Genomic DNA, 40,679 nt, shown 5'->3' with positions numbered 1-40,679 from the left:
GCCGGTCCAGAGCGCCGCGCCGAGATAAAGAGCCGCGGCAGGAGCCCACATGATGAGCCCCGCCAGTTGCTGATCTTCGAGCGGCGCCAGCCCCCAGGCCATCGTCGTCGCGAGATGGGGCGCATAGAGGGGCGTGCCCGCGAAGGTGATGAGCGCCCCGAGCAGCCCCATCTGCACCATCATGGCAAGCAGCAGGCCGATCGCGAGCGGCGGCGACGACGAGCGGAGCGAAGCCCAGAAGCCGAACGCGGTCGCGAGCAACGAAAGCTGCATCAACCAGAAGGCGCCGTCACTCGCCAGCGCGAGAGCATAGGGCGCCGGCGCGTGCCAGATCCAGAATGCGAGAATGTGCGCGGCCGCCCATAGCGGCGCACCGCCGCGCGGCCGAAACCGCGGCAGGCCGAGCGCAAACAGCGGAGCCGCAACCGCGGTCAGGATGATATGGTGCGCGACGCGCACCGAGAAGAGCGCCGACGACAGGGCGCATAGCGGCGACACGAACAGCAGAACGATCAGCGCGAACCCGGCCCAGAAGGGACCGCGCGCTTTCCATCGCCACGCCATCAGCGCCGCGGCGCCCAGCGCCGCCAACAGCCAGAGATCGAGATTCCAGCGCAGCATCCAGTCAGCCGGGATCGGCGCGGGACCACAATAGGGAATCGAGGACGGATCCATCCAATTGCCAACGTCGCGCCCGGCGCGCGGGTTCCGGGAAACTATTGGGCGGTCGGCGCATTATCCAGACGGGGGCCTGCATGGAGATCAATATGGCAACGGCCCCATCGCCTCGCATCGACCCGCCCTATCGCCGACACGCGCCGCATCCGCTGCACGCCATCCTCCTCGCCTTTCCGGTCGCCCTGTTCAGCAGCGCGCTCCTTTCCGACATCACCTATCTCAACAGCGCCGAGATGCAGTGGAGCAATTTCTCGGCCTGGTTGATCACGGGCGGGCTGATATTCGGGGCTCCGGTGCTCCTGTGGTCCGCCATAGCCCTCCTCCGCCGCCGGAAGCTGCCCACGCGAACCCCCGCCCTCGCCTATTTCCTCCTGATCCTCGTTATGTGGATCGCGGGCCTAGTGAACGCCTTCGAGCATAGCCAGGATGCCTGGAGTTCGGTCGGCACGGCCGGCGTGACCCTCTCGGCCCTATCCACACTTGCAGCGATTGCCGCCGCCTGGCTTCTCCACGCAGCGAAGGAGCCCCGCGCATGAACCGCCAGACCTCGCTTGGCCTCGTCGCTGCGGCGGCGCTAGCGGCCGCGCTCGCCGGCTGCGGCAAAGGCGATGAAAAGCTCGACCAGACGGGCACCAGCCCGAGCCTGCCGAGGATCGACGAGACGCTGGTCCCACCGATGAAGATCGCCAAGCCTGCAGGATGGAACGGCGAGCTTCCGACCGTTCCCGCCGGTTTCACGATCGTGCCGGTCGCGACGGACCTCAAGATTCCGCGACAGATCCTCGTGCTTCCAAATGGCGATATCCTCGTCGCCGAAGGGTCCGGCGGCCATGCGCCGAAGCTCCGCCCTAAGGATGTGATCGCGGGCTATATCAAGAGCCTTGGAAAATCCTCGGTGAAGGGCGGCGACCGCATCACCTTGCTGCGCGACGCAAATGGCGACGGCAAACCCGAACTTCGTACCAGCTTCATCGAGGATCTCGATGCGCCCTATGGCCTCGCGCTCGTCGGGAACGACCTTTATGTCGCCAACCAGGGTGCGCTGCTGCGCTTCGCCTACACGCCGGGCGCAACGCGCATCGCTGGCAAGGGCGAGGAAGTGACCAAGCTCCCGGCAGCGGTCAATCATCACTGGACGAAATCGCTCGCCGCGAGCGGGGACGGGTCGAAACTTTATGTCGGCATCGGCTCGAACAGCAATATCGGCGAGCGGGGAATGAGCATCGAGGAGGATAGCGCCGTCATTTGGGAGATCGATGCCGCCACCGGCGCGAGCCGCATCTTCGTCACGGGCATCCGCAACCCGACCGCCCTCGCCTTCGAGCCATCGTCGAACGTCCTCTGGGCGGTGGTGAACGAACGCGACGAGCTTGGCGCCGAGCTCGTACCCGATTATCTGACCTCGGTGCGCGAGGGCGCTTTCTACGGCTGGCCCTACAGTTATTGGGGACGCCATCCCGACCCGCGCGTTCATCCACAAAAGCCCGAGCTCGTCAGGACCGCAGTCACTCCCGATTATGCGCTCGGTTCGCACGTCGCGCCGCTCGGGCTGAGCTTTGCGACCGAAGGCGGGCTCCCGGGCTATGAGACGGGCGCCTTCGTTGGAGAGCATGGCAGCTGGAACCGCCAGACTCTCGCGGGCTACAAGGTCAGCTTCATCCCCTTCGCCAACGGACGTCCTGCCGGCAAGCCGAAGGATTTCGTGACCGGCTTCATCAAGGACGGCAAAGCGCGCGGCCGCCCGGTCGGCGTCACCTGGGACCCGGCGCGCGGCGCGCTCTGGATCGCCGACGATCTCTCGAACACGGTGTGGCGCGTCACCGGACCTCGCGCGCTCGCGATGGGATCACCGGTCGCTGCTGCAGCCAGCAAATGATAATCAGGCGGAGCCGCCCGGCTTGGGACATAGCGACGCGTCTCGGGAACGTGCCGCCCCGCCGGGCGTAGCTGACCCATGACGCGTCCCATCCCCTGTCTATCGATATCGAGAGCCTGCGCGGCCCCTTGGGCCGCGATGGCGAAGGTAGCTCGGTGATAGACCAGTCTGATATGGGCAAGCCGCGCTCGAGGGCGCATCATATCAGGGCGAACATCGTGCTTTACGGTGCGCTCTTTGCCAATCTCGGCATCGCCGTCGCCAAATTTGTCGCCGCGGGGATCAGTGGTTCCTCGTCGATGCTATCGGAAGGGGTCCATTCGCTCGTCGACAGCGGCAATCAGATGCTGCTCCTCTACGGCCAGGCCAAGGCAAAGCGGCCGCCCGACAATCGTCACCCCTTCGGCTACGGCCGCGAACTTTATTTCTGGGCGTTCGTCGTCGCAATCCTCATCTTTGCCGTCGGAGCCGGCATTTCCATCTACGAAGGCTGGGTTCACTACCGGGATCCCGAGCCGCTTCGCGATCCGACGATCAACTATGTGGTGCTCGCCATCGCCTTCCTGCTCGAGGGTGCGTCGTGGACGATCGCGGTGCGCGAGTTTAACGCCGGGCGGCGCGGGCTCGGCTGGTGGACGGCGGTGCGGCGGTCGAAGGATCCCGCAGGTTTCATCGTCCTGTTCGAAGACAGCGCCGCGCTCGCCGGCCTCGCCATCGCCGCCGGCGGCATATGGCTGAGCCATGCGACAGGGGATCCGCGGATCGACGGCATCGCCTCGATGGCGATCGGCGCAATCCTAGCGGCGGTCGCGATCCTTCTAGCCCGCGAAGCGAAGGAGCTGTTGATCGGCGAGGCTGCGGACCCCGAACTGATCGCGCGTATCTGGACCATCGTCGAACGGCGCCGCGAAATTACCGCCGTCAATCATGTGCGCACGATCCACACCGCACCCAATTCGATCTTCGTCGCGGTAAGCGCCGACTTCGAGGATCGTCTCGCCATGGGTGAGGCCGAGACGTTGATCGAGGCGATCGAGGCCGAGCTCAAGGCTGCGTCGAGCGATATCAGCTCGATCTACATCCGCCCCGAAAAGCAGTCCGATGCGCTCGTCCAGCCTCGCCCGTCGGCGGCGGCCGAACCCGCGCGGCAGCCGCGCGGCGCAAACTAGGCTTTGAGCTCGCCCGGTCGCAACTGGATCCTGATGAGCGCGCTCGTGCCCGGCATATCGCGCGAAGCATCGACCGCGCCGTAAGAGACAGCCGCCTTGTGGGTCCGCGCCAACGCTTCGATGAGGCGCGTTCCGAGACCCGTGCCGCGCGCCGTTCCGTCGGACGGCATCCCTGCCCCGTCGTCGACAACCGCGAGTTCGAGCAATGTCTCGTCGGCCCGGCGAAGCGATATCCGAATCTCGCCATCATGGCTGTCGCCATAGGCATATTTGCACGCGTTGCTCACCCATTCGTTGGCGATCATGCCGAGCGCAACGGCCTTGTCGGTGGCCACACGCATGGGCTCGACGTCGGCGATGACACGCCGCGCGGCGACCCCCGTCGACCAGGTTGCCGAGAGATCCTCGGCAAGGCCGCCCAGATAGTCGTCCATCGCCACATATTCGACGTCGTCTGTGGTGTAGAGGCGCCGGTTGACTTGCGCGACCGTCGCGATCCGTTGCTGCGTCTTCTGCAGCGCCTCGCGGGCGGCGGGATCGGCGATCGTCTTCGACTGGAGGGCGACGAAAGACATCACCATCTGGAGATTGTTCGCGACGCGGTGGTTCACTTCCTTGAGCAGCGCTTCCAGCCGCGCATTGGTCGCGCGCAGCTCGCTCTCCACCTCGGCGCGCGCGCGCCGAAGCTGGGCACGCTCGAGCACCTGTTCGAAGCTCGAGGCCAAGAGATCGAAGAAATCCTCGCCGACCGACTTTACCACATAATCGTCGGCACCCGACTTCAACGCCGCCACGGCGATGCGGCTCTCCTCGGAGCCCGTCACATAGACGACGGGCGGGCAGTCGCGCAGGGCGCGAAGCGCCTCGAGCGTGGCAAGCCCGTCCTGCCCGGGCATATAGTGATCGACGGCAACGAGATCGAAGGCAGTGACCTTCGCCATGTCGACGCCCTCGCCGCCGCTTGCCGCGAGGCTGACTTCATAACCTTTCCGGCCAAGCGCGCGCGACGCAAGCCGCCGCATGCCGTCGTCGTCATCGATATAGAGAATGTGGGCCAGGGCGGGTCTCAAGCCGGGTCGGGATCGGGGACCTGGATCACCGACAGGAAGAGACCGAGCTGGCGAATGGCGTCGGCGAAATTCTCATAGTTCACCGGCTTGGTGATATAGACGTTGCAGCCGAGGTCGTAGCAGCGCTGGATCTCGATCTTGTCGTCGGTGGTCGTGAGCACGACGACGGGCGTGCGGCGCAGCGGACTGCTGTCGGCCTTCAGCCTGGCGAGAATGTCGGTCCCGCTCATGTCGGGCAGATTGAGGTCGAGCAGCACGAGCGCCGGCCCGTTGCGCACCGGGCCCTCCGCCGCATCGTACAGGAACTCGAGAGCCGAGGTGCCGTCGAGAAAATGATGGATCTTGTTGGAAATGCCGGCGCGCCGGATGTTCTTCTCGATAAGGCGCGCATGCCCCTCATCGTCCTCGACCATCACGATGTTTACGGGCAGTTGGTCAGGCATCTTCTTCTCCGCTTTGCCACACGAGGGGCAGGATCAGCCGAAAGGTGGAACCCGCACCGAGTTCGGACTGGATTTCGATATTACCGCCGAGGCGATAGGCAAGCGCGCGGGCGTGGGCAAGGCCGATCCCCTCCCCCTGTTGGTCCTGGACGCCCGACCTTCGGAAGAGGTCGAACACGCGTTCGTGATCGCGCGGCTCGATGCCCCGACCATTGTCGGCGACCGAGACCCATGCGCGCCCGAGATCCGTTCCGCCGTCGACCCGGATGATACCGGCTCGCCCCGGCTGCAGATATTTGAGGGCATTCTCTAAGAGGTTCGAGAGGATCTGCTCGACCGCGACCCGGTCGTTGATCACGGACGGCAGGTCCGACACCTCGACCGTCGTACCGGTCTCGTCGATGCGGTGCTGGAGGCTGCCGACGATCGCGCCTACGACGTCGCCGAGCGCAAGCGTTTCGGGTGCGAGCGTACGTCGACCCTGGCGCGAGAGATTGAGGATCGCGTTGATCAGCCGGTCCATCTTCTGCGTCGACGTACGGATGAAGCCGATCGATTCCGGCAGATCTTCCTCGATCGCGAGCCGGGTCGCGGCGTCGGGCGCCTGCCAGCCCTGCCTGTCCCCCTGCTCGAGATAGCCCGAGATCGCCTTGCGCGCGGTTTCGAGTTCGGCGGTGAAGCCCATCACATTGACCAGCGGCGAGCGCAGATCGTGCGACACGATATAGGCGAAGCGCTGGATCTCGGCGTTGGCGCGCTTGAGCTCGCCCGTCCGCGCATCGACCAGCTCCTCGAGCCCTTCGTTGAGGCGGCGCAGTTCCGCCCGCGAAGACCGGAGTTCGACGAGATTGTTGCGGACGAGGAGCAATGTCGCGGCGGCGACGACCAGCAGAAGAATGCCGGTGCCGATCAGCGTCAGGGTGAACAGCGATTGCGTGCGCCGCTGCCGCGCTTCGCGATCCTTGAGGAGGGCGAGTTCGCCCTCGAGCATCGTCTCAACGAGCGCGCGCGCGGCACGCACCTCGAGCACGCCCTTGTCGTTCGCGAAGTCGGCGATCAGCGCCGCGCGGTCTGCGCCGCGGAGGCCGAGCGTCGCCCGGTAATGGCGGCCATAGGCATCGAGACGCGCGCGAAGCCTGGCGGCGCGGCCGCGCTGGTTCGGATTGTCGCTGATCAGCGCCTCAAGCGATGCGAGCTGGGCGCGCGACCGGCCCTCTGCTTCGTCCATGATCGTCGCGAACGCCGGGTTCTGCGTCAGGATCAGCCCGCGGCGCGCCGTCTCCATCCGTTCGGTCGCGCTTGCGAAGGCCCCGAGATTGGCTTCGACCGCGAGCGTATGCGCGACCATGCGGGCGTCGGCCTCATTCTGGCGTTGCACATAAAATGCTGTCGATGCCGCAGCGAGCAGCGCGGCAAATCCGATCGTCAGGAGAATGATGATCAGGCGGCTCGCCCGCGTGTCGCGGCCGAGCGACGAGATCCTGGCCGATTCCATGTAAATGCCCCTCGGCCGGTCGATCTGTGTCCGCCGTGCATGCACTGCAGAGCCCGTCGTGGCAAGCAGCGTCACCGGCACATCGAGCCCTTAACGCGCGGCGTCCGATCACGGATTAACATGGATCAATATGATTCTGAATGAGAGTCGCAGATACGGGCGCGTAGGTGCGACACAGCAACGCCGATCACCGGAATGCCCCGGACAGTCGAACGTTCTTAGCCGCGCCACGGGTGCCTCGAAGCTGTTGACAGGGAATATATGCCCAAGAGGATATTGGTCGTCGAAGATGATCCACTTGTCGCCATGATGCTCGAAGATGCGTTGGAGGCGCTGGGGCACGGTATCGTCGGCGACGCGGGCGATATCGCTACGGCGCTCAGGCATATCTCGAAAGGCGAATTCGACGCCGCGATCGTCGACGTTTATCTCGAATCCGGTTTGCCGTGCGATGCGGTAGCAGAGGCCCTTGCGGCGCGGTCGATCCCTTTCCTCGTCGCGACGGGCGGTTTCGTCGGTCAGCCAGGCCCCTGTTGGAGCGACAGGCCGATCCTTGCGAAGCCTTTCACGATCGATAGTCTCGAAGCCGCGCTCGCCAGCCTCGCACAAGAATAAGGCCAGCGCGCGCCGCCGATCAGAGTCCGGCCTTCTCGAGGGCGGCGGCGACCTCATGGTCGAGCCCGTCATACCCTTTTGGAGACATGCGGTTGAGCAATGTCTGTATCCGCTTCTGGGCGACTTGCAGCGCCTTGTGGCGTACCTCGCGTTCGCGGTTCGTCCGCCAGGATCGGCTCTCGCCAAGCAGTGCGGCCCATTTCGCCTCTTCAGCGGCAAGTACGGCGAGGGCAAGCCGCAGACCGTCGCGTTGTCCGCGTGCATGATCGTCATTCATCGAAGCCTCCCCACGTCACCGGCAATCGCAACGAAAGGGCCTGCGCCAGACGTCTTCCCGCTCGCGGCTCCCTCTCCGGGAGGAACCTTTGCCGCGCGCGCGGGCTGTTTTGCGGAAAGGAGAGAGATCCTGAAGGACGAACCCAAGAAAGGCGACGAGGTGACCTGGAAGAGCCACGGCGGACGCGCCGAGGGCAAGGTCGTGAAAAAAGTGACGAAAGCGATGGACATCAAGGGTCATTATGTCGCGGCATCGCCGAAAAACCCCGAATATCTGGTCGAAACGGCCGAAGGCAAGCGAGCGGCCCACGAGGCCGGCGCCTTGAAACGAAAAGAGCCGCGTTAAGGACGGCTGCCGAACTCGGCCGAGCTCCGGCGTCCGGTCCCGCCCGCCGAAGTGCCCGCGATCCTCGTTCACGAGGCCGCATCGATCATGATCTGGAGTGCTGCGGCGACCGCCTGATCGAGAACATTGCGGCGGCCGATATCGCCGAAATGAAAATCCTCGACGTGTGCCGCGTCTGCACTGGCCACACCGATGTAGACCAGACCGACTTCCTCACGATCTTCGCGAGGCCCGCAAAACCCCGTGATCGCAACGGCGATATCGGCGCAGCTTTTTCCGAGGGCGCCCGTCGCCATCGCGGCCGCGACCTCGGGATTGACGGCCCCACCCCGTTCGGCGTCTTTCCGAAGGACACCGAGCATCTCGCATTTGGCGTCGATCGAATAAGCGACGAAGCCGCGCTCGAGATGGGCTCCGAGCGCGGCGTCAGCGGCGAAGATGGCTGCGAGCTGGCCGCCGGTGCAGCTTTCGGCTGTCACGAACCGCAGCGTCTTGCCGGCGAGATGCCGGGCCAGCTTGCGCGTGCGCCGTTCGATCAGCGTCGCCGCGCTCACCCTACATGGTAGCGAGTTCGGCGGGCGGCAGCCCTGCGGTCTCGGCCTGGCGCTTCAGCTCTTCCTTCCGGGCGAGCATCCTCTCGCCTAGCGCGTCGAGGTCGACATCGGCGGCGCGCGCCTGCTGGAACATATTGTCGTGCTGCTTTTCCTCTTCCTTCACATGGTGCTTGATCTCTTCGGACAGCACCGTGACCTTTGCCTCGAAAAATTCGTCGGCGGGTCCCGAGGCGACGATGTCGTTGATCAGGATCTTGGCGCCGTCATGCTCGACATAGGCCTCCTTCAGCAGATCGTCGTCGATCTTTCCCTTGAGCGCCGGATAGAAGACTTCTTCCTCGATCTGCGCGTGAATCTTGAGCTCGGTGCAAATCTGGTCGGCGATCTTCGCCTTGCGGTCGCTCCCGCTGGCCTTCTCGAATTCCTCGAACAGGGCTTCGACCGCCCGGTGATCGGCTGCAAGGATATGGGTGGCGTCGGTGTCGATTTCGGTCGGTTTCATGGCAGTCTCCATCGTCATGCCCCGCGCCTGTTCAGCGCGCGGCGAGCCCGAAAGTTGCGCTCGATCCGCTCACACCGCGCCGTCGTCGGCATCGCGCTGGCGCGACGCGCCTTCGGACCGCTTGATGAAGCTGATCTTCCCCTGCGGCTCGAGGATCGCCCATTCCACGTCGGAAATGTGGGCAATGCCCGCGAGCCGCATCTCGGACTCGATCTCGTCGGCGGTAAGCCGGTCGCGGTGAAGATTGTCGCGGATGATCTCGCCCTGCTTCACCACGACGCGCGGATGGCCTTCGAGCAGATTCTTGAGCCGCGGAAAGAGATAGGTCGCCCAGCTCAGGGTGAGCGCCCAGAAGGCGAAGGTCACAATCGCGAGCAACGCGCCGGTCAGGCTGAAATCATTATGGGTGACGCCCTGCTGGATGAGGTCGCCCATCACCACAAGCAGAACCAGCTCGAAAGGCGTCATCTGCCCCAGTTCGCGTTTCCCCATGAGACGGAGCAGCGCATAGAGCAGGAAAAACATCGCACTCGCGCGAAGGACGATATCCATCAGGGCAGGACCTTGATCTCTAGCGGCATGCTGCCGAGCCGCTGCTCGCCGTCGAACAGCGCAATCTCGCCCTTGGTTCCTGCGAAGAGCGGCGGGTTGATCTGGCCATCGATCTTGACGACCAGCGTCTCGCCCGCGCGAAGCTCCCCATAGGAGAAACGATAGGCGCCGTCCTTGTAGCTTTCCTCGGCGGCGGCGGGGAGCATGGTGTTGATCGTCATGTCGGTCCAGAGCGACGGGGAGACCGCAAGCACCGCATCGGAAACATCGCGGATCGCCTCGACACGAATGCGGGTTTCGAAAAACTCGCCGTTGCGAATGACCGAGGGCGTCTTCACCTCGAGCCGCGCTGCTCCAAAATCCTCGACGCGCAGCAGACTAGGCTGGCCACCGACGAGGCCCGATAGCGCGACGGCGACGATGGCAGCGAGCAGGACGAAGGACACGGGGCTCGCGTGGCGGTGCCAGCGCTGCCCGGCGATCATCTTCTCGCTGATTCCGTCCGGGCGACGGCTGTTCGCTGCAGCCGCGTCGCCGCCCGTCCCCTCGGGGCCCTCCGTCAAGCGAGGGGCTCCGGCCACGGCCGCGCGAGATAGGTACGAACCGCATCGGCGCGATCTCCGACAGCCGCGACCGCGATCAATATCTCGGACTGGCTGGCGCCCAATATGCGCGCCCAAGCGAGCATCGCGCCGGGCGCGCTTCGATCGATGCGATCATGTTCGAACTGTTGGTGGATCACGCCCATCTCCCGTCGATGATGACGGGCGAACGCCTGCAGGGTTCAAAAGTTGCGGTTCGGCGACGATCGCCGAAGGGCGTTCGCAGGCGTCAGGGCAATGGCCAAGCCTCGCCGTCGTCACTCTTTCACACGCGCCGCGAAACGCCGCGATGCGGCCAAAGTTGCGCACGGAGGCGAAGATAAATCTGGGCGATCGCAGGCAACTTTCGCCCGCGTCCAAGGGTTTCTCTCACCAGAACCCACAGCCAATGGAGAGTATCATGAGCGTCAAAGGACAGATCAAGGAAGCTGCCGGCTATGTGAAGGAAGAAGCCTTCGAAAACGGCGACAGCCCCGAGGCCAAGCGCAAGGCGCAGGAAGGCCGCGACCTTCGCAACGAAGGCCGCATCGAAGACGGCAAGCCGCCGAAGACGGGTACTCCCGGCACCGAAAACTAATCCTCCCGCCAAGTTGATGGCCCCCTTCGGGTCCGCGTATGCGGACCCTTTTTTTTGCTCGGCGTCCCGAAGCAGCTGGCGGAGGAGAATTCGCATTGACCCAGAGCAAGTCGGCCGAACTTCTGCGCGCCCGGAGCATTGTCGCAACATGACACCCCGCATAGCCTTTGTCGGAGCCGGCCCGACCACGCTCTACACGCTGCATGCGCTTCTCGCCCACCACCCCTCGCCCTTCCGTCTTGCCGTGTATGAAGCGCAAGCGAGCGCGGGCCGCGGAACGCCCTATCGGCCCGGCTGGAACGACCCCGCCATGCTGGCGAATATCGCCAGCATCGAAATCCCGCCGCTTGCCGAGACGCTGTGCGACTGGCTGATACGTCAGCCGCCGGAGCGCCTCGCCGATCTCGGCATCGATCCCGATGCGATCGGCGAACGGACCTTCTATCCGCGGGTCGCGCTCGGCGAATATTTCCGCGACCAGTTCGACGCCGTTATCGACATGGCGCGCGCGCGCGGTATCGAGGTCGAGCTGCGCACGCGATGCCGCGTCGAGGACGCGGTCAGCACGTCGGGCGCGATGATACTCAAGGTTCGCACGAGGTCGGGCGAACTCGCCGACGAGGCTTTCGATCATGTCGTCCTCGCGACGGGCCACCAATGGCCCTCCGAGCCCGAGGTTCGGCCGGGCTATTTCCTCAGCCCCTGGCCCGCCTCGGCTCTGGCCACGGTACCGCCCTGCGATATCGGCATTCGGGGCAGCTCGCTCACGGCCATCGACGCCTGTATCGCGCTCGCCAACATCCATGGCTCGTTTGACGAAACCCGGGACGGCGAGACGCATTATCGTCCGGCATCCGCCACCGACGCGTTCCACATGACGATGATGTCGAGGAAGGGCCTGCTCCCCGAAGCCGATTTCTATGCGCCGCTTCCCTATGAGCCGCTCGACATCTGTACCGAGGAGGCGATCACGCGTCTCGTTGCGAGCGAAGAAGACCAGCTGCTCGATGCCGCCTTCGCACTGTTCAAGGCGGAGCTTGCCGCTGCCGATCCCCCTTACGCCGCGGGCATCGGCCTGGAGGAGCTCGACCTTGAGGGCTTCTGCGAAGCCTATTTTGCGCGGCGCGCAGCGAGCGATCCCTTTGTGTGGGCCGAGGCCAATCTCGCCGAAGCGCAGCACGACTATGCCGCAAGGCACACCGTCGCGTGGCGCTACGCGATCCTGCGCATGCACGAAGTGCTCGCGCTTCTTGTGCCATATCTGGAGGGAACGGACTACCGCCGCTTCGTCCGTTACTTCAAGCCGGTGTTCGTCGACGATTATGCCACCGTTCCCCACAAATCGATCCGGCGGCTGATCGCGCTCCATCGCGCCGGGAAGCTCGATGTCACGGCGATCGGCGACGACTACCGCATCGACACGGGCGGCGACGAGGCCGGCGCGTCCCTGATCTTGGGCGGCGAGCGGCGGCATTTCGAGGTGTTTATCGAGGCGATGGGCCAGCGCCCGCTCGGCGCCGCAGCCTTTCCATTCCCCTCGCTGCGCCAACAGGGCATCGTGCGCGATGCAGCGCCTGGTGCCGGCAAGGCGGAGGCGCGGGGCATCGCGATCGACGATGCCTTCCACCCGATTGCAGACGATATCCCGGAATCCCGCCTCTTCTGCCTCAGCCTGCCCTTCCTGCTCGGCCGCCACCCTTTCATCCAGGGAATCACGAGTTCGCACGAAATGGGCCTGGTTGTCGGAGAACAGCTCGCAGCCGCGATCGGCCAGGCGACTACCGAGGAGAAGGCCGCGTGAAGCTCTTCGCCATATATGTCGGCGGCGAGATGGCCGGCGCCAATATCGAGCTGCACGACATGCGCTTCGTCGCCGCGCCCACGATCACCGACACTTATGATGCGCTCCGCAGCCAATGGTGGGGCACGCCGGGCAGCCTCCATATCGACTGCTGGGCCGAGATCGATCACGCCGATGGCTATGACATAGTTTTGAAGACCGCGCCGTTCGAGGGTCCCGAACGGCTCTATTATGTCAATCTAGGCGGCTATATCCGGGGCGAATTTCTCGAGCGCCACCGCAATCTTTTCATTGTGGCGGACACGCTCGCGCGTGCGAAGTCGCGCGCGCTCGCATCGGTGCGGCAGTGGGTGCAGCCGCACCGCGACGAGATGTACGAGGCCGAGCAGGCCTTTGCGCTCGACGCGGTCGCCGCCGAAGCCCGGCTCCACATCCATCTCGTGCCCGCCCCGCGGCGCGAGCTCGCGATCACCTGCGAATATCGCCCGATCCGCGCCCCGCGCCAGCAAAGCCGGACCGCCGCGACCGGTCCCTGACCCAAGCCGCGAGGCGCAGCCCCCCCCTCCGCAACTCCCGCCTTCGCGGCGCATTGATGCAGTTACAGACGCTCCAGACAAAAGGCTCCTCCCATGACCATGACGATCGAACAGCTTTCCGAGAAGATGAAGGATATCGACTTCGCGATGCTCGCCACGCACACGGCGGGCGGCGCCATCGGGTCGCGGCCGATGAGCAACAATCGCGAAGTCAATTATGACGGCGACGCCTGGTTCTTCACCGACGAGACGTCCCTCATGGTCGCCGATATCGCGGCCAACCCGAACGTCAATCTGAGCTATCAGGGCAAATCGGGCCTGCTCGGCATGCGGCCCTTCTTCCTCGCCGTCGAGGGTCACGCAACGCTCATCCGCGACAAGGCCGCATTCGCCGAACATTGGACGAAAGGACTCGAACGCTGGTGGCCGGACGGTATCGAGACGCCCGGGATCGTCCTCATCAAGGTCTCGGGCACCCGCGCGCATTATTGGGACGGGGAGGATGAGGGCGAAGTTCAGCTCTGACAAGGAAAGACATCCCGCCACGGTTCCCGGTCGGTGAAGGACAAAGAGAAGCCACCACCCCATCGGTCTGCCATTACCCTCTCCGATACCCGCGCCGCGAGAAAGGCGAGTTCCATGCCGAACGCTTCCGATAGCGATAGTGCAAGCGCCGAAGAGGTTTCGCTCGATGGGGGCTGCGCTTGCGGCGCGGTTCGGTACCGCCTCGAAGAAAAGCCATATGATAGCGGCTGGTGTCACTGCCGTGTCTGTCAGCATGTCTCGGGGTCGGGCGGCATGGTCTTTACGACGGTCCATCTCGACCGGTACCGCATCCTTGCGAGCGAAGAGCATATAGAACGCTTCGCATCGACCAGCTTCGGCACGCGCAGCTTCTGCCGGAAGTGCGGCTCGCCGCTAACAATCCATCTGCGCCACCAGGCCGATGAGATCGATATTGCGGCGGGGACGCTGGACGATCCCGAAGAGATTGCGCCAGCCTTCCACCTTTATACCGCCGAGGCGCCGAGCTGGATGCCGATGATTGCGTTCCTTCCGCGCTACAAGGCGCTGCGACCGAAGACGCGCGGGCTCGACGAGGGGGTCACGGAGGCGGGCTGAGGCGTAAATGAAGACCGCGCCCCAAGAACCACACGGGGCAAAATCGCAACCGCTTTTGCAGCGGGGCGTTTCCTGGTCAGATCATGACGATTTCGAGTTCCGCCGCGTCGAACCGGAGCTCGATCCCCTACTGAAAGGACAAGACATGCGCATCCTCATCCTCGGTGCCGGCGCCGCACTTTTTCTCGCCGCTTGCGACAGCAAGCAGGAAGCTGCCGAGGACAGGATGGAACGTGCAGCCGAGACCAGCGCCACGGTCGCCGGCCCCCTCCCTGCGGCGCTCGGCCTCAGCGAGGCACAACTTCTCGACGCCGATATCGTCGGCGCGGACGGGAAGGATCTCGGAGACGTATCGCAGGTGCTGCGCGGCGCCGACGACAAGGTGGACCGTCTCCTCGTCGAGCTCGAAGGCGTCGGTCCCGACCGCTACGTCCATGTACCGGTGCAGGGCCTCAAGCCCATCGTGCGCGGCGGCGACACCGATCTTGAGACGAGCATGACCAAGGCCGACCTCGATGCGCTGCCCGAAGTGAAACTGCCAGCCCCTTGAGATCGTGACGCGAGGAGCATCGACTGTGAACGGAGAAACTCTCCATCGGCGGATCGATGTCGGCGGAGTTGATATCTTTTACAGGGAGGCAGGACCGCCCGACGCTCCGGTGCTGCTGCTGCCGCATGGCTATCCCTGTTCGTCGTTCGAGTTTCGCAATCTCCTGCCGCGGCTTGGCGATCGGTGGCGGCTGCTCGCACCCGATTATCCGGGCATGGGCTACAGCGATACGCCCGAGCATTTCGACTATAGCTTCGACGGCTATGCGCAGCTTCTCGACGGGTTCGTGCGTGCGCTCGGCGTCGAGCGCTTTGTGCTCTATCTTCACGATTTCGGATCGCCGATCGGCGCGCGTGTCGCGATCATGCAGCCTGAACGCATCCTCGCGCAGATCATCCAGAATGGGGACATTCCCTATGAGGATGCGCTGGGCGACAAATATGCCGAGATAGAGAAGAGCTGGTCGCTTCCCGAACGCGAGATGCGCGCCGAGATCGGCAAGGCAATCAGCGAGGATGTTTTTCGGGAGGAGTTTCTGAACGACGTGCGGCCCGATCTCGTGCCGCGCATTCCGCCGGACCTCTGGAAACTGCACTGGTCGCTGATCACTCCGCGGCGCCGCGAAATCGCGATCGACCTTATCGGGGGCCTCAAGGCCAACCGCTCGTGGTTCGGCGCGCATCGGCGCTATCTGCGCGAGCACCACCCGCCGACGCTCATCGTCTGGGGTCCGCAGGATTTCTATATGCCCGAGAAGTCTGCGCGCGCCTATTTGCGCGATCTCCCCGCGGCCGAGCTGCATATGCTAGACGGCGGCCATTGGCTTCTCGAAACCAATCTCGACGAGGTTGTCCCGCTGATCAGGGACTTTCTCGATCGGACGCTGTGCTGAGAAGCGACGCCGAACCGCGTTCCCTTGCCTTGTCCCAGCGGCCCCAGCTGCCAGCAGCCCGGGCCGGGCCACCGCAACGATAAAGGGCGCCGGAACCGGCGCCCTTCACCCTGCCCTTAGGGAAGGCAGTCTTATTTCTTCTGGGTGTCGCCGACGCCGGTTTCGGACGGAGCGATCTCGCCATTGTCGTCCATCGCGTTGGCTTTTTCCTCGCCTTGCTCTTCGACGACATCGGCCTTCTGCTCCATCGCCTCTTTGGCGGGACCTTCGGGCATCGCGTCGGCCTGATCGTCGATCGCCTCGGCCTTCGCTTCGGCCTGATCCTCGACCTTGTCGGCGGCGGGGCTCTGGCAGGCGCCGAGCGCGAGGGCCGAGGTTGCGGCGAGGGTTACAAACAGCTTTTTCATCGAGACTCTCCCTGTTGATGACTGCCCTGCTAACGCGGCGAAGCCCACAGGGTTCCGCAGGCCTGCGCTATGGGCATCGTCAGCGTCGCGCTGCCATGATCCGCGCGATCATGTCTTCATCGCGAAGCCGCCGCCAGCGGGCCTCGACGAAGCTGTGTACGCCGAACAGGAACAGCCCGGCGGCAACGAGCAGATAGAGCGGCGGATTGTCGGTGAGCGCCGAGAGCGCGTCGCCGAGGCCCTTGACCTCGCGGGCAGCGCCGAACCAGCCGCCGCGCACGAGCGAGGCGCCGATGACCGCGAACACGACCGCGCGCGCCGCAAGACCCGCCCGCCCGACGGGCACGGCCCATGCAGGTGCTGCCGCATCGAGATCCTTTGTAAATTCGGTGGTCCAGGCCTTGACGGCCTGGTGCACGGCCGCCGCGAGGAAGGCGGCGCCGACGAGCCCTAGGAGCAGGCCGCCGAGGGGCAGGTCGAGCAGCATGCCCGCCGCCTCTTTCTCGCGGCCGTCTTCGGCGCCGCCGCCCGAGGCAAGGCGAAGCGCCGCCCAGGCGAGAATGAAATGGGCGATGCCGCTCGCGGCATAGCCTATCCGCACAGCGACGCCCTTCGCACCGGTTCCCTTGTTTTCGCTATCGAGCGCCGCCCCGTACAGGCGATAGGCGCCGTAAAGCGCCAGACCCATCGCGAGAGAAGCAAGAAGGATCGAGCCAGCGGGCATATCGCGGACCGAGCGGAACACAGCTTGCGGACTGGCGTCGTCGGCCGACGAACCGGTGAGCGCTATCCATGCCAGCAGGCAATAGACGACGCCGCGCGCGAACCACCCCGTCCGCGCAAATGTCTCGAGCCGCCGCAGCTTGTTCATAATGCCTGTCCCCGAATGTTGACCTATCAGGCCAACGCCCGCTGCACCCGGCAGTTCCGCGCGGCTCCCACCCCACCGCGGCTGCCCCCCCTCTCCCTTCCCGGCCACCCCGCGTCGCTCGCCCACACCCGTGCGCCCGATGCCGCCGTGACGAAGCTGCGCGGTTCAGCCGCAGCTTTTTACAAAGGCGCCGGTCACGAAGTCGCGGCCGGTCCGCAGTCCGACCGGGTCGACGCTGTGCGCGACGCCGTAGGAGATATGCGTCTCGACCTCGACGCCGAGCCGCTTCAACTGGCTCTCGGACATGTGCAGCGCCGCGATCGGTACGACGGGGTCGGCCGTGCCGTGCACCAGCAGGACTGGCGGTTTCGACGGAACATGATGCCCGAGATCCGCCGCGCCCGCGAGCATGCCCGAATAGCCGACGATAGCGGCAACGGCGCGGGGGCGGCGAAGGCCGACCTGAAGCGCCATCATCGTGCCCTGGCTGAAACCCACAAGGGCGAGATCGGCCTCGCTGAGGTCATATTGCGCGAGCTTGCGATCGATGAACGCGTCGATCGCCGGCGCTGCCGACGCAGCGCCTGCGGCCAACGCCGCCGGGGCGAAACCCGACAGCCCCCACCATTGGTAGCCCCCGCCCATTATCGAACATCGCTGCGGTGCATGCGGCGCAAGAAACAGCGTGTCTGGCAAGGCCTCCTGCCACTCCGGCGCCAGCGAAATCATGTCGGAGCCGCTCGACCCGAAGCCGTGGAGCAGCAGCACGATGTTTTTGGGGGCGCCTCCGGAGCGAGGTTGCAGGCTGGCACCGTTCACGATCTTGGACAAACTTCTTCTCTCAGCTTCGGCAGCGCAGGGCGCGCCCCCGGGCGGTAAGGATTGCAACGCTGCATAGGTAGAAAGTCGGCCTCGCATGTCCAGCCCATGGAATGTACCGGACAGCTCCGCCGCAGCGCAGCTCGGCATGAGCCAAGAGCTCCGCAACCAAGTGTAGGCCCCGCCGGTTTGTCGATGACAGGCAGAACAGGAGGAGTCGGCAATGGCACGCAAATCAGAGGCCGGAAAGGTCGGAGAAACCGCGTCCGAGAAGCGCGGAAAACAGACGGCGGCAAGGAAACTGCGGAAGGAGGTCGGCGAGACGAAGACGATCCGCACGCCGCCGAAAGACCGGGAATCCGATCTCGACCGCGCGCCGAAATGGGAGCCGCGCTATGCCGGTTCCGACCGGCTCAAGGACAAGGTCGCGATCGTGACCGGCGGCGACAGCGGGATCGGGCGCGCGGTAGCCGTATTGTTCGCCCGCGAAGGTGCGGACATCGCAATCGTTTACAAGAGCAACAAGGCCGATGCCGAGGAAACGGCTTCGCTCGTAGGCGCCGAAGGGCGCACCGCGATCCTCGTCAAGGCCGACGTGGCTAAAACCAGCGCCGGAAAGACTATCGTCGACAAGGTCGTGAGCAAGCTGAAGCGCATCGATGTTCTCGTCAACAATGCGGGCGAACAGCATCCGGCGGACGATATTCGCGACATCAGCCCGGAGCAGCTGCAGCGCACCTTCGCCACCAATATCTTCGGCATGTTCTATCTTGTGCAGGCTGCGCTGCCGCATCTCAAGAAAGGCGCGGCGATCATCAATTGCACGAGCGTGACAATGTATCAGGGGAGCGGTGGTCTGCTCGACTATAGTGCGACCAAGGGCGCCATTACCGCCTTCACGCGCTCGCTCAGCGAGAATCTGATCGAGAAGGGCATCAGGGTGAATGCGGTCGCGCCCGGACCGATCTGGACCCCGCTCAATCCACGCGGCGGAGCGCCAGCCAAAAAAGTCGAAAGTTTTGGCGAGACGACGCCGATGAAGCGACCGGGAGAGCCCAACGAGGTCGCGCCGAGCTTCCTCTTTCTTGCGTGCGACGACAGCAGCTACATGTCGGGCCAGGTGCTCCACCCGAACGGCGGAACGGTCGTCAACGGATAGACCGCGCCGAGCGGCAATCATATCTGGGCGCCGCCGCCGCTCGCAACGATTGTCACGCGGTGCCGACACGGCCAGCGCGCTCGTGTCCGTCTCCGGAAGCGAGGTCTTGCATGCCACCGATTAGCGTCTTTAGCGGAACCCCAAGATGTTCCGTTGGTTGACCAAAGGGGGCCGGATAGGGAGAATTGTCATGCCCCGTGGGGACAAATCAAGCTACACCGACAAGCAAAAGCGCAAGGCTGAGCATATCGAAGAAAGTTATGAGAAGCGCGGCGTCGGCAAGAAGGAAGCGGAGAGCCGCGCATGGGCAACGGTGAACAAGGAGTCGGGCGGCGGCAACAAGTCGGGTTCCGGCCGTGGCCAGCCCGATACCCATGAAGCCTCGAGAAAAGGTGGCCGCAAAAGCGGTACGGGCAAGAGCAGCGAAAAGCGATCGGCGGCCGCGAAAAAGGGTTGGGAAACGCGCCGCCGAAATGCCAAGGGATAGCGGCGGACGAGATTAGCAAGGACCGACAAAGAGCCCCTATACGGGCGCTCCGGTCCAGGCAGCGCCGCCCTCACCCTCATAAGATTTCAGGCGATCGACTAGGCTTCGGCGCTCCGCCGCTACCTCGCGCAGGAGGAGGATCGCGGCCTCCCGGTCGAGGCCGACAGGATCAAGACGTCCTTGATCGATCCGCGCGATGAGGTCGGAGAGGAATTTCAATTCTTGCCCGGCCAGCATCAGAAAGGTGTCGCTCTGGTTCATGCCTGTTCAACGCCCCGGTGCCCCGGCGGGCTGCATGCGGCGGAAGTGAAGTCCGACCGGCAAGCCTCCACAATCTTCGTCGTTGAAGCATTCTTATCGCCGACTTCGCAATTTTCCGGCGCAACAGGACACGCTGACCGCGCTCAATCCGGATCACGCATGCGAGAATTCGGTATAACCTGCGTTAATCCGCCCGGTATTTCGGGCCTTTTTGCGGAAACAGGGGCAACTCGCTCGCTTGCGCGGCGTTCGTGCGGACATGGTCCAGCCGGTCGCTAATTTCGAAAACGGCGGAGGGTCTCGGCGCGCCGCGACCGGGTCGAACTCGCGCGCATCCGCCCGATCCTGGAAGGTTGATCCTATGTCTGCGACGATCCAGCCCGTCATTCTTTGCGGCGGCGCGGGTACGCGCCTCTGGCCCGCTTCCCGCGGCGCGCGTGCCAAACAGTTTCTGGATATCATCGGAAAGGAGAGCCTGTTCGCCCGCACGCTCGATCGGGCAACCGGAGCCGGCTTTTTAGCGCCGCTCATCGTGTGCGGCGCCGAGCATGTCGCGATGGTGCGCGAGCAATCCGAGGGTCGCGATCTTCGGCTGATCGTCGAGCCCGCGGCGCGCAACACCGCTGCCGCCATCGCACTCGCGGTCGCTTCGTCGGCCGATGACGTGCTGCTGCTCGTCATGCCGAGCGATCATGTCATCGCCGATGTAGCCGCATTCCGGGGCGCCATCGCCAAAGCCGCCGATCTGGCGCGCGACGACTGGCTGGTCACATTCGGCATCGCCCCCGATCGGCCCGACACCGGCTTCGGCTACATCGCCAGCGGCGCACCGCTCGGCAACGTGGGATTTGCCGTCGCCCGCTTCGTCGAGAAGCCGCCGCTCGCCGATGCCGAAGCGATGCTTCGCGAGGGTGGCTACAGCTGGAACGCCGGCATCTTCCTCTTCCGGGCCGGTCGCATGCGCGAGGCGATGCTCACGCATTGCCCGGCCATATATCGCGCGGCGGAAGCCGCGGTCGCCAATGCGCTGCACGATGGCGATGCCCTGCACGCGGCAAGCGCGCCGTTCGAACAGGCGCCGTCAGATTCGATCGACTATGCCGTGATGGAGAAAGACGCCCGCGTCGCGGTCGTCCCCGTGTCGATGGGCTGGTCGGACCTAGGCAGCTGGCAGGCGGTGCACGCGCTCGCAGGTGCCGACGCAGCCGGTAATGCTTGCAGCGACGATCTTTTCGCACACGACAGCCACAATTGCCTCGTCCGCGCGCCCGGAAAACGCGTGTCGCTCGTCGGCATGGACAATGTCGGCGTCATCGTCGACGGCGACGATATCCTCGTTATCGCGCTCGACCGATCGCAGGAGGTCCGGGCCGCAGCCAAGGCGCGCGCCTGAAGTCATGCCCCGGCTCACTTTCCCAAAGGGTCAGCGCAGCTGACTGTCCTTGCTTCCCCGGCGGTTGAAACCGGCCGGACGGCGTTCGGCGTCGCGAAGCGTCTGGCACCCGATGCAGGTACGGCTCGCGGGCAAGGCCTTTCGCCGCGCCTCTGCAATCCGCTCGCCGCAATCGTCGCAATAGTCTGCGCCCTTGCCGGACAGCAGCCGCAGGCGCGCCTCCTTGACGGCATCGCTCACCGTGTCGTCGATCTGCTCCTGAACGGCGCCGTCGCGCGCCCAGCCATTCGCCATGTTGAAGCTCCATGTCTCGGGGACGAAAATGGGAACGCATGGCCGCCCGGGCAAGTTGCCCCCGGGACCGGGAACGATTGCGCGGCCGGATGGTCTTGAGTCCATGGCCAAACCGACCGCCAATCCAGACCCGGCAGGGCGCCCCCCCTCCTCCTCGCGCAGCAAGCGAAAGACTGCGGCTCCACCGCCCTTCCGACAGGTTCAGCTGGCGACGCTCGTCGACAGCGTTCCCGCTGGCAGGGGCTGGGTTCACGAGATGAAATATGACGGCTACCGCCTGCTGATCGCGGTCGGCGGCGGCGAGGCCCGCGCCTATACGCGCTCGGGTCTCGACTGGTCGGAGCGCTTCGCGCCGCTCCTCGCCGAGGCCGTAAAGTTGAATGTGGACAGTGCGTTGATCGACGGCGAAGCGGTCGTGCTCGATGCTGAAGGCCGCTCGCGCTTCCAGTCGTTGCAAAACGCCCTCAAGGCCACCCCGGACAGCATCGACTATTTCGCGTTCGATCTCCTCGAGCTCGACGGCGAGGATCTGACCGCCCTCCCCCTCCTCGACCGCAAGGCGCATCTTGCCAAAATTCTTCCCAAGGCCTCCAGGCATATCCGCTACTCGGATCATATCGCGGGCAGCGGCGAGGCATTGCTCGAGAGTTTCTGCGCTGCGGGTCTCGAAGGGGTCATCTCGAAAAAGGCCGATGCGCGCTATGTCGGCGCGCGCGCGGGAAGCTGGCTCAAGACTAAGTGCATCAAGCGGCAGGAGTTCGTCATCGTCGGCTGGACGCCTTCCGACAAGTCGCGCGCGTTCCGCTCGCTCATGCTCGGCGTGCATGAGAAGGGCGCGCTGCGCTACGCGGGCAAGGTCGGGACCGGATTCGATACCGAGGAGCTCTTCCGCCTCCAGGCGATGATGAAGCCGCTCGAACGAAAGGAGCCGACGGTGAAGGCGCCCCGCACCGAGACGCGCGGCGCGCACTGGATCGAGCCGAAGCTCGTCGCCGAGATCGCTTTTACCGAGATGACAAACGAGGGCACGCTCCGCCACCCGAGCTATCTCGGACTTCGCGAAGACAAGAAGCCGGAGGCCGTGGTCGTAGAGAGCGAAGAAAAGGTTGCGGTGGCGACGAGCGTCTTCCCCGTTCCGATCAGCAACTCCGACCGCGTCATCTTTCCCGAGGCGGGGCTCACCAAGGGCGAGCTTGCAGAATATTATGCCGCGGTCGCGCCGATCATGCTGCCGTGGGCGGGTTCGCGCCCGATCAGCCTCGTGCGCTGTCCGCAGGGCCGCGCCAAGAAATGCTTCTTCCAGAAACATGATGCCGGAAGCTTCGGCGATTCGGTGAAGCAGGTCGCGATCGAGGAGAAGGATGGCGACAACCAGCCCTATCTCTACATGGACACGCCCGAGGGCCTGATGACCTGCGTCCAGATGGGCACGATCGAATTCCATGGCTGGGGCGCGCGCATCGAGGATGTCGAGAAGGCCGATCGGCTCGTCTTCGATCTCGATCCCGACGTCGGTCTCGATTTCGAGGCGGTGCGCAGCGCCGCCTTCCAGTTCCGCGACATCCTGAAGCAGATGGGCCTCGAGACCTTTCCAATGCTAACCGGCGGCAAGGGCGTCCATGTGATCGCCCCGCTCGTGCCGCGCGCCGAATGGCCCGAGGTCAAGGACTTCGCGCACCGGCTCGCCCGCGCCGTCGCGCAAATGGATCCCGACCGCTTCACCGCCGCCCTCCCCAAGGCGCAGCGCAAGGGCCGGATCTTTGTCGATTATCTCCGCAACCAGCGCGGCGCGACTGCGGTGATGCCCTATTCGGCGCGGGCCCGCGAAGGCGCGCCGGTCGCCGCGCCCATCAGCTGGAAGGAAATGGAGACGATCGACAAGCCGTCGCATTTCCGCATCACCGACGCGAAGGAGCTTCTGAAGCGCGCCGGCCTCAAGGCGCTGCAAGGCTGGGGCCGCGCCGACCAGACGCTGCCCGACCTGTGAAGATCGCGACCTATAATGTGAACGGCATCGCCGGCCGCCTCGACATTCTGCTCGGCTGGCTCGCGCAGGCCGAGCCCGACATAGTCTGCCTGCAGGAACTCAAAGCCCCTCAGGAGAAATTCCCCGAGAAGGCGATCCGCGACGCGGGCTATGACGTGATCTGGCACGGCCAGAGCCGCTGGAACGGCGTCGCGATGCTGAGCCGCGTCGGCGAAATCCACGAAACGCGCCGCGGGCTCCCCGGCGATCCCGGCGACGAGCAGAGCCGCTATATCGAGGCCGCGGTCGGCGGCATCCTCGTCGCCGGCCTCTATCTTCCCAACGGCAACCCCTGGCCCGGTCCGAAGTTCGATTACAAGATGCAGTGGATGGCGCGGCTCGACGCGCATCTGACAACGCTCTTCGACCTCGATGCCCCCGTCGTCATCTGCGGCGACTTCAACGTCATTCCCACCGACCTCGATGTGTACAAGCCCGCGAACTGGAAGAAGGACGCGCTCTTCGCTCCCGAAGCCAAAGCCGCCTACCGGCGCATCCTCGACCAGGGCTGGACCGATGCGATCCGTTACCTGCATCCCGAGGAGCGCATCTACAGCTTCTGGGCCTATTGGCGGCGCTCGTTCGAGCGCAATGCCGGCATCCGCATCGACCATCTGCTGCTGAACAAGCCCGCAGCGAAGCGGCTCGAGGCCGCCGGCGTCGACACCCGCCCGCGGGCGCTCGACAAGACGAGCGACCATGCGCCCGCCTGGGTCGAGCTCGGCAACGCGTCCGCAAAGCGAAAGCGCAAGGCGTCATGACGCGCACGATCGCCGGCTGGAAAGTCCCACCCGCCGAGCGCGACATGCTGCTCGAACGGTTCGAACCGCGCTATGCCGAGCTGGTTGCCGATCATGTGACGCTCCGCTTCGGGACCGCCGAGGACACGCCCCTACCCGCTGCGCACGCGGGCGAGATCGTCGGCGAAGTCGACGACGGCGCGGGCGTCCAGGCGCTCGTCGTGCGCATCGGCGGCACCACCGATCGCGGCGACGGTAGCCATTATCACATCACCTGGTCGCTTGGGCCGGGCCGCGAGGCGAAGGAGAGCAACGACGTGCTCGCTGCAACGAAATGGCAGCGGGTGCATCCTCCGATCGCCATCGCGCTCGCGCCCGCGCGCTGGACCGTCTGACAAGCTCGGATCGGCAGGTCGCGGGCCGCGAAAGCGGCAGGCGCGCGCGTTCGCGACTGTCCGGCCATTTCCAGCTCCCGCTTTCGATCCCGTTGCGGCGATCGGGCTTCCCTTCCCATCGCCGGCGCGGAACGCTCGGCGACCGCGCGCATTGAAGGAGCATTGGCAAAGGAGTGAGTGACGATGGCTGCGCGCCCATATTGGAAAGGCCAGATCCGCCTGGCGCTCGTTTCGATCCCGGTCGAGATCTATTCGGCGACGAAGAGCGGGGCGACGATCGCGTTCAACCAGATCCACGAGCCCACGGGCAAGCGCATCAAATATGAAAAGGTCGTGCCCGGCGTCGGCCCGGTCGACGTCGACGAGATCGTCAAGGGCTTCCAATATGCGAAGGACCAATATGTGCTGCTCGACGACGAGGAGATCGAGGGGGTCAAGCTCGAGAGTAAGAAGACGCTCGAGCTCACCCAGTTCGTCGAGGCCGAGGATATCGACGAGATCTATTTCGAGAAGCCCTATTATGTCGTCCCCGCCGACGACCTTGCCGAGGAAGCGTTCATCGTGCTGCGCGAGGCGCTGCGCCGTACTGGGAAGGTCGGTCTTGGCCAGCTCGCGATGCGCGGCCGTGAATATGTCGTCAGCATCAAGGCGTGCGGCCGGGGCCTCGTCATGGAGACGCTGCGCTATGCCGACGAGGTCAACAAGGCGGCGAGCTATTTCCGAGACATCGCGGACAGCGATCCCGACGAAGACCTGCTCGACCTCGCGACGACGCTGATCGACAAGAAAACAGGCAAGTTCGACGCGAGCGACTTTCACGATCGCTATGTCGAGGCGCTGAAGGAGCTCATCGAGCGCAAGAAGAAGGGCAAGACGCTCAATCTCGACGACGGGAAGGACGAGAAGGCGCCGAGCGGATCTAACGTCGTCGACCTGATGGCGGCGCTGAAGAAGTCAATCGGTGACGGCGGCGGAAAGGCGAAGGCTGGCACCGCCAGAAAGGCGACTGCCAAAAAAGCCCCGGCGAAAAAAGCGCCCGCCAAGCCGGCAGCGCACAAGCGCGCATGAGCGGCGCCTCCGCAGGGGTGATCGTCACCGCCCCACTGTCAGGCACCGGGACCGAACCGCCTGCGCGCCGGGTCGCGCTCGCAGCGGAAATGATCCTTGATATGCGCGTTGAAATAGGCGCCGAGCGATTCCGCAGCGCAGAGCCCGTCGTAGATCGCGCGCGGGACGCCATGATAAAGATATCTGCCGGTGCCCCGGAAGCTGATGGAAAGCACCGACGCTGCCTCGTCATAGGCGACATGGTCGATCATGGTCGAGCGGGTGAAGCGGCGCGCGCGCATATGGGCAGAGCGCGTCGCAGCCGCACAGGTTCCCACCAGGGCGCGGGCAAGCGCGCGCCGCCGGTCCGAGCGAGCGCCCCCTCCCCGCAGACCCGCCCCGCCTCTCCTTGCCGGCCCTGATCGATGACAACCGAGCCGACAGCCGACGAGCTTCGCGCAATCGCCGAACACCGCGGGATGAAACTCGTCCGGTCGCGAAAGCGAACGCCGGGCGTCGGCGATTATGGGAAGTTCGGCCTCACCGATGCGGCTGGCAAGCCGCTCCTCGGGATCGGCGAACAAGGGCTCACGGCAAGCGCCGCCGACATCGCGCACTATCTTCGCGGCGGCGCGGCCGACAGCTGGAAACTCTCGGCCGAACGCGAACCCGCGGCGAAGCCTGCCAAGAAGGCACCCAAAGCCGCCGAACCTATCGAGGAGCAAGTACCCATCCGTCGACGCGGAAAAACGCGTCCGCCACCGTCACCCGAGCCTGTACGAAGGCGGCAGGATCCGCCGCCGCCGCCGAAAGCCAAGCCGGTGCTGAGGATCGTCAAACCCGAAGCCCTGCCGGAGCCCGAGCTCAGCCTGCGGCCCGCGACGGGCAAGGACCGAAAAGCTCTCGCCCGTCTGCTCGCCCAGCTTGCCGAGCCGCCCAAGCTCATATCGATCGACGCGAATATCGAGGCGATCGGCAACGCCAAGGCCGGGCTTCTCGTCGCCGATGCCGGCGGGCTGGTCGGATGCTGCGCCTGGGCGGTCGTTCCGACCTTGCAGCACGGCCTCGTCGGCCGCGTCACCCTGCTGCTTGTCGACGGCGAGCGTCGGCGGCGCGGCATCGGGACGACGCTCCTGACCGCCGCCGAGACGGCTCTCGCCAAGGGCGGATGCGGCACGATCGAGATCATGAGCGACATCATGATCAACAACGCCCACAACTTCCTGCGCGCGCGGAACTATGAGCAGAAGAGTTACCGCTTCGTCCGTTCGGCGGGAGGAACGCCAAAGGCCCGGCGAGACTGAGCGCGCCCCCTACCCGATTATCTTCCGCTCCCGGCCATGCGCCTTCCCTTGCCCCACGACATCGGGATAAAGCATCACCGCCGGAACGAAGAGGCAGGCGCCGTCGTCTCTCCCCAGGTGATCGGCTTTCCCTCCGCAGCATCGACCACCGGATGATATCATGTTCGAGCGCCTGACAATTCTTGCCCAGCATGCGATGCCGAAGCGGCGGCTGACCGAATTCGCCGGCCGTGTTGCCGCGTCGTCGGGCCGGCTGACCCCGCGACTGATCCAATGGTTCGTCGCCAAATATGGCGTCGACATGAGCGAAGCGGAAAATCCCGACATCCGCAGCTATGCAAACTTCAACGACTTCTTCACGCGTCCGCTGAAAGCCGGCGCTCGCCCGCGGGCGGAGGCCGATTTCATCTGTCCGGTCGACGGTGCCATCAGCCAGTTCGGCGCCATCGACGATCATCACATCGTCCAGGCCAAGGGCCACCGTTTTACCACCACCGCGATACTGGGCGGCGACGCTGCCCTCGCCGCGACGTTTCGCGACGGCAGTTTCGCCAACCTCTATCTTTCGCCCAAGGATTATCACCGGCTGCACATGCCGTGCGACGGGGAGCTCAGACGCATGATCCACGTCCCGGGCTCGCTCTTTTCCGTCAACCCGACGACCGCGCGCGGGGTGCCCGGCCTTTTCGCGCGCAACGAGCGGGTCATATGCCTGTTCGAGTCCCCCACTCACGGCCATTTCGCGATGATACTCGTAGGTGCGACCATCGTCGGCAGCGTCGCAACGTCATGGCATGGCGTGGTGAACGCGAAGCGATCGGGCAAGTTATCGTCATGGTCCTACGCCCCCGATGAAGTCTCGCTGCGCAAGGGCGACGAGATGGGTCGCTTTCTCCTCGGCTCCACGATCGTGACGCTGTTCGAGAAGCAAGCGATCGCGTTCAACCCCGATTGGTTTCCCGAACGGCCGGTGCGCCTCGGAGAGGAGATGGGAAGCGCCGTAGAGAAAGCTCGGGCGGATAGCCGATCAACCCTGTGACACGCGCGGCAGCCGACGCGCCTCGCTAGGCGTCTCGGGCGGCAGGACGGTGCCAGGCCAGTTGGCGCAGGCGGATCGCCCTCCATCGGAGACGCGCCAAGGTCGCGCAGGGCGTCAAGGCTTGTGCCAACCCGCCAGAAAACGCGCGCCGGCTCCGGCCTCGATGGTAGCGACGTCCTCGGCCCACAGGCACTCGCCCGCCTGCGCGGTCACGCCGTCAGCCGCGACCGTGCCGCTGAGCGGGACGATCATCGCCCCATCCCTCGCATCGGCAAGCGGCGAAAGGTCGTTGGCGTTCAGGTGCGCGACCGCGAGATGGCGGCTGTCGAGCAACAACGCGCTCTCTGCGATATCGACTTGGCGGCAGAGATCGCGTGACATCGGCGCGGCCTTCGCGACCGCCGTCCCATCGGCGAGGTGCAGCTCGCGCGGGCGGCCGTAATCGTAGAGACGATAGGTAACATCCACATTCTGCTGAATTTCGACGAGTGTGACCCCGGCACCGATCGCATGGACGGTTCCGGGCGGAATATGAATGAACATGTTCGCGCGCACCGGATGCCACTCCATGAGCGCCTCGATAGCACCCGAGCGGGCGGTATCGGCGAGTTCGCGCTCGCCGAGCGCGCGAAGCGTGCCAATGCCGAGCACCGCGTCCGGCTCAGCGTCGAGAATGTACCAGCATTCCTCCTTGCCTGCGGAAAGTCCGCGCGCCTGCGCCTGCCGGTCGTCGGGATGGACCTGGATCGACAAGCGCTCGCTCGTGAAGATATATTTCACGAGCAGCGGATTGGATTGGGGCGGACGAAACCAGATTTCGCCGACGCGGCCACCAGTCCGTGCATCGAAGGGCGGAGGAAGCCGATCGACGCCCCAGGGTTTCTCGACCCAGATCGTATCGAGCTTCTGTGCTTTCATGGTCATATCCATCACTCCCATTCTGAAGAATATGCCGGTTGGCTCCGGCGCAGCGCATATTCCCAGGCGCGGCCAGGAAGGCGGACAGCGCAAATCGCGTCGGCGACGCGCCTGAAGAGCGGGTAAACCTGTTCCTCGCGAGTCGGCATGCTACCGAAACAATGGTCGCCGGGCCGGGTTGCAGCGACTAACCCATGTTGTGACGATTTAGCTGTAGCGCGCCGACCGCCTCTTCATCTTTGCTTCCCAATGCCGCCTGTCGTACCTTCCCTGCCGGGCGCAGCGCGATGCTCTTCACAGCTTCCGACAGTCTCCCACAGGCGGACACTTCAACCCCTTGAAATCCCGACCAAAGCTTTCCTACATCCACGCCGCAGCCGCTCGGGCTGCAACATCCTCAACTTGGCATGGAGAAGAAGATGTCCAGCAAACATATCGATTATCTGCGGCGCGAGCATGCCTGCCTCGACGCCGAAATCGATCGGGAGGCGCAGCGCCGCCAGCCCGACGAAGTCCTGATTGCGCGGCTCAAGAAGCTGAAGCTGGCGATCAAGGACCAGATCGCGGCATGGAGCCGCGATACCGGCGACAGTCGCGTCGCCTGACCCGATCGCGGAGCCGCGCGCGTTGCGGCTCCGCGCTTTGGCGCTGCGGATTTTCGGAACATGGCGCATCCAGAATCTTCGCGCGCGCGACCTCTTGAAATCGAAAAAATGGCTTCCTAATTTTTTCCCGGATGCCGGATTTTCCGGGTCCAGGACATAGAGAGCGCCGGCTCTAAGTCCCGGCGCATCTCATGCCCGAATTGCTTCAATCAGGAGGATTTGGAAATGAGAACCGACTTTGACTTCACCCCCTACCGCCGCTCGACGGTGGGCTTCGATCACCTCTTCGACCTGCTCGAGAAAGGGCAGCGCGGCGAAACGTCCGATGGCTTTCCCGCCTTCGACATCGTGCGCGATGCCGACGACCGCTTCCGCGTCACGCTGGCGGTCCCGGGCTTCAAGCCCGACGAGATCGAGATCGTCGCGCAGCAGAACCAACTGAGCGTCACGGGCAAGCCCGCCGAGGAAGACGCCAAGCTCGTCTATCTCCACCGCGGCATCGCGCGCCGCGCGTTCGAGCGCCGCTTCCAGCTCGCCGACTATATCGAGGTCGGCGGCGCGAGCTTCGCCGACGGGCTGCTCTCGATCGAGCTCAGCCGTGTCGTCCCCGAGGCGATGAAGCCGCGCAAGATCGAGATCGGCGGCGGCGACACCGAGCCGCGCCGGATCGGATCGTCGAACGAAAAGACGCTCGAAAAAGCGTAACAACGGGCGGGGCCGCCGTTCAGCGTTGGCCCCGCCCTTCAATATCAAATTGCATTTAAACGCCGGACGGTGGCGGCCGCCGCCCCGATCTCAATCGAGCGAGCGAATGATATCTGCCGCACTCCACTCGGCGGGTCCGATCAGCATATCGTGCGCGATCCGCACCGAATGGAGCGCGGCTTCGATCTGGCGCCGCCACATGGCAAGAAAATCGAACAGCACCGGGAAGTCCGGCGGCAGATCATAGTCCTGCCAGACGAAGAGCTGGAGCAGCGAGGGATGATCGGGCCGGTAATAATGGATCTCGGCGGTCGTCAGCCCGTAGCCGTCCAACTGTGCGATCAGCGCGCGGTCGGTCATGGCGCGCGTGTCTCGCCGCCATCGAGCGACCGAAGCGCCGCGAGCACATCGTCGACTGGCACCGCTCGCCTCGCCCCCGGGGGTTTGCGAAGCGCGGGCTTGTTGCGGACCGACGAGCGATCCGATGCCCAGGATGCGAGAAGGGCGCGCTTGACCTCGGGCTCGAGGCTCGGGTGACGCGCCACGTCGAAGGGGTGAAGAAAACGGGAAAATGGCTCGGACATGATCGTGCCTCCTTCCTTGTAGCCTTTCCTTTCTCATCGTACGGCAGGGTGCCGCGGCCACAAACTTTGGGAACGAAGCGAGTCGAGTCAAGAGTTGTCAGCCCCTTGATAAGGGGCATTTGTTTCTCGCGAAAACGAGCCGAAAAAAATTTTCGCCGACCCTCTTGAAGCGAAAAAATCCGCTTCCTAGCTCATCGGTGCCGGGCGTCCCGGACAGGCGCGCCGGCTTATCATATCGTTATGCAACATGGAGGTTATGCATGCATTTCCGTCCCTTGCACGACCGTGTGGTCGTCCGCCGCATCGAAGCCGAGGAAAAGACCTCGGGCGGCATCATCATCCCCGACACCGCCAAGGAAAAGCCGCAGGAAGGCGAAGTCGTCGCCGTCGGTCCGGGCGCCCGCGCCGAGGACGGCACGGTCACCGCACTCGACGTCAAGGCCGGCGATCGCATCCTGTTCGGCAAATGGTCGGGCACCGAGGTGCGCATCGACGGCGAGGAACTGCTCATCATGAAGGAGAGCGACATCCTCGGCGTCATCGAGCAGGCCGAGGCGCTCAGGCAGGCAGCGTAGCGCCCATTCATCACCCACTGAAAGGACAGCAAGAAGGAGGTAAAAATGGGTGCCAAGGAAGTGAAATTTGCGTCGGACGCGCGTGATCGGATGCTGCGCGGCGTGGATACGCTTGCGAATGCAGTGAAGGTCACGCTGGGCCCGAAGGGCCGCAACGTCGTGATCGACAAAAGCTTTGGCGCACCGCGCATCACTAAGGACGGCGTCACCGTCGCCAAGGAAATCGAGCTTGCCGACAAGTTCGAGAATATGGGCGCGCAGATGCTGCGCGAGGTTGCGAGCAAGCAGAACGACAAGGCCGGCGACGGCACGACCACCGCGACCGTGCTCGCGCAGGCGATCGTCCGCGAAGGCTCGAAGGCGGTCGCCGCGGGCATGAACCCGATGGACGTCAAGCGCGGCATCGACCTTGCCGTCAGCACCGTCGTCGAGGATCTCAAGGCGCACGCTAAGTCGGTCGAGGCGAACAGCGAGATCGCGCAGGTCGCGACGATCTCGGCCAACGGCGACGAGGAGGTCGGCAATATCCTCGCCGAGGCGATGGAGAAGGTCGGCAATGAGGGGGTGATCACGGTCGAGGAGGCGAAGAGCCTCGCGACCGAGCTCGAAACGGTCGAGGGCATGCAGTTCGATCGCGGCTACCTCAGCCCCTATTTCATCACCAACGCCGAGAAGCTGAAGGTCGAGCTCGACGATCCCTACATCCTCATCCACGAGAAGAAGCTCTCGAACCTGCAGGCGATGCTGCCGCTGCTCGAGAGCGTCGTCCAGTCGGGCCGGCCGCTGCTCATCATCGCCGAGGATGTCGAGGGCGACGCGCTCGCGACGCTCGTCGTCAATCGCCTGCGCGGCGGACTCAAGGTCGCAGCGGTCAAGGCGCCGGGCTTCGGCGACCGCCGCAAGGCGATGCTCGAGGATATCGCGGTACTCACCGGCGGCAATGTCGTCAGCGAGGAGCTCGGGATCAAGCTCGAGAGCGTCACGATCAACATGCTCGGACGCGCCAAGAAGGTCGTCATCGACAAGGATAATACGACGATCGTCGACGGCGTCGGCGCGAAGTCGGATATCGACGGCCGCGTCGCGCAGATCCGCCAGCAGATCGAGACCACGACAAGCGATTACGACCGCGAGAAGCTTCAGGAGCGGCTTGCCAAACTCGCGGGCGGTGTCGCGGTGATCCGTGTCGGCGGCGCGACCGAGGTTGAGGTCAAGGAGAAGAAGGACCGCGTCGACGACGCGCTCCATGCGACACGCGCGGCCGTGGAAGAAGGCATTCTTCCGGGCGGCGGCATCGCGCTGCTTCGCTCGCTAAAGGCGCTCGAAGGCCTCAAGGCCGCGAACGACGACCAGCAGTCGGGCATCGACATCGTTCGCCGCGCGCTCCGCGCCCCGGCGCGCCAGATCGCTGACAATGCCGGCGAGGACGGCGCTTGGATCGTCGGCAAGCTCCTCGAAAGCGAGGAGTATAGCTGGGGCTTCAACGCCGCCACTGGCGAGTATCAGGACCTCGTCAAGGCAGGCGTGATCGACCCCGCCAAGGTCGTACGCACCGCGCTGCAGGATGCCGCGTCGGTCGCGTCGCTGCTGATCACCACCGAGGCGCTCGTCGCCGAGCTGCCGAAGGAGGAGAAGGCCGCGCCGATGCCGGCGATGGACTTCTGACATATCGAGGGCGGCGGGAAACCGCCGCCCTCACCTGCCCTGTTTCTATGCGGAGCATCAAGGAGATCGGCAATGCCGTTCGGAGGTCATAATATTCGAAATTGTGTGTCGGAGATCAAGCTGCGGCATGGCAAACAGGCCGACTTCATCGTCTCCAGGCAGGTGCAATGGTCGCGCGACCGGGGCAATGACGAAGAGATCGCATTCTGGAACGCCGTGCTGACTGACTTGCATCGAACGACTTCTCCGCATTGAAAAGGTGGCCGCCAAGGGGCGCTCCGATCCAGGCGGGCGACCGCTTGCCAACCCATGCTTCCAATTCAGTTCGTTCGACCGGTCATGCCGCGGCTTTGCGCCCAGCCGTAAAGATCGGCGATCATGCCTCGCTCGATCTCGGGTTGCAGATAGATCACGACGGCGGTTTCAGCTTCCCTGTCGATGAAGCGCATAGTCGCGTAGAAGACACCCTCTCGCTCGGTGTCGCCGCCCTCGATTTCGTCGGGCCATATCTCAATCGTTCGCACGGGCCTCTCCTTCCTATTCCGCTGTCCGCGATCGATGAAGGGAGAATGCCAAAGCGCTAGGAAGGTTGCACCTGGAATGGGCGCAACCGGGGAATAGAAAAGGCCGGGCCGCATCGAAGTGCGGCCCTGCCCCGAGAGGGTGCCTCGGCGTCACTCTTCTTTCCGACGTCAGCGGTTCTGACGATTCTCGTCGTCGCGGCCGGCCTGGTTTCCCTGGTCCTGGTCATTGTCCCGACCGGGCTGGCGACGCTGCTGATCCTGCTGTTCCTGCTGGCCGGGGTTCTCGTTCGGATTGCGATCGGGTTGGCCGCCCTGCTGGTTGTTCTGTCCCATGTGGGTCATCCTCTTTCCAAACTGCCTGGGCAGCAGGCTTGGAAACGACGCGCCATAAAGCAGCGAGTTCTCGCTGCTTTCAACAGCATATCGCAAGAATCGTCGTGCCCGCACGCGATCGCCTTTTCACAACTCAACAGTCCCGTATTGAGCTCGGCACAGCTACGCCCGCGCCCTGCGGTCGGCCACCGCTGCGACGATCGCATCGCAAAAGTCCGGCAGGTCGTCGGGACAGCGACTGGTGATGATATTGCCGTCGACCACGACGCTCTCTTCGACCACCTGCGCGCCGGCATTGGCAACATCGGTGCGGATCGACTTGTAGCTCGTCATTCGCTTGCCCGATGCGAGCCCGGCTTCGACAAGAAGCCACGGCGCATGGCAAATCGCGGCAACCGGCTTGCCAGCACCTGCGAAGGCCCGAATGATCGAGATCGCCTTGTCCTCGACCCGCAGCAAGTCGGGATTGATCTGGCCGCCCGGCAGAACGAGCGCGTCATAACGGTCGGTGTCGACGTCGGCGATCTTGAGATCGACTTCGACCTCGTCGCCCCAATCGTCTTTGTCCCAGCCGGTGATATCATCATCGTCGATCGATGCGATTTCGACCTCCGCGCCGGCGTCCTCCAGACGCTGAAGTGGCACTTCAAGCTCGGATTGTTCGAAGCCATCTGTCGCCATGATCAGGATCCTGCAGCCGGCGAGTATATTGTCCTTGGTCATCGGAAAGCTCCTTTGCTGTCTAACGACCAATGCGCCGCGGCTATCGTCGTTCCCGCCCCTTGCCAGCGCGCGCTGCTCTTCGTCCTCCTCTATCGGCAATGGCCGCACCGATGCCTGGGGCCGCGATCGCGTCGAGGACGGCTTCGACAGTATTCCAGAATAGCGGCGACCTTCCGCCCCAACTTTGCAACCTTTCTTCGCCAACTGCATTTGAACGGCGCACGGGCTTCGACGGTGATCGGTCGGTCTGCCGCCGCCATGTGCATCGCTTCGCGTATCGCCGCAGCTGTTCGATCCCACGTCTCAGTCGAATTGCCGTCGGCGAACGCATCCAATCGTCGTCCGGGCCGCTCCCCTACGTTGTCCGAATATCGGCGCGCATATCCGGCTCAACGACATATCGCTCAGCTTGGCCGTCGGAGTGTGCTACGCGCCTAATGTTTGAGGCAAGCGGATGCTGCAATCAAATCATCGGATACACGATCAGCATTTTTCTGTTTCGGCATAGTCACGCCGGGGTCTATCCCTCCCCACTTCGCTCAAATAGGCTGACCGTTAGCAATCTTCCTTTGCGCGTTCATGAAGATTCGAGGTTGAGACGTGCGATGCTGCACGCGATCCGCAGCGGTGCGCGATCACGCGTTCCTCACCGGTTGGTCGCACCCGAGCGCCTGAGCGCTGCCTAGGTGATCGGAGGTCGGTCGATGTTATTGCCGGGAGCGTTTTCTGCGCCAGGTCGTTCGTATCCGCATGCAGCTTTGCCGCGATATAAACCTGGATCGGCCGAGCTTCCGCGATAGCGGCCACACGTCGTTCAGCCCTGAGACCGACATGGCATGAAACTCTCGCGCGCCTCGGAAAACCCGGCGAAAGTGGGCAATGTCGGCTCCTCGATAGCCGCGCACCGGATTGCCCTTCTCTACGCCTTGCGTCATCGACGCCTGCCCGACTTGCTCAATCCGACGCGCTTCACCGAGCTCGTCCAGCTCCGCAAATTGAATGATCGGTCACCGTTGCAAACGACGCTGCTGGATAAACTTGCCGCAAAACGCTTGGCCTCGGAGCAACTCGGTGCAAACTGGATCGTACCGACGCTCTGGCAGGGCCAGATTCTGCCGCGCTTCATTCCGTTCGCCCTCCCATCAATCGTCAAGGCGCGTCATGGGTGTAACCAGTATCAAATCCTGGAGACGTTTCCGGATTGCGAACGCTGGAAGCAGGTCCAGCGAGCCGCGCGCCGGTGGCAGCGCCGGGAGTACGGCCGCTGGCTCGACGAATGGGCATATCGCAAAGTGCCGCGTGGCGTTTTCGCCGAGCCGTTGCTCGGCGGCGCACGTCCTCTCCCCATCGACTACAAGATCTATGTCTTTGGCGGTGTCGCGACGCACGTCCAGGTACATTTGGGGCGCGGTGTCCGTCACCGCTGGATATTGCATGACCGCAACTGGCGGCAGCTCGTGCCTGCCGCCGATCGACCTTCCAGACCCTCCTCCCTCGGGGCGATGCTGCAAGCTGCAGAGATGCTTGCCGGGAACCTAGCCTTCGTTCGGGTCGATTTTTACGAAATCGACTGCCAACCGCTTTTCGGCGAGTTTTGCCTTTATCCCGGCTCTGGCCTCGATCCTTTTGCAGCCGACTGGATCGACGTCGAGCTGGGAAGGCTTTGGAAAGATGCGTTGGAGAGATCCGGTTCCCCAGCGGCAAGTTCGACGGCCCCGGCGCGCGCGCGGCCCACTGGGTATGATCCTTTCCAGATTTGATTCTCCATGAGAATTCGGCAGCGCCGGCGACGCCAGCCGCCCATTGGAGAGATCGGGTCACATTCGTCGATGCATTGACGTCGCAGCGCGACATATTGCGCCCAGATCGGGAACTTGCCCCCACTCCATGCGTCGGTTCGGCGGGACGGGGGGTTGCCTCCCTTCCCGGCAACCTGCCCGCCACCCTCAACAAATGGAGATGGATCATGGACAGGTTCGACGACCGCACCCCGCTCTGGGATTATAGCGACAACAGCAGCCCCGACACCGGCGCATCGCCGGGTCGCTACAACCGCGGCCGCGCAGAGGATGCGTCGCGCGCTTATGTGGCGATCGAGGAAGACGAGCGCGAGCAGCGCCGCCCGCGCCGCGCCTATCGCGAGCAGGAATATCGCCGCGATAATTGGGAGGATGAGCGCGCGGGCGACTATCGCCGGCCGGTCCGCAGCGCTGAGCGCTCCGATTGGCCCCGTTACGACCGCACGCCCCGCCGCGACGCCTATTACGATGCTGCCGGCGAAGCCCGAGGCGAGGATCGTTCGCGCGGCGGTAACTACTGGCCGAGCGAGTTCGGCTATCTCCCGGTCGAGGGCTATTCGCCTTACGGCCAATATCCGCGGACGCGCAGCCCCGATTATGACCCGGGCGAACGCGGCTTCCTCGACCGCGCCGGCGACGAAGTGCTTTCCTGGTTCGGCGATCGCGACGCGCGCCGTCGCCGGGAACTCGATCATCGCGGCCGCGGTCCCAAAAGCTATATCCGCTCCGACGAGCGCATCCGCGAGGACGTGAACGACCGTCTTACCGAGGATGTCTGGATCGACGCCTCCGAGATCGAGGTCAGCGTCGCAGATGGCGAAGTCACGCTCTCCGGCACGGTCGAGGATCGCCGGTCGAAGCGCCGCGCCGAAGATGTCGCCGACGACGTCACGGGCGTCAAACATGTGCAGAACAATCTGCGCTACATCTCGGGCGTCGTCAGTCCCAAGCTCGACTGACCCGGCAAGCCGACAGGAAGGGGCCGCTTTGGCGGCCCCTTCTCGCTGCCCGTGCTCGGCGGCACGGATATTTTCAACATGAATTCCCTGTCGGAACTCGCCCAAGGCGGGTCGAGAGCTGACGCTCATCGTCATTCCGAGTACGCCGCCATTAACATCGGAACCAACCGCGACCGGCGCGCGCTTCACCCCGGCGGGGTAAAGGAGACGATATGGCCCCGATTACCGCCACCGCGATCAATTGCTCGCTTTCGGCCCGTGGCCGCAAGAGCTCGACCGATGCCATGCTCGCGGTGCTTACCGAACATTTCGAGGCGGAAGGCGTCCGTGTCGGCAAGCCCATCCGTATCGCCGCGCACAGCATCAAATGGGGTGTCACCTCGAACGAGGGTGCTGGCGACGAATGGCCGAAAATTCGCGAGACGATCCTCGGCTCCGATATTCTCATCTTCGGCACACCGATCTGGATGGGTCAAGCATCAAGCGTCGCCAAGCTTGTGATGGAACGAATGGATGCCTTTCTGTCGGAGACCGACGACAAGGGGCGGATGCCAAGCTTTTCGAAAGTGGCCGTTGCCGCGATCGTCGGCAACGAAGACGGCGCGCACAATGCTTCGTCGCAAATCTTTCAGGCGCTGAACGATGTGGGATGGACGATTCCCGCCGTGGCCGCCTGCTACTGGGTCGGTGAGGCGATGGGGTCAGTCGATTTCAAGGATCTTCAGCATCGCCCCAGCAAAGTAACCGAGACCGCCAAAATGGTGGCCGCTAATGCCACGCATCTTGCCCGACTATTGAGGGAATCACCTTATCCTGGCTGAGCAGGTCGATCGCGCGAGCCGTCCGACCTCTTATCCTGCTGCCTTGGCCCGCACAGGCTGCGAGACAATCAGCAAGTACTCTTTAGCGCGTACCGCTTGTGTCCGATCGCGGACGGGCGGCTTTTATCTCTGGCTTGAAGTAGGCGGGCACTAAGCGCTTGGCCTCTCGTTCCGCAGTGCGGACCAGATTGGTACCCTGCGATAGACCAATCTCGGGTCTTACCTCTGATTCCTTTCAACCTCATCCGGTCGCGCCGACATTTTTTGGGGCGGGATGTCACAGTGGCGGGCGGATGCTCGTCAGGCAAGTTGACGCCGATATCGGCTCAAGAAGAAAGGAAGATCAGATGAATCGATTGAATTGGTCCGAAGTCGCTCCGGCGGGAGCGAAGGCGCTGTACGGTGTGCACCATTATGTCACCCATAACACGGCCCTCCAGGCAGAGCTGATTCACCTTGTCTTCCTCCGGGTGTCCCAGATCAACGGATGCGCTCACTGCATCGATCTGCATACCCGGGACCTTCTCAAGACTATGCCGGTCGACAAGGTCGCGCTGCTTCCGGTGTGGGAGGAAGTCCCGCATCTGTTTCCCGACCAGTATCGCGCGGCTCTGGCTTGGGCGGAAGAAGTCACACGCGTCAGCGAAACGCATGCTTCCGACGAGGCCTATGCAGCAGCGGCCGAGGCCTTCGAACCCAAAGATCTCGTCGATCTGACGATCGCGATCGCGGCGATGAACGCCTTCAACAGGCTGGGCGCACCATTCCGTCTTCCGGTTGCTGCCAAGCCCTGAGGTGGGAGCGCTGCTCTTTTGTCGTCGCGGTACAATATCAAATCAACCGGCGCAGCTAACCGCGCCGGGCGACCCAAGAGAGCTCTTCCATTCAGGAAACACGCTCTTCATCTTACGCCCGTCCGATTTCGATCGGACGGGCGTTCTTTTGCGCAGATCGTCGTCAGTTGGCCGTTTGCGGACTGTCCGTTTTCGGTGCGATCCTGGATGAAACAGACATAGATATGCAGCTCGCATTGTCACGTGCGGGACAGGAACTGCCAAACTCGTCGCTTCCCGACGTCCGCTGAAAGCTGCGAACGTCGGGGCGATGACCTCAGAGGGTCGGAACCGTGCCGCCGTCAATAACGAACTCGGCGCCGTGGATCGCGGCAGCGTGATCCGAAGCGAGGTAGGCGATGAGGTCGGCGACCTCATGAGGATCGGCCGGACGCCCGATCGGGATCCCGCCGAGGCCGTCGAGAACGACCTGCCGCGCGTCCTCGATCGTACCGCCATTGGCAGCCTGCAGCCGCTTCAGCAGTTCCTCGGACGCTTCGGTCATGATCCAGCCGGGGGACACGACGTTGACCCGCACGCCCTTCGGCCCGAGCTCCTTGGACACGGACTTGCTGTAGGTCCTGAGCGCGGCCTTCGCGGCGGCATAGGCAGTCGTCGATTCAGGAAGCGGCAGCACCGACTGGATGGAGGTGACATGCACCACCGCGCCGGCGCCACGCTCGATCATCTGCGGGACCAGAAGGCGATCGAGCCGGACCGTGGCCAGAAGGTTGAGGTTCAGTTCGGCGAGCCAGTGATCGTCGGTCAGGGCGACAAAGCCGCCCCCCGGCGAGGACGAGCCACCTATCACATGGGCCAAGATGTCCACGCCCCCCATATGCGCGAGCGCCGCTGCAGCGAGGCTCTCCCCGCCCGCCGCTGTCGTCAGGTCGGCCCGGACGAACTCGACGCCAGCAATGGGGTCAGGGTTTCCGCGGGCCGCGGTTATCACTCTGGCGCCACCTGCCAGGAAACGCTCGACGGTGGCGCGGCCCAACCCCTTGGTGCCGCCGCTGACGACGACACGCTTGCCGGCGAACTCGGTCGGATCAACGGTGACGCTCATAGCGTGATCTCCAGCGTCTGGATGGCGTCGTTCTCGAGCGTGAAGTCATAGGTGAAGCGGATCGGGCTGCCCTTGAAGTCGCCATGTGCGGGGCCCTCGACAACGATCTTGCCGTTCTCTTGGCGCACGCTGTCCGGCGTGAAGATCGCTTTTACGGCGACGACCTCGTCTTCGAACAGGGTCCTGATTTCGGGGAGGCCCGCGTGACGGTGGCCGTTGTCCACAATGAGCGCATCGGCTGCGAACGGCTTCAGCATGCCGTCAACGTCGAGCCGTGCATTGGCCTCGACAAAGTCGGCAATGGGTTTGGGCAGGGATGCAACAACCGCTTGGGTGCCGCGCTGCTTGGTGTCGGATTCGCTCCTGGTCTGCATGACAAGTCTCCTTCATTTGACTTGCCCCCGTTGTAAGACCAGCGCACTATCCAGATAAGTAGGCCAATCTGGCATGAGCTAGTGAAGGATTCGGGATAATGTCGCGACTGGCGCTTCGGGACTTCGACGCCGTTCTGGGCGTTGCACGCCGCGGATCCTTCCGGCAGGCCGCCATCGATCTGGGCATGTCGACGACGGCGCTCAGTCACATGATTGCGCGGATCGAAGCCGAGCTTGGCGTGCGCCTGTTCAACCGCACAACACGGAGCGTCGCATTGACCGACGCCGGTAGGATCT

Annotated in this window: 54 protein-coding genes (1 of these 54 running past the window's edge); 31 read left to right on the top strand and 23 right to left on the bottom strand. The window is 64.2% G+C overall.

Annotated elements, in window-relative coordinates:
• The coding region (locus A3E77_RS06005) for a cytochrome c oxidase assembly protein (protein WP_293644145.1) at positions 1-675 on the bottom strand (675 nt) is incomplete at its 3' end.
• A gap of 92 nt (positions 676-767) precedes the next feature.
• Here A3E77_RS06005 and A3E77_RS06000 point away from each other — a divergent pair.
• The 3 genes from A3E77_RS06000 to A3E77_RS05990 all read left to right on the top strand — a co-directional run bounded on the left by A3E77_RS06000 (position 768) and on the right by A3E77_RS05990 (position 3,723).
• Entirely contained in the window at positions 768-1,214 is a 447-nt protein-coding gene (locus A3E77_RS06000) for a DUF2231 domain-containing protein (RefSeq protein WP_293644143.1), read from the top strand.
• Positions 1,211-2,554, top strand: coding sequence for a PQQ-dependent sugar dehydrogenase (locus tag A3E77_RS05995; protein WP_293644141.1), 1,344 nt, complete (start codon positions 1,211-1,213; stop codon positions 2,552-2,554). The genes A3E77_RS06000 and A3E77_RS05995 overlap by 4 nt, the downstream gene beginning before the upstream one ends.
• A 173-nt stretch (positions 2,555-2,727) precedes the next feature.
• Positions 2,728-3,723 carry a cation diffusion facilitator family transporter gene (locus A3E77_RS05990; protein ID WP_293644139.1) on the top strand — a complete coding sequence of 332 codons (996 nt, stop codon included), beginning with the start codon at positions 2,728-2,730 and terminating at the stop codon, positions 3,721-3,723.
• On the opposite strand, the gene A3E77_RS05985 is transcribed toward A3E77_RS05990, so the two are convergent.
• The 3 genes from A3E77_RS05985 to A3E77_RS05975 are packed head-to-tail and all read right to left on the bottom strand — an operon-like array spanning position 3,720 to position 6,731.
• Positions 3,720-4,793, bottom strand: coding sequence for a sensor histidine kinase (locus A3E77_RS05985; protein ID WP_235535731.1), 1,074 nt, complete (start codon positions 4,791-4,793; stop codon positions 3,720-3,722). The two genes, A3E77_RS05990 and A3E77_RS05985, sit on opposite strands and share 4 nt — an antisense overlap.
• The gene (locus tag A3E77_RS05980; protein WP_293644137.1) at positions 4,790-5,236 is read right to left on the bottom strand and encodes a response regulator; all 447 of its coding nucleotides are present in this window, start codon (positions 5,234-5,236) and stop codon (positions 4,790-4,792) included. Before A3E77_RS05980 ends, A3E77_RS05985 begins: the two co-directional genes overlap by 4 nt.
• The gene (locus A3E77_RS05975) at positions 5,229-6,731 is read right to left on the bottom strand and encodes a sensor histidine kinase (protein ID WP_293644135.1); all 1,503 of its coding nucleotides are present in this window, start codon (positions 6,729-6,731) and stop codon (positions 5,229-5,231) included. The genes A3E77_RS05980 and A3E77_RS05975 overlap by 8 nt, the downstream gene beginning before the upstream one ends.
• 261 nt (positions 6,732-6,992) lie before the next feature.
• Here A3E77_RS05975 and A3E77_RS05970 point away from each other — a divergent pair, with 261 nt between their 5' ends.
• Both A3E77_RS05970 and A3E77_RS05965 read left to right on the top strand, forming a co-directional pair.
• Positions 6,993-7,346: a response regulator gene (locus A3E77_RS05970; RefSeq protein ID WP_293644133.1), complete on the top strand. Its 354-nt coding sequence runs from the start codon at positions 6,993-6,995 to the stop codon at positions 7,344-7,346.
• Positions 7,347-7,482: 136 nt separating this feature from the next.
• Positions 7,483-7,968 (top strand): hypervirulence associated TUDOR domain-containing protein, encoded by a 486-nt coding sequence (locus tag A3E77_RS05965; protein ID WP_293644131.1) that lies wholly within the window; start codon positions 7,483-7,485, stop codon positions 7,966-7,968.
• Between the two features lie 68 nt (positions 7,969-8,036).
• On the opposite strand, the gene A3E77_RS05960 is transcribed toward A3E77_RS05965, so the two are convergent.
• The 5 genes from A3E77_RS05960 to A3E77_RS05940 form a co-directional block, all read right to left on the bottom strand.
• Positions 8,037-8,522 carry a CinA family protein gene (locus tag A3E77_RS05960; protein ID WP_293644129.1) on the bottom strand — a complete coding sequence of 162 codons (486 nt, stop codon included), beginning with the start codon at positions 8,520-8,522 and terminating at the stop codon, positions 8,037-8,039.
• A 1-nt stretch (position 8,523) separates the two neighbouring features.
• Positions 8,524-9,024: a hemerythrin domain-containing protein gene (locus A3E77_RS05955; protein ID WP_293644127.1), complete on the bottom strand. Its 501-nt coding sequence runs from the start codon at positions 9,022-9,024 to the stop codon at positions 8,524-8,526.
• 69 nt (positions 9,025-9,093) lie between these two features.
• Positions 9,094-9,576, bottom strand: a complete 483-nt coding sequence (locus tag A3E77_RS05950) for a DUF421 domain-containing protein (protein WP_056350254.1) — start codon at positions 9,574-9,576, stop codon at positions 9,094-9,096.
• Positions 9,576-10,139 carry a hypothetical protein gene (locus A3E77_RS05945; protein ID WP_293644125.1) on the bottom strand — a complete coding sequence of 188 codons (564 nt, stop codon included), beginning with the start codon at positions 10,137-10,139 and terminating at the stop codon, positions 9,576-9,578. Before A3E77_RS05945 ends, A3E77_RS05950 begins: the two co-directional genes overlap by 1 nt.
• Complete coding sequence (locus A3E77_RS05940) at positions 10,136-10,318, bottom strand: DUF3606 domain-containing protein (protein ID WP_293644123.1); 183 nt, start codon at positions 10,316-10,318, stop codon at positions 10,136-10,138. The genes A3E77_RS05945 and A3E77_RS05940 overlap by 4 nt, the downstream gene beginning before the upstream one ends.
• Before the next feature lie 260 nt (positions 10,319-10,578).
• Here A3E77_RS05940 and A3E77_RS05935 point away from each other — a divergent pair, with 260 nt between their 5' ends.
• The 7 genes from A3E77_RS05935 (at position 10,579) to A3E77_RS05905 (ending at position 15,656) form a co-directional block, all read left to right on the top strand.
• Complete coding sequence (locus A3E77_RS05935) at positions 10,579-10,755, top strand: hypothetical protein (RefSeq protein WP_167346272.1); 177 nt, start codon at positions 10,579-10,581, stop codon at positions 10,753-10,755.
• A 148-nt stretch (positions 10,756-10,903) separates the two neighbouring features.
• Positions 10,904-12,556 carry an FAD/NAD(P)-binding protein gene (locus A3E77_RS05930; protein ID WP_293644121.1) on the top strand — a complete coding sequence of 551 codons (1,653 nt, stop codon included), beginning with the start codon at positions 10,904-10,906 and terminating at the stop codon, positions 12,554-12,556.
• Complete coding sequence (locus tag A3E77_RS05925) at positions 12,553-13,092, top strand: DUF1543 domain-containing protein (protein WP_293644119.1); 540 nt, start codon at positions 12,553-12,555, stop codon at positions 13,090-13,092. The genes A3E77_RS05930 and A3E77_RS05925 overlap by 4 nt, the downstream gene beginning before the upstream one ends.
• A 93-nt stretch (positions 13,093-13,185) precedes the next feature.
• Positions 13,186-13,617 (top strand): pyridoxamine 5'-phosphate oxidase family protein, encoded by a 432-nt coding sequence (locus A3E77_RS05920; RefSeq protein WP_293644117.1) that lies wholly within the window; start codon positions 13,186-13,188, stop codon positions 13,615-13,617.
• 114 nt (positions 13,618-13,731) lie between these two features.
• Positions 13,732-14,214 (top strand): GFA family protein, encoded by a 483-nt coding sequence (locus A3E77_RS05915; protein ID WP_293644116.1) that lies wholly within the window; start codon positions 13,732-13,734, stop codon positions 14,212-14,214.
• 7 nt (positions 14,215-14,221) lie between these two features.
• A complete protein-coding gene (locus tag A3E77_RS05910; RefSeq protein ID WP_293644114.1) occupies positions 14,222-14,764 on the top strand; it encodes a PRC-barrel domain-containing protein in 543 nt (180 codons plus the stop codon).
• A gap of 25 nt (positions 14,765-14,789) precedes the next feature.
• Positions 14,790-15,656: an alpha/beta fold hydrolase gene (locus A3E77_RS05905; RefSeq protein ID WP_293644112.1), complete on the top strand. Its 867-nt coding sequence runs from the start codon at positions 14,790-14,792 to the stop codon at positions 15,654-15,656.
• Positions 15,657-15,787: 131 nt separating this feature from the next.
• On the opposite strand, the gene A3E77_RS05900 is transcribed toward A3E77_RS05905, so the two are convergent.
• The 3 genes from A3E77_RS05900 to A3E77_RS05890 all read right to left on the bottom strand — a co-directional run bounded on the left by A3E77_RS05900 (position 15,788) and on the right by A3E77_RS05890 (position 17,765).
• Positions 15,788-16,063, bottom strand: coding sequence for a hypothetical protein (locus A3E77_RS05900; RefSeq protein ID WP_054727924.1), 276 nt, complete (start codon positions 16,061-16,063; stop codon positions 15,788-15,790).
• A gap of 79 nt (positions 16,064-16,142) precedes the next feature.
• Entirely contained in the window at positions 16,143-16,934 is a 792-nt protein-coding gene (locus A3E77_RS05895; RefSeq protein WP_293644110.1) for a DUF1206 domain-containing protein, read from the bottom strand.
• A gap of 165 nt (positions 16,935-17,099) precedes the next feature.
• Positions 17,100-17,765 carry an alpha/beta hydrolase gene (locus A3E77_RS05890; protein ID WP_293644108.1) on the bottom strand — a complete coding sequence of 222 codons (666 nt, stop codon included), beginning with the start codon at positions 17,763-17,765 and terminating at the stop codon, positions 17,100-17,102.
• Positions 17,766-17,976: 211 nt separating this feature from the next.
• On the opposite strand from A3E77_RS05890, the gene A3E77_RS05885 reads away from it, so the two are divergent.
• A complete protein-coding gene (locus tag A3E77_RS05885; protein ID WP_293644106.1) occupies positions 17,977-18,912 on the top strand; it encodes an SDR family oxidoreductase in 936 nt (311 codons plus the stop codon).
• Between the two features lie 190 nt (positions 18,913-19,102).
• Positions 19,103-19,399, top strand: coding sequence for a hypothetical protein (locus tag A3E77_RS05880; protein WP_054727928.1), 297 nt, complete (start codon positions 19,103-19,105; stop codon positions 19,397-19,399).
• 36 nt (positions 19,400-19,435) lie between these two features.
• On the opposite strand, the gene A3E77_RS05875 is transcribed toward A3E77_RS05880, so the two are convergent.
• Entirely contained in the window at positions 19,436-19,660 is a 225-nt protein-coding gene (locus tag A3E77_RS05875; RefSeq protein ID WP_054727930.1) for a hypothetical protein, read from the bottom strand.
• Between the two features lie 361 nt (positions 19,661-20,021).
• Between A3E77_RS05875 and A3E77_RS05870 the strand changes: the two genes are divergently transcribed.
• Positions 20,022-21,053, top strand: coding sequence for a mannose-1-phosphate guanylyltransferase (locus tag A3E77_RS05870; RefSeq protein ID WP_293644104.1), 1,032 nt, complete (start codon positions 20,022-20,024; stop codon positions 21,051-21,053).
• 30 nt (positions 21,054-21,083) lie between these two features.
• Here A3E77_RS05870 and A3E77_RS05865 read toward each other — a convergent pair whose 3' ends face one another.
• Positions 21,084-21,347, bottom strand: a complete 264-nt coding sequence (locus A3E77_RS05865; protein ID WP_293644102.1) for a DksA/TraR family C4-type zinc finger protein — start codon at positions 21,345-21,347, stop codon at positions 21,084-21,086.
• Between the two features lie 103 nt (positions 21,348-21,450).
• On the opposite strand from A3E77_RS05865, the gene ligD reads away from it, so the two are divergent.
• From ligD to ku, 4 genes are all read left to right on the top strand, one after another.
• Entirely contained in the window at positions 21,451-23,334 is a 1,884-nt protein-coding gene (gene ligD, locus A3E77_RS05860; RefSeq protein WP_293644100.1) for a DNA ligase D, read from the top strand.
• Positions 23,331-24,134: an exodeoxyribonuclease III gene (xth, locus tag A3E77_RS05855; protein WP_293644098.1), complete on the top strand. Its 804-nt coding sequence runs from the start codon at positions 23,331-23,333 to the stop codon at positions 24,132-24,134. Before ligD ends, xth begins: the two co-directional genes overlap by 4 nt.
• Entirely contained in the window at positions 24,131-24,508 is a 378-nt protein-coding gene (locus tag A3E77_RS05850; protein ID WP_293644096.1) for a hypothetical protein, read from the top strand. The genes xth and A3E77_RS05850 overlap by 4 nt, the downstream gene beginning before the upstream one ends.
• A 183-nt stretch (positions 24,509-24,691) precedes the next feature.
• Positions 24,692-25,576 (top strand): non-homologous end joining protein Ku, encoded by an 885-nt coding sequence (gene ku, locus A3E77_RS05845; protein ID WP_293644094.1) that lies wholly within the window; start codon positions 24,692-24,694, stop codon positions 25,574-25,576.
• Between the two features lie 38 nt (positions 25,577-25,614).
• Here the strand turns inward: ku and A3E77_RS05840 are convergent, their stop codons facing one another.
• The gene (locus tag A3E77_RS05840; protein WP_234716149.1) at positions 25,615-25,857 is read right to left on the bottom strand and encodes a KTSC domain-containing protein; all 243 of its coding nucleotides are present in this window, start codon (positions 25,855-25,857) and stop codon (positions 25,615-25,617) included.
• 123 nt (positions 25,858-25,980) lie between these two features.
• Here A3E77_RS05840 and A3E77_RS05835 point away from each other — a divergent pair, with 123 nt between their 5' ends.
• Entirely contained in the window at positions 25,981-26,859 is an 879-nt protein-coding gene (locus A3E77_RS05835; protein ID WP_293644092.1) for a GNAT family N-acetyltransferase, read from the top strand.
• A gap of 160 nt (positions 26,860-27,019) precedes the next feature.
• A complete protein-coding gene (gene asd, locus A3E77_RS05830) occupies positions 27,020-27,898 on the top strand; it encodes an archaetidylserine decarboxylase (RefSeq protein WP_293644090.1) in 879 nt (292 codons plus the stop codon).
• A 114-nt stretch (positions 27,899-28,012) separates the two neighbouring features.
• On the opposite strand, the gene A3E77_RS05825 is transcribed toward asd, so the two are convergent.
• Positions 28,013-28,816 carry a class I mannose-6-phosphate isomerase gene (locus tag A3E77_RS05825; protein WP_293644088.1) on the bottom strand — a complete coding sequence of 268 codons (804 nt, stop codon included), beginning with the start codon at positions 28,814-28,816 and terminating at the stop codon, positions 28,013-28,015.
• A gap of 419 nt (positions 28,817-29,235) precedes the next feature.
• On the opposite strand from A3E77_RS05825, the gene A3E77_RS05820 reads away from it, so the two are divergent.
• Together A3E77_RS05820 and A3E77_RS05815 are read left to right on the top strand one after the other, a co-directional pair.
• Positions 29,236-29,421 carry a YdcH family protein gene (locus A3E77_RS05820; protein ID WP_293644086.1) on the top strand — a complete coding sequence of 62 codons (186 nt, stop codon included), beginning with the start codon at positions 29,236-29,238 and terminating at the stop codon, positions 29,419-29,421.
• A gap of 225 nt (positions 29,422-29,646) precedes the next feature.
• A complete protein-coding gene (locus tag A3E77_RS05815) occupies positions 29,647-30,126 on the top strand; it encodes an Hsp20 family protein (RefSeq protein ID WP_056350218.1) in 480 nt (159 codons plus the stop codon).
• Positions 30,127-30,216: 90 nt separating this feature from the next.
• Here A3E77_RS05815 and A3E77_RS05810 read toward each other — a convergent pair whose 3' ends face one another.
• Positions 30,217-30,486, bottom strand: a complete 270-nt coding sequence (locus A3E77_RS05810; protein WP_062179463.1) for an usg protein — start codon at positions 30,484-30,486, stop codon at positions 30,217-30,219.
• Positions 30,483-30,710: a hypothetical protein gene (locus tag A3E77_RS05805; RefSeq protein WP_293644084.1), complete on the bottom strand. Its 228-nt coding sequence runs from the start codon at positions 30,708-30,710 to the stop codon at positions 30,483-30,485. Before A3E77_RS05805 ends, A3E77_RS05810 begins: the two co-directional genes overlap by 4 nt.
• Positions 30,711-30,970: 260 nt before the next feature.
• Here A3E77_RS05805 and groES point away from each other — a divergent pair, with 260 nt between their 5' ends.
• From groES to A3E77_RS05790, 3 genes are all read left to right on the top strand, one after another.
• A complete protein-coding gene (groES, locus tag A3E77_RS05800) occupies positions 30,971-31,285 on the top strand; it encodes a co-chaperone GroES (RefSeq protein ID WP_293644082.1) in 315 nt (104 codons plus the stop codon).
• Positions 31,286-31,330: 45 nt separating this feature from the next.
• Positions 31,331-32,950 (top strand): chaperonin GroEL, encoded by a 1,620-nt coding sequence (gene groL, locus A3E77_RS05795; protein WP_293644080.1) that lies wholly within the window; start codon positions 31,331-31,333, stop codon positions 32,948-32,950.
• 72 nt (positions 32,951-33,022) lie between these two features.
• Positions 33,023-33,205, top strand: a complete 183-nt coding sequence (locus tag A3E77_RS05790; RefSeq protein WP_137892609.1) for a hypothetical protein — start codon at positions 33,023-33,025, stop codon at positions 33,203-33,205.
• Positions 33,206-33,270: 65 nt separating this feature from the next.
• Here the strand turns inward: A3E77_RS05790 and A3E77_RS05785 are convergent, their stop codons facing one another.
• From A3E77_RS05785 to A3E77_RS05775, 3 genes are all read right to left on the bottom strand, one after another.
• Positions 33,271-33,474, bottom strand: coding sequence for a hypothetical protein (locus tag A3E77_RS05785; RefSeq protein WP_054727962.1), 204 nt, complete (start codon positions 33,472-33,474; stop codon positions 33,271-33,273).
• Between the two features lie 168 nt (positions 33,475-33,642).
• Entirely contained in the window at positions 33,643-33,807 is a 165-nt protein-coding gene (locus A3E77_RS05780) for a hypothetical protein (protein WP_193749127.1), read from the bottom strand.
• 162 nt (positions 33,808-33,969) lie between these two features.
• Positions 33,970-34,530 (bottom strand): type 1 glutamine amidotransferase domain-containing protein, encoded by a 561-nt coding sequence (locus A3E77_RS05775; RefSeq protein ID WP_293644078.1) that lies wholly within the window; start codon positions 34,528-34,530, stop codon positions 33,970-33,972.
• Positions 34,531-35,366: 836 nt separating this feature from the next.
• On the opposite strand from A3E77_RS05775, the gene A3E77_RS05770 reads away from it, so the two are divergent.
• The 4 genes from A3E77_RS05770 (at position 35,367) to A3E77_RS05755 (ending at position 38,903) form a co-directional block, all read left to right on the top strand.
• Positions 35,367-36,290, top strand: coding sequence for an ATP-grasp fold amidoligase family protein (locus A3E77_RS05770; protein WP_293644076.1), 924 nt, complete (start codon positions 35,367-35,369; stop codon positions 36,288-36,290).
• A gap of 206 nt (positions 36,291-36,496) precedes the next feature.
• Entirely contained in the window at positions 36,497-37,288 is a 792-nt protein-coding gene (locus A3E77_RS19455) for a BON domain-containing protein (protein WP_458574414.1), read from the top strand.
• A gap of 212 nt (positions 37,289-37,500) precedes the next feature.
• A complete protein-coding gene (locus A3E77_RS05760; protein WP_293644050.1) occupies positions 37,501-38,109 on the top strand; it encodes a flavodoxin family protein in 609 nt (202 codons plus the stop codon).
• Positions 38,110-38,456: 347 nt separating this feature from the next.
• Positions 38,457-38,903, top strand: coding sequence for a carboxymuconolactone decarboxylase family protein (locus A3E77_RS05755; RefSeq protein WP_293644048.1), 447 nt, complete (start codon positions 38,457-38,459; stop codon positions 38,901-38,903).
• Positions 38,904-39,219: 316 nt separating this feature from the next.
• On the opposite strand, the gene A3E77_RS05750 is transcribed toward A3E77_RS05755, so the two are convergent.
• A complete protein-coding gene (locus A3E77_RS05750; RefSeq protein WP_293644046.1) occupies positions 39,220-40,008 on the bottom strand; it encodes an SDR family oxidoreductase in 789 nt (262 codons plus the stop codon).
• Complete coding sequence (locus A3E77_RS05745) at positions 40,005-40,382, bottom strand: nuclear transport factor 2 family protein (protein WP_054587378.1); 378 nt, start codon at positions 40,380-40,382, stop codon at positions 40,005-40,007. The genes A3E77_RS05750 and A3E77_RS05745 overlap by 4 nt, the downstream gene beginning before the upstream one ends.
• A gap of 98 nt (positions 40,383-40,480) precedes the next feature.
• Between A3E77_RS05745 and A3E77_RS05740 the strand changes: the two genes are divergently transcribed.
• Positions 40,481-40,679: the start of a LysR family transcriptional regulator gene (locus A3E77_RS05740; RefSeq protein ID WP_054587377.1), read on the top strand. Its footprint extends 713 nt past the window's final position; 199 of the gene's 912 nt are visible here — the first part of the coding sequence; its start codon is at positions 40,481-40,483; the stop codon falls past the right edge of the window.

This window comes from Sphingopyxis sp. RIFCSPHIGHO2_12_FULL_65_19 (genome assembly GCF_001830555.1).
GTDB lineage: Bacteria > Pseudomonadota > Alphaproteobacteria > Sphingomonadales > Sphingomonadaceae > Sphingopyxis.
This window is presented reverse-complemented; position numbering and strand designations above follow the sequence as displayed.

What these genes read in the sequence shown, in the direction of transcription:
- A3E77_RS06000 (WP_293644143.1), top strand. Translation starts at nt 768, where the DNA reads ATGGCAACGGCCCCATCGCCTCGCATCGACCCGCCCTATCGCCGACAC.
- A3E77_RS05995 (WP_293644141.1), top strand. Translation starts at nt 1,211, where the DNA reads ATGAACCGCCAGACCTCGCTTGGCCTCGTCGCTGCGGCGGCGCTAGCG.
- A3E77_RS05990 (WP_293644139.1), top strand. Translation starts at nt 2,728, where the DNA reads ATGGGCAAGCCGCGCTCGAGGGCGCATCATATCAGGGCGAACATCGTG.
- A3E77_RS05980 (WP_293644137.1), bottom strand. Translation starts at nt 5,236, where the DNA reads ATGCCTGACCAACTGCCCGTAAACATCGTGATGGTCGAGGACGATGAG.
- A3E77_RS05975 (WP_293644135.1), bottom strand. Translation starts at nt 6,731, where the DNA reads ATGGAATCGGCCAGGATCTCGTCGCTCGGCCGCGACACGCGGGCGAGC.
- A3E77_RS05970 (WP_293644133.1), top strand. Translation starts at nt 6,993, where the DNA reads ATGCCCAAGAGGATATTGGTCGTCGAAGATGATCCACTTGTCGCCATG.
- A3E77_RS05955 (WP_293644127.1), bottom strand. Translation starts at nt 9,024, where the DNA reads ATGAAACCGACCGAAATCGACACCGACGCCACCCATATCCTTGCAGCC.
- A3E77_RS05950 (WP_056350254.1), bottom strand. Translation starts at nt 9,576, where the DNA reads ATGGATATCGTCCTTCGCGCGAGTGCGATGTTTTTCCTGCTCTATGCG.
- A3E77_RS05935 (WP_167346272.1), top strand. Translation starts at nt 10,579, where the DNA reads ATGAGCGTCAAAGGACAGATCAAGGAAGCTGCCGGCTATGTGAAGGAA.
- A3E77_RS05930 (WP_293644121.1), top strand. Translation starts at nt 10,904, where the DNA reads ATGACACCCCGCATAGCCTTTGTCGGAGCCGGCCCGACCACGCTCTAC.
- A3E77_RS05920 (WP_293644117.1), top strand. Translation starts at nt 13,186, where the DNA reads ATGACCATGACGATCGAACAGCTTTCCGAGAAGATGAAGGATATCGAC.
- A3E77_RS05915 (WP_293644116.1), top strand. Translation starts at nt 13,732, where the DNA reads ATGCCGAACGCTTCCGATAGCGATAGTGCAAGCGCCGAAGAGGTTTCG.
- A3E77_RS05910 (WP_293644114.1), top strand. Translation starts at nt 14,222, where the DNA reads ATGAAGACCGCGCCCCAAGAACCACACGGGGCAAAATCGCAACCGCTT.
- A3E77_RS05900 (WP_054727924.1), bottom strand. Translation starts at nt 16,063, where the DNA reads ATGAAAAAGCTGTTTGTAACCCTCGCCGCAACCTCGGCCCTCGCGCTC.
- A3E77_RS05895 (WP_293644110.1), bottom strand. Translation starts at nt 16,934, where the DNA reads ATGAACAAGCTGCGGCGGCTCGAGACATTTGCGCGGACGGGGTGGTTC.
- A3E77_RS05885 (WP_293644106.1), top strand. Translation starts at nt 17,977, where the DNA reads ATGGCACGCAAATCAGAGGCCGGAAAGGTCGGAGAAACCGCGTCCGAG.
- A3E77_RS05880 (WP_054727928.1), top strand. Translation starts at nt 19,103, where the DNA reads ATGCCCCGTGGGGACAAATCAAGCTACACCGACAAGCAAAAGCGCAAG.
- A3E77_RS05875 (WP_054727930.1), bottom strand. Translation starts at nt 19,660, where the DNA reads ATGAACCAGAGCGACACCTTTCTGATGCTGGCCGGGCAAGAATTGAAA.
- A3E77_RS05870 (WP_293644104.1), top strand. Translation starts at nt 20,022, where the DNA reads ATGTCTGCGACGATCCAGCCCGTCATTCTTTGCGGCGGCGCGGGTACG.
- A3E77_RS05865 (WP_293644102.1), bottom strand. Translation starts at nt 21,347, where the DNA reads ATGGCGAATGGCTGGGCGCGCGACGGCGCCGTTCAGGAGCAGATCGAC.
- ligD (WP_293644100.1), top strand. Translation starts at nt 21,451, where the DNA reads ATGGCCAAACCGACCGCCAATCCAGACCCGGCAGGGCGCCCCCCCTCC.
- A3E77_RS05850 (WP_293644096.1), top strand. Translation starts at nt 24,131, where the DNA reads ATGACGCGCACGATCGCCGGCTGGAAAGTCCCACCCGCCGAGCGCGAC.
- ku (WP_293644094.1), top strand. Translation starts at nt 24,692, where the DNA reads ATGGCTGCGCGCCCATATTGGAAAGGCCAGATCCGCCTGGCGCTCGTT.
- A3E77_RS05840 (WP_234716149.1), bottom strand. Translation starts at nt 25,857, where the DNA reads ATGCGCGCGCGCCGCTTCACCCGCTCGACCATGATCGACCATGTCGCC.
- A3E77_RS05835 (WP_293644092.1), top strand. Translation starts at nt 25,981, where the DNA reads ATGACAACCGAGCCGACAGCCGACGAGCTTCGCGCAATCGCCGAACAC.
- asd (WP_293644090.1), top strand. Translation starts at nt 27,020, where the DNA reads ATGTTCGAGCGCCTGACAATTCTTGCCCAGCATGCGATGCCGAAGCGG.
- A3E77_RS05825 (WP_293644088.1), bottom strand. Translation starts at nt 28,816, where the DNA reads ATGAAAGCACAGAAGCTCGATACGATCTGGGTCGAGAAACCCTGGGGC.
- A3E77_RS05820 (WP_293644086.1), top strand. Translation starts at nt 29,236, where the DNA reads ATGTCCAGCAAACATATCGATTATCTGCGGCGCGAGCATGCCTGCCTC.
- A3E77_RS05815 (WP_056350218.1), top strand. Translation starts at nt 29,647, where the DNA reads ATGAGAACCGACTTTGACTTCACCCCCTACCGCCGCTCGACGGTGGGC.
- A3E77_RS05810 (WP_062179463.1), bottom strand. Translation starts at nt 30,486, where the DNA reads ATGACCGACCGCGCGCTGATCGCACAGTTGGACGGCTACGGGCTGACG.
- A3E77_RS05805 (WP_293644084.1), bottom strand. Translation starts at nt 30,710, where the DNA reads ATGTCCGAGCCATTTTCCCGTTTTCTTCACCCCTTCGACGTGGCGCGT.
- groES (WP_293644082.1), top strand. Translation starts at nt 30,971, where the DNA reads ATGCATTTCCGTCCCTTGCACGACCGTGTGGTCGTCCGCCGCATCGAA.
- groL (WP_293644080.1), top strand. Translation starts at nt 31,331, where the DNA reads ATGGGTGCCAAGGAAGTGAAATTTGCGTCGGACGCGCGTGATCGGATG.
- A3E77_RS05790 (WP_137892609.1), top strand. Translation starts at nt 33,023, where the DNA reads ATGCCGTTCGGAGGTCATAATATTCGAAATTGTGTGTCGGAGATCAAG.
- A3E77_RS05780 (WP_193749127.1), bottom strand. Translation starts at nt 33,807, where the DNA reads ATGGGACAGAACAACCAGCAGGGCGGCCAACCCGATCGCAATCCGAAC.
- A3E77_RS05775 (WP_293644078.1), bottom strand. Translation starts at nt 34,530, where the DNA reads ATGACCAAGGACAATATACTCGCCGGCTGCAGGATCCTGATCATGGCG.
- A3E77_RS05770 (WP_293644076.1), top strand. Translation starts at nt 35,367, where the DNA reads ATGAAACTCTCGCGCGCCTCGGAAAACCCGGCGAAAGTGGGCAATGTC.
- A3E77_RS19455 (WP_458574414.1), top strand. Translation starts at nt 36,497, where the DNA reads ATGGACAGGTTCGACGACCGCACCCCGCTCTGGGATTATAGCGACAAC.
- A3E77_RS05760 (WP_293644050.1), top strand. Translation starts at nt 37,501, where the DNA reads ATGGCCCCGATTACCGCCACCGCGATCAATTGCTCGCTTTCGGCCCGT.
- A3E77_RS05755 (WP_293644048.1), top strand. Translation starts at nt 38,457, where the DNA reads ATGAATCGATTGAATTGGTCCGAAGTCGCTCCGGCGGGAGCGAAGGCG.
- A3E77_RS05750 (WP_293644046.1), bottom strand. Translation starts at nt 40,008, where the DNA reads ATGAGCGTCACCGTTGATCCGACCGAGTTCGCCGGCAAGCGTGTCGTC.
- A3E77_RS05745 (WP_054587378.1), bottom strand. Translation starts at nt 40,382, where the DNA reads ATGCAGACCAGGAGCGAATCCGACACCAAGCAGCGCGGCACCCAAGCG.